Origin of the sequence: Roseomonas populi (assembly GCF_024594815.1) — a bacterium.
In the GTDB taxonomy this organism is placed as follows: Bacteria; Pseudomonadota; Alphaproteobacteria; order Acetobacterales; family Acetobacteraceae; genus Roseomonas; species Roseomonas populi.
In genome coordinates, this window is sequence record NZ_JANJOU010000003.1 from 216805 (window position 1) to 270456 (window position 53652).

The 53652-nt window shown below is 72.3% G+C and carries 60 protein-coding genes and 1 tRNA gene (2 of these 61 cut by a window edge); 33 read left to right on the top strand and 28 right to left on the bottom strand.

Annotation, left to right across the window (positions count from 1 at the left end; translation table 11 throughout):
- The 4 genes in view from NRP21_RS06265 to NRP21_RS06280 are tightly spaced (at most 10 nt apart) and all read left to right on the top strand, a layout consistent with a single transcriptional unit that may run on beyond the window.
- Positions 1 to 707, top strand: partial view of a hypothetical protein gene (locus NRP21_RS06265; protein ID WP_257715313.1) — the 3' portion only. Its footprint begins 4 nt before the window's first position; the window shows 707 of its 711 coding nt (coding positions 5-711); its start codon lies off the left edge, out of view; its stop codon occupies positions 705 to 707.
- A gap of 10 nt (positions 708 to 717) precedes the next feature.
- The gene (gene moaD / locus NRP21_RS06270; protein ID WP_408639603.1) at positions 718 to 972 is read left to right on the top strand and encodes a molybdopterin converting factor subunit 1; all 255 of its coding nucleotides are present in this window, start codon (positions 718 to 720) and stop codon (positions 970 to 972) included.
- Position 973: 1 nt separating this feature from the next.
- Positions 974 to 1423, top strand: coding sequence for a molybdenum cofactor biosynthesis protein MoaE (locus NRP21_RS06275; RefSeq protein WP_257715314.1), 450 nt, complete (start codon positions 974 to 976; stop codon positions 1421 to 1423).
- On the top strand, positions 1414 to 2826 hold the full coding sequence (locus tag NRP21_RS06280; RefSeq protein WP_257715315.1) for a hypothetical protein: 1413 nt from the start codon (positions 1414 to 1416) through the stop codon (positions 2824 to 2826). Before NRP21_RS06275 ends, NRP21_RS06280 begins: the two co-directional genes overlap by 10 nt.
- A 15-nt stretch (positions 2827 to 2841) precedes the next feature.
- Here NRP21_RS06280 and NRP21_RS06285 read toward each other — a convergent pair whose 3' ends face one another.
- From NRP21_RS06285 to NRP21_RS06300, 4 genes are all read right to left on the bottom strand, one after another.
- Positions 2842 to 3306, bottom strand: a complete 465-nt coding sequence (locus tag NRP21_RS06285; protein WP_257715316.1) for a nuclear transport factor 2 family protein — start codon at positions 3304 to 3306, stop codon at positions 2842 to 2844.
- A 169-nt stretch (positions 3307 to 3475) separates the two neighbouring features.
- Positions 3476 to 4255, bottom strand: a complete 780-nt coding sequence (locus NRP21_RS06290) for a transglycosylase SLT domain-containing protein (protein ID WP_257715317.1) — start codon at positions 4253 to 4255, stop codon at positions 3476 to 3478.
- Between the two features lie 7 nt (positions 4256 to 4262).
- Entirely contained in the window at positions 4263 to 4691 is a 429-nt protein-coding gene (locus NRP21_RS06295) for a low affinity iron permease family protein (RefSeq protein WP_257715318.1), read from the bottom strand.
- A gap of 95 nt (positions 4692 to 4786) precedes the next feature.
- The gene (locus NRP21_RS06300; RefSeq protein WP_257715319.1) at positions 4787 to 7144 is read right to left on the bottom strand and encodes a hybrid sensor histidine kinase/response regulator; all 2358 of its coding nucleotides are present in this window, start codon (positions 7142 to 7144) and stop codon (positions 4787 to 4789) included.
- 187 nt (positions 7145 to 7331) lie between these two features.
- On the opposite strand from NRP21_RS06300, the gene NRP21_RS06305 reads away from it, so the two are divergent.
- Positions 7332 to 7787, top strand: a complete 456-nt coding sequence (locus tag NRP21_RS06305) for a hypothetical protein (protein WP_257715320.1) — start codon at positions 7332 to 7334, stop codon at positions 7785 to 7787.
- Between the two features lie 73 nt (positions 7788 to 7860).
- Here the strand turns inward: NRP21_RS06305 and NRP21_RS06310 are convergent, their stop codons facing one another.
- Together NRP21_RS06310 and NRP21_RS06315 are read right to left on the bottom strand one after the other, a co-directional pair.
- Entirely contained in the window at positions 7861 to 8301 is a 441-nt protein-coding gene (locus tag NRP21_RS06310) for a PaaI family thioesterase (protein WP_257715321.1), read from the bottom strand.
- Positions 8298 to 10382, bottom strand: coding sequence for a 3-hydroxyacyl-CoA dehydrogenase NAD-binding domain-containing protein (locus NRP21_RS06315; RefSeq protein WP_257715322.1), 2085 nt, complete (start codon positions 10380 to 10382; stop codon positions 8298 to 8300). The genes NRP21_RS06310 and NRP21_RS06315 overlap by 4 nt, the downstream gene beginning before the upstream one ends.
- 272 nt (positions 10383 to 10654) lie before the next feature.
- Here NRP21_RS06315 and NRP21_RS06320 point away from each other — a divergent pair, with 272 nt between their 5' ends.
- The 11 genes from NRP21_RS06320 to NRP21_RS06370 all read left to right on the top strand — a co-directional run bounded on the left by NRP21_RS06320 (position 10655) and on the right by NRP21_RS06370 (position 19289).
- Positions 10655 to 11455, top strand: a complete 801-nt coding sequence (locus NRP21_RS06320) for a DUF2189 domain-containing protein (RefSeq protein WP_257715323.1) — start codon at positions 10655 to 10657, stop codon at positions 11453 to 11455.
- Positions 11456 to 11544: 89 nt separating this feature from the next.
- Positions 11545 to 12330 carry a heme ABC transporter permease gene (locus NRP21_RS06325; protein ID WP_257715324.1) on the top strand — a complete coding sequence of 262 codons (786 nt, stop codon included), beginning with the start codon at positions 11545 to 11547 and terminating at the stop codon, positions 12328 to 12330.
- Positions 12327 to 12473, top strand: coding sequence for a hypothetical protein (locus NRP21_RS06330; RefSeq protein ID WP_257715325.1), 147 nt, complete (start codon positions 12327 to 12329; stop codon positions 12471 to 12473). The genes NRP21_RS06325 and NRP21_RS06330 overlap by 4 nt, the downstream gene beginning before the upstream one ends.
- Positions 12470 to 13027 (top strand): cytochrome c maturation protein CcmE, encoded by a 558-nt coding sequence (ccmE, locus tag NRP21_RS06335; protein WP_257715326.1) that lies wholly within the window; start codon positions 12470 to 12472, stop codon positions 13025 to 13027. Before NRP21_RS06330 ends, ccmE begins: the two co-directional genes overlap by 4 nt.
- Positions 13024 to 14988: a heme lyase CcmF/NrfE family subunit gene (locus NRP21_RS06340; protein WP_257715327.1), complete on the top strand. Its 1965-nt coding sequence runs from the start codon at positions 13024 to 13026 to the stop codon at positions 14986 to 14988. The genes ccmE and NRP21_RS06340 overlap by 4 nt, the downstream gene beginning before the upstream one ends.
- Complete coding sequence (locus NRP21_RS06345; RefSeq protein WP_257715328.1) at positions 14985 to 15560, top strand: DsbE family thiol:disulfide interchange protein; 576 nt, start codon at positions 14985 to 14987, stop codon at positions 15558 to 15560. Before NRP21_RS06340 ends, NRP21_RS06345 begins: the two co-directional genes overlap by 4 nt.
- The gene (locus tag NRP21_RS06350) at positions 15557 to 16009 is read left to right on the top strand and encodes a cytochrome c-type biogenesis protein (protein ID WP_257715329.1); all 453 of its coding nucleotides are present in this window, start codon (positions 15557 to 15559) and stop codon (positions 16007 to 16009) included. Before NRP21_RS06345 ends, NRP21_RS06350 begins: the two co-directional genes overlap by 4 nt.
- Complete coding sequence (gene ccmI, locus NRP21_RS06355; RefSeq protein ID WP_257715330.1) at positions 16006 to 16794, top strand: c-type cytochrome biogenesis protein CcmI; 789 nt, start codon at positions 16006 to 16008, stop codon at positions 16792 to 16794. The genes NRP21_RS06350 and ccmI overlap by 4 nt, the downstream gene beginning before the upstream one ends.
- Positions 16791 to 18218: an NAD(P)-binding domain-containing protein gene (locus NRP21_RS06360; RefSeq protein ID WP_257715331.1), complete on the top strand. Its 1428-nt coding sequence runs from the start codon at positions 16791 to 16793 to the stop codon at positions 18216 to 18218. Before ccmI ends, NRP21_RS06360 begins: the two co-directional genes overlap by 4 nt.
- A 13-nt stretch (positions 18219 to 18231) precedes the next feature.
- Positions 18232 to 18726, top strand: a complete 495-nt coding sequence (locus NRP21_RS06365; RefSeq protein ID WP_257715332.1) for a CMD domain-containing protein — start codon at positions 18232 to 18234, stop codon at positions 18724 to 18726.
- Positions 18723 to 19289: a peroxidase-related enzyme gene (locus NRP21_RS06370; RefSeq protein WP_257715333.1), complete on the top strand. Its 567-nt coding sequence runs from the start codon at positions 18723 to 18725 to the stop codon at positions 19287 to 19289. Before NRP21_RS06365 ends, NRP21_RS06370 begins: the two co-directional genes overlap by 4 nt.
- 44 nt (positions 19290 to 19333) lie before the next feature.
- Here NRP21_RS06370 and NRP21_RS06375 read toward each other — a convergent pair whose 3' ends face one another.
- Both NRP21_RS06375 and NRP21_RS06380 read right to left on the bottom strand, forming a co-directional pair.
- Positions 19334 to 20032, bottom strand: coding sequence for an SDR family NAD(P)-dependent oxidoreductase (locus tag NRP21_RS06375; protein WP_257715334.1), 699 nt, complete (start codon positions 20030 to 20032; stop codon positions 19334 to 19336).
- Between the two features lie 20 nt (positions 20033 to 20052).
- Positions 20053 to 21105: a Bug family tripartite tricarboxylate transporter substrate binding protein gene (locus NRP21_RS06380; protein ID WP_257715335.1), complete on the bottom strand. Its 1053-nt coding sequence runs from the start codon at positions 21103 to 21105 to the stop codon at positions 20053 to 20055.
- A 123-nt stretch (positions 21106 to 21228) separates the two neighbouring features.
- Here NRP21_RS06380 and NRP21_RS06385 point away from each other — a divergent pair, with 123 nt between their 5' ends.
- Both NRP21_RS06385 and NRP21_RS06390 read left to right on the top strand, forming a co-directional pair.
- Complete coding sequence (locus NRP21_RS06385) at positions 21229 to 22311, top strand: NAD/NADP-dependent octopine/nopaline dehydrogenase family protein (RefSeq protein WP_257715336.1); 1083 nt, start codon at positions 21229 to 21231, stop codon at positions 22309 to 22311.
- Positions 22312 to 22403: 92 nt separating this feature from the next.
- Positions 22404 to 22706, top strand: coding sequence for a hypothetical protein (locus NRP21_RS06390; protein ID WP_257715337.1), 303 nt, complete (start codon positions 22404 to 22406; stop codon positions 22704 to 22706).
- Between the two features lie 13 nt (positions 22707 to 22719).
- Here the strand turns inward: NRP21_RS06390 and NRP21_RS06395 are convergent, their stop codons facing one another.
- The 5 genes from NRP21_RS06395 to NRP21_RS06415 all read right to left on the bottom strand — a co-directional run bounded on the left by NRP21_RS06395 (position 22720) and on the right by NRP21_RS06415 (position 26931).
- Positions 22720 to 23757 carry a Bug family tripartite tricarboxylate transporter substrate binding protein gene (locus NRP21_RS06395; protein WP_257715338.1) on the bottom strand — a complete coding sequence of 346 codons (1038 nt, stop codon included), beginning with the start codon at positions 23755 to 23757 and terminating at the stop codon, positions 22720 to 22722.
- A gap of 80 nt (positions 23758 to 23837) precedes the next feature.
- Positions 23838 to 24791 carry an amino acid ABC transporter ATP-binding protein gene (locus tag NRP21_RS06400; RefSeq protein WP_257715339.1) on the bottom strand — a complete coding sequence of 318 codons (954 nt, stop codon included), beginning with the start codon at positions 24789 to 24791 and terminating at the stop codon, positions 23838 to 23840.
- A complete protein-coding gene (locus NRP21_RS06405; protein ID WP_257715340.1) occupies positions 24791 to 25447 on the bottom strand; it encodes an amino acid ABC transporter permease in 657 nt (218 codons plus the stop codon). The genes NRP21_RS06400 and NRP21_RS06405 overlap by 1 nt, the downstream gene beginning before the upstream one ends.
- Positions 25444 to 26079: an amino acid ABC transporter permease gene (locus tag NRP21_RS06410; protein ID WP_257715341.1), complete on the bottom strand. Its 636-nt coding sequence runs from the start codon at positions 26077 to 26079 to the stop codon at positions 25444 to 25446. Before NRP21_RS06410 ends, NRP21_RS06405 begins: the two co-directional genes overlap by 4 nt.
- 18 nt (positions 26080 to 26097) lie before the next feature.
- The gene (locus NRP21_RS06415; RefSeq protein ID WP_257715342.1) at positions 26098 to 26931 is read right to left on the bottom strand and encodes a transporter substrate-binding domain-containing protein; all 834 of its coding nucleotides are present in this window, start codon (positions 26929 to 26931) and stop codon (positions 26098 to 26100) included.
- A 183-nt stretch (positions 26932 to 27114) separates the two neighbouring features.
- Here NRP21_RS06415 and NRP21_RS06420 point away from each other — a divergent pair, with 183 nt between their 5' ends.
- From NRP21_RS06420 to NRP21_RS06450, 7 genes are all read left to right on the top strand, one after another.
- Positions 27115 to 28089, top strand: coding sequence for an isopenicillin N synthase family dioxygenase (locus NRP21_RS06420; protein WP_257715343.1), 975 nt, complete (start codon positions 27115 to 27117; stop codon positions 28087 to 28089).
- Positions 28089 to 28835 carry a UTRA domain-containing protein gene (locus NRP21_RS06425; RefSeq protein ID WP_257715344.1) on the top strand — a complete coding sequence of 249 codons (747 nt, stop codon included), beginning with the start codon at positions 28089 to 28091 and terminating at the stop codon, positions 28833 to 28835. Before NRP21_RS06420 ends, NRP21_RS06425 begins: the two co-directional genes overlap by 1 nt.
- Positions 28836 to 28845: 10 nt before the next feature.
- Positions 28846 to 30516 (top strand): urocanate hydratase, encoded by a 1671-nt coding sequence (gene hutU / locus NRP21_RS06430; RefSeq protein ID WP_257715345.1) that lies wholly within the window; start codon positions 28846 to 28848, stop codon positions 30514 to 30516.
- On the top strand, positions 30516 to 31991 hold the full coding sequence (gene hutH / locus NRP21_RS06435; protein ID WP_257715346.1) for a histidine ammonia-lyase: 1476 nt from the start codon (positions 30516 to 30518) through the stop codon (positions 31989 to 31991). Before hutU ends, hutH begins: the two co-directional genes overlap by 1 nt.
- Complete coding sequence (gene hutI / locus NRP21_RS06440; protein WP_456300230.1) at positions 31984 to 33195, top strand: imidazolonepropionase; 1212 nt, start codon at positions 31984 to 31986, stop codon at positions 33193 to 33195. The genes hutH and hutI overlap by 8 nt, the downstream gene beginning before the upstream one ends.
- 46 nt (positions 33196 to 33241) lie before the next feature.
- Positions 33242 to 34075, top strand: a complete 834-nt coding sequence (fdhD, locus tag NRP21_RS06445) for a formate dehydrogenase accessory sulfurtransferase FdhD (RefSeq protein WP_257715347.1) — start codon at positions 33242 to 33244, stop codon at positions 34073 to 34075.
- 86 nt (positions 34076 to 34161) lie between these two features.
- A complete protein-coding gene (locus NRP21_RS06450; RefSeq protein WP_257715348.1) occupies positions 34162 to 34872 on the top strand; it encodes a metal-dependent hydrolase in 711 nt (236 codons plus the stop codon).
- Positions 34873 to 34878: 6 nt separating this feature from the next.
- Here the strand turns inward: NRP21_RS06450 and NRP21_RS06455 are convergent, their stop codons facing one another.
- From NRP21_RS06455 to NRP21_RS06495, 9 genes are all read right to left on the bottom strand, one after another.
- Positions 34879 to 35946 carry an ABC transporter ATP-binding protein gene (locus NRP21_RS06455; RefSeq protein WP_257715349.1) on the bottom strand — a complete coding sequence of 356 codons (1068 nt, stop codon included), beginning with the start codon at positions 35944 to 35946 and terminating at the stop codon, positions 34879 to 34881.
- Entirely contained in the window at positions 35943 to 36731 is a 789-nt protein-coding gene (locus tag NRP21_RS06460; protein ID WP_257715350.1) for an ABC transporter permease, read from the bottom strand. Before NRP21_RS06460 ends, NRP21_RS06455 begins: the two co-directional genes overlap by 4 nt.
- 4 nt (positions 36732 to 36735) lie before the next feature.
- Complete coding sequence (locus tag NRP21_RS06465; RefSeq protein ID WP_257715351.1) at positions 36736 to 37578, bottom strand: ABC transporter permease; 843 nt, start codon at positions 37576 to 37578, stop codon at positions 36736 to 36738.
- Positions 37575 to 38627 carry an ABC transporter substrate-binding protein gene (locus NRP21_RS06470; protein ID WP_257715352.1) on the bottom strand — a complete coding sequence of 351 codons (1053 nt, stop codon included), beginning with the start codon at positions 38625 to 38627 and terminating at the stop codon, positions 37575 to 37577. Before NRP21_RS06470 ends, NRP21_RS06465 begins: the two co-directional genes overlap by 4 nt.
- 12 nt (positions 38628 to 38639) lie before the next feature.
- Positions 38640 to 39614 carry a dipeptidase gene (locus NRP21_RS06475; RefSeq protein WP_257715353.1) on the bottom strand — a complete coding sequence of 325 codons (975 nt, stop codon included), beginning with the start codon at positions 39612 to 39614 and terminating at the stop codon, positions 38640 to 38642.
- Complete coding sequence (locus NRP21_RS06480) at positions 39604 to 40323, bottom strand: hypothetical protein (RefSeq protein ID WP_257715354.1); 720 nt, start codon at positions 40321 to 40323, stop codon at positions 39604 to 39606. Before NRP21_RS06480 ends, NRP21_RS06475 begins: the two co-directional genes overlap by 11 nt.
- A complete protein-coding gene (locus NRP21_RS06485) occupies positions 40320 to 42020 on the bottom strand; it encodes a hypothetical protein (RefSeq protein ID WP_257715355.1) in 1701 nt (566 codons plus the stop codon). The genes NRP21_RS06480 and NRP21_RS06485 overlap by 4 nt, the downstream gene beginning before the upstream one ends.
- Positions 42017 to 42775 carry an IclR family transcriptional regulator gene (locus NRP21_RS06490; RefSeq protein ID WP_257715356.1) on the bottom strand — a complete coding sequence of 253 codons (759 nt, stop codon included), beginning with the start codon at positions 42773 to 42775 and terminating at the stop codon, positions 42017 to 42019. The genes NRP21_RS06485 and NRP21_RS06490 overlap by 4 nt, the downstream gene beginning before the upstream one ends.
- Positions 42776 to 43277: 502 nt before the next feature.
- Complete coding sequence (locus NRP21_RS06495) at positions 43278 to 43730, bottom strand: VOC family protein (protein ID WP_257715357.1); 453 nt, start codon at positions 43728 to 43730, stop codon at positions 43278 to 43280.
- Between the two features lie 77 nt (positions 43731 to 43807).
- On the opposite strand from NRP21_RS06495, the gene NRP21_RS06500 reads away from it, so the two are divergent.
- On the top strand, positions 43808 to 44248 hold the full coding sequence (locus NRP21_RS06500; RefSeq protein ID WP_257715358.1) for a MarR family winged helix-turn-helix transcriptional regulator: 441 nt from the start codon (positions 43808 to 43810) through the stop codon (positions 44246 to 44248).
- 7 nt (positions 44249 to 44255) lie between these two features.
- Here the strand turns inward: NRP21_RS06500 and NRP21_RS06505 are convergent, their stop codons facing one another.
- Positions 44256 to 44594, bottom strand: coding sequence for an MmcQ/YjbR family DNA-binding protein (locus NRP21_RS06505; protein WP_257715359.1), 339 nt, complete (start codon positions 44592 to 44594; stop codon positions 44256 to 44258).
- A 2-nt stretch (positions 44595 to 44596) separates the two neighbouring features.
- The gene (locus tag NRP21_RS06510) at positions 44597 to 44926 is read right to left on the bottom strand and encodes a YnfA family protein (RefSeq protein WP_257715360.1); all 330 of its coding nucleotides are present in this window, start codon (positions 44924 to 44926) and stop codon (positions 44597 to 44599) included.
- Positions 44927 to 44973: 47 nt separating this feature from the next.
- Here NRP21_RS06510 and NRP21_RS06515 point away from each other — a divergent pair, with 47 nt between their 5' ends.
- Genes NRP21_RS06515 through NRP21_RS06525 form a run of 3 tightly spaced genes read left to right on the top strand, consistent with a single transcriptional unit; the run spans position 44974 to position 46821 of the window.
- Positions 44974 to 45675, top strand: a complete 702-nt coding sequence (locus NRP21_RS06515; protein ID WP_257715361.1) for an ATP12 family chaperone protein — start codon at positions 44974 to 44976, stop codon at positions 45673 to 45675.
- Positions 45672 to 45947, top strand: coding sequence for an acylphosphatase (locus tag NRP21_RS06520; protein ID WP_257715362.1), 276 nt, complete (start codon positions 45672 to 45674; stop codon positions 45945 to 45947). The genes NRP21_RS06515 and NRP21_RS06520 overlap by 4 nt, the downstream gene beginning before the upstream one ends.
- Positions 45948 to 45975: 28 nt before the next feature.
- Positions 45976 to 46821 (top strand): alpha/beta hydrolase, encoded by an 846-nt coding sequence (locus NRP21_RS06525; RefSeq protein WP_257715363.1) that lies wholly within the window; start codon positions 45976 to 45978, stop codon positions 46819 to 46821.
- A 3-nt stretch (positions 46822 to 46824) separates the two neighbouring features.
- Here the strand turns inward: NRP21_RS06525 and NRP21_RS06530 are convergent, their stop codons facing one another.
- The 3 genes from NRP21_RS06530 to mtgA all read right to left on the bottom strand — a co-directional run bounded on the left by NRP21_RS06530 (position 46825) and on the right by mtgA (position 49667).
- Positions 46825 to 47940, bottom strand: a complete 1116-nt coding sequence (locus tag NRP21_RS06530) for an NADH:flavin oxidoreductase/NADH oxidase (RefSeq protein ID WP_308219866.1) — start codon at positions 47938 to 47940, stop codon at positions 46825 to 46827.
- Positions 47941 to 48011: 71 nt separating this feature from the next.
- Positions 48012 to 48590 carry a carboxymuconolactone decarboxylase family protein gene (locus tag NRP21_RS06535; RefSeq protein WP_257715364.1) on the bottom strand — a complete coding sequence of 193 codons (579 nt, stop codon included), beginning with the start codon at positions 48588 to 48590 and terminating at the stop codon, positions 48012 to 48014.
- A 159-nt stretch (positions 48591 to 48749) separates the two neighbouring features.
- Positions 48750 to 49667 carry a monofunctional biosynthetic peptidoglycan transglycosylase gene (gene mtgA / locus NRP21_RS06540; protein ID WP_308219867.1) on the bottom strand — a complete coding sequence of 306 codons (918 nt, stop codon included), beginning with the start codon at positions 49665 to 49667 and terminating at the stop codon, positions 48750 to 48752.
- 57 nt (positions 49668 to 49724) lie between these two features.
- On the opposite strand from mtgA, the gene NRP21_RS06545 reads away from it, so the two are divergent.
- Complete coding sequence (locus NRP21_RS06545; RefSeq protein WP_257715365.1) at positions 49725 to 51128, top strand: DEAD/DEAH box helicase; 1404 nt, start codon at positions 49725 to 49727, stop codon at positions 51126 to 51128.
- Positions 51129 to 51234: 106 nt separating this feature from the next.
- Complete coding sequence (gene coaA / locus NRP21_RS06550) at positions 51235 to 52188, top strand: type I pantothenate kinase (RefSeq protein WP_257715366.1); 954 nt, start codon at positions 51235 to 51237, stop codon at positions 52186 to 52188.
- A 23-nt stretch (positions 52189 to 52211) separates the two neighbouring features.
- Here the strand turns inward: coaA and lipB are convergent, their stop codons facing one another.
- A complete protein-coding gene (lipB, locus tag NRP21_RS06555; RefSeq protein WP_257715367.1) occupies positions 52212 to 52883 on the bottom strand; it encodes a lipoyl(octanoyl) transferase LipB in 672 nt (223 codons plus the stop codon).
- A gap of 47 nt (positions 52884 to 52930) precedes the next feature.
- Between lipB and NRP21_RS06560 the strand changes: the two genes are divergently transcribed.
- Positions 52931 to 53016, top strand: a tRNA-Leu gene (locus NRP21_RS06560).
- Positions 53017 to 53213: 197 nt separating this feature from the next.
- Positions 53214 to 53652 carry the 5' portion of a hypothetical protein gene (locus NRP21_RS06565; protein ID WP_257715368.1) on the top strand. Its footprint extends 284 nt past the window's final position, so 439 of the gene's 723 nt are visible here — the first part of the coding sequence; it begins with the start codon at positions 53214 to 53216; its stop codon lies beyond the right edge, outside the window.

Genomic DNA, 53652 nt, shown 5'->3' on the forward strand with positions numbered 1-53652 from the left:
ATCGCCTTCGCCCCGGCCCGGCCGGGCGCCTGATGGCCAGCCTGCCGCTGGCGCTGCTGCTCGGCGGCTGCTTCGGCCTCGGCGATATCGACATGGCCCCGTTCGGCCGCACCGACCCGATCGGCGCGCCGGACAGCCTGACGGTCCGCCGGGTGATGGGCACCGAGCTGGACGTGCCGCCCCTTCTGCCGGAGCCGGGCAATGTCTGGCCGGCCGAGGAGGCGCCGCGCGCGACCCTGCAGAACCCGGACGCCGCCACCGTGCCCCCGCGGGAGCGCGAGCCCTCCGAGGCGCTGGAGCGGGCGCGGCAGCAGCGCGGCCCCGCGCCGCTGGGCCGCGCGCCCAACGCCACGGAACCCGGCCCCGCCGTGCCGCCGGAGGCCGCGCCCAACCCCCGCGCGCCCCTGCCCGGCACCGTCACCCCCCGCCGCCGGGGCAGCAGCGGGGAACCGCTGGCGCCGCTGGACCCGCCGCCCCTGCCGCGCCAGGGCGTGCCAAGCGGCGTTCCGCCCGTCCCGCCGCCGCCGCGGGTCGAGGGATCGACCCTGCCCACGCCGGGCGGCCCGCCCGCCACCATCGGCAACAGCACGGGCAACATCGGCTCCTTCACCCAGCCGGGGGTGGGTACAGGCACGGCCATCCGCCAGGGCAACACGACCACCCTCTTCGGGCCGGACGGCTCGGTGCAGGTGGTGCCGACGCCTTGATTCCCCTGTCATGATCAAGGTCCTGTACTTCGCCTGGCTCCGCCAGCGCACCGGCACGGGGGAGGAGGAACTCTCCCTCCCTGATGAGGTGCGCGACCTCGGCGGGCTGATGCGCTGGCTCGCCGCGCGCTCCCCGGGCCATGCCTCCGCCTTCGCCGACCCGGCCCAGGTGCGGATGGCCGTGAACCAGGAGTTCTGCGGCCCGGAGCACCCCGTGAAGGCCGGGGACGAGGTGGCCTTCTTCCCGCCGGTGACCGGTGGTTGAGATGACTCCCTCCATCCGCGTGCAGGAGGCGCCCTTCGACCTCGCCGCCGAGACCGCCGCCCTTTCGGCGGGGCGGGTGGATGTCGGCGGGATCGCCAGCTTCGTCGGCCTCTGCCGCGCCGATGACGGGCTGGAGGCGCTGGTGCTGGAGCACTATCCCGGCATGACGGAGCGGGCCATCGCCGGCATCGTGGCGAAGGCCGGGGAGCGCTGGCCGCTGACGGGCTGCACCGTGATCCACCGCGTCGGCCGCATCCTGCCGGGCGAGGGCATTGTGCTGGTCCTGGCCGCAAGCCGCCACCGCGTGGCGGCGCTGGAGGCCTGCGCCTTCCTGATCGACTGGCTGAAGACCCGCGCGCCCTTCTGGAAGCGGGAGGAGTTCGCGGGTGGGGCGGACCGCTGGGTGGCTGCGCGCGAGGAGGACGAGGCGCGCACCCGGGATTGGGGCTGAAGGCGCTTCTCTCCGTCCTGGCGGGCGGGCTGATGCTGTGCTGGCCCGCCATCCTCAACGGCTACCCGCTGCTGTTCAGCGATTCCGGCGCCTTCCTGCACCAGACGCTCGGCCCGCTGATGCTCTGGGACAAGCCCTGGATCTACGGGCCGCTGGCCTTCCTCTTCCACTGGCACCGCTCACTCTGGCCCGTGGTGATCGCGCAGGGGCTGATGCTCTCCCACCTGCTCTGGCTCGCCCTGCGGGCCTTCGGCGGCGGGGCCTCGCCGGGGCGGCACCTCCTGCTCTGCTCGGTGGTGGCGATGCTGACGGCCATGCCCTTCACCGTCTCCCTCGTCATGCCGGACGTGTTCACCCCCGCCGTGGTGCTCGGGGCACTGCTGCTGGGCTTCGGGCGGGCGGCGCTCTCACGCGGGGAAGCCGCCTGGGTGACCCTCCTCATGGCGCTGGGCACGGCGACGCATCTCTCGCACCTGCCGGTGCTCGGGGCGCTGGCGGTGGTGTCCCTCTTGGCAGGCTGGCGCGCGGCGGGGCGGGTGGCGCTTCCGCTGGCCGGGGCCGTTGCGCTTCTGCTGGCGACCAACCTGGCGGGGCATGGGCGGCTCGCCCTGTCCCCCTACGGCGGCACATTCCTCATGGCGCGGCTGGTGGCGAACGGCACGGCCATCCGCACCATCGACGCCGCCTGCCCCGAGGCGGGCTGGGCCCTTTGCGCCTTCAAGGGGCGGCTGGAGCCCTATGGCCCGGAGGCCTGCCGGATGCAGGCCTGCCCGCGCGAGCTGCTGCCGAGCGACATCCTCCTCTGGGAGCCCGGCAGCCCGATCAACACGGACGAGAACGGCCGGCCGCGCGACTTCGGCGGCCGGGCCCTGTCCGGCGAGGCCGGGCAGATCATCCGGGAGACGATCCGGCGCGAACCCCTGACCGTGGCCTGGGACGCCGCGAGAGACACGCTGGCGCAGCTGCTCGCCAACCGCGTGGGCGACACGCTGGAGCGCCGGCACATCGGCGAGGGCGTGCTGGGCCGGATCCAGTCCTTCGGCGCGGCGGAGGCGGCGCGGTTCCAGGCCGGGGCGCAGTGGCGCGGGGTGCTGCCGGAGATGGTGGCGCCCCTGTTCTGGGTGCAGGGGCCGGTGCTGCTGCTGGGGGCGATCGCGCTGGCCGTCTTGGGCTGGCGGGGGCGGCGCGACCGGGCCGCGCTGGGGCTGGCGCTGGGGATCGGCATCGGGATCCTCGCCAACGCCTTCGCCACCGGGGCACTCAGCGGGCCGCATGACCGCTATGGGGCCCGCCTGGCCTGGGTCGTGGTAGCCGGCGCGATCCTGCTGGCGATGCGGGCCGGGATGGCCCGCCAGCACGCCCCTTCACCCCCCGGGCCGCAGGACCAGCGCCCGCATCGCTGAGCGCGCGAGGGGGCGCTACAGGCCCAGTTCGCTCAGGCCGGAGTGGTTGTCGGGCCGTCGGCCCAGCGGCCAGCGGAACAACCGGTTAGCCTCCTCGATCGGCATGTCGTTGATGGAGGCGATTCGCCGGCGCATCAGCCCGGCCTCGTCGAACTCCCAGTTCTCGTTCCCGTAGGAGCGGAACCACTGCCCGCTGTCGTCGTGCCACTCATAAGCGAAGCGCACGGCGATGCGGTTCCCCTCCTGCGCCCAGACCTCCTTGATGAGCCGGTAGTCCAGTTCCCGCGCCCATTTGCGGCGCAGGAAGGCGGTGATCTCCTCCCGCCCCAGGATGAACTCCGCGCGGTTCCGCCAGCGGCTGTCCGGCGTATAGGCGAGGGCGACGCGATCCGGATCCCGGCTGTTCCAGGCATCCTCCGCCATGCGGGCCTTCTGCGCCGCAGTCTCGGGGGTGAAGGGAGGGAGTGGCGGACGCGACATGGGCGAGGCCTTCTGCACCGTTCGAGAGGCAGCAAACCCGGCGCCCGGGAAGGCCGTCAACCCGGACCAGAGCCGACCCCGTTCCGGTGGAATCGCCGGAACGGGTGAATCGGCCGAGCAAACGATGGGCTTGAGCAGTTGCCGTGAGCGGAGGCGAACGGAAACCGCCCTAGCGGCGCAGGCAGGCCATGCGCGGCCGCGGGTTCCGCATACGGGGCACCGGCACCGGCCGGCTCACGCCCGGCCGCATGAAGCGGCGGGCCTCGGCCGGGCCGCCGATCAGCAGGGCCGGCTGCAGCCCGGGGGCGCAGAGCCCGGCCAGGCCGCTCATTGGCGGAAGCGGCACCGCGCCCCCCCGGCCCCAGGCCACGCCGAGCTGGGCGAGCGCCACCCGGCGGTTATAGGCCGCGCCGCGCTCCGGCTCCCCGGAATGGTAGCGGCCGATGGCGATGCCCCAATCCGCGGCGCCACCGCGCAGGCTGTTCAGGAAGCGTGCGGCGTAGCGGGCGTTGGTAACAGGATCGAAGGCGGCGTCGAGGTTCGGGAAGGCGCCGGGGTGGTACATCAGGTTCACCTGCATGCATCCCACGTCGATGGAGCGCACGCCGCGGGCCTGCAGCGCGGTGACGGCGGCGATCGCGGCGGCCTTGGTGGGGGCGGAACGCCCCTCCCCTTCCGCGTTCCAGGTCCATGGCCAGGGCTCCGGCCGGCCGGAGGGGGCGGCGCGCCCGCTCTCCACCAGGGCGATGGCGCCCAGCAGGCCGGGCGGGATGCCGGAGCCGGGTTCCACGGCCGCGATCGCGCGACGGCAGACGGACCAGTCATCCGCCGGCGCAGCCGGCTGCGCCCGGGCGCCCGGCGGCGCAAGGAGGGCGGCGCCCAGCAGGAAGGCGGCAAGGGGGGCGCGGCGCATGCGGGCGGAGTTCGGCCCGCCGGGCGCCCGGGTCAAGCCGGGATCAGCTCGTGGCGGCGTCGGCGGCCTCGACCGCGCGGCGGTTGGCCTTGTCCTCCGCGTTGTCCGCGGCCTCCGCCGCCCGGGCGCGCTGCTCGCAGGTGGCGCGGATCTTGTCCAGCTCCTCCTCTGTCAGGTGCTCGATGCCGATGAACGCGTTGCCGGCGGCGCTGGTGCGGATCAGCTCGTCCAGCTTCGCCTGGATGGCCGCGCCGTCCCGGTTCTGGGTGTTCTGGATCAGGAAGACCATCAGGAAGGTCACGATGGTCGTGCCGGTGTTGATGATGAGCTGCCAAGTGTCGGAGAAGCCGAAGAAGGGGCCGCAAACGGCCCAGGCGATCACGACCCCGACGCAGATCATGAAGGTCGCGGGGCGGCCGGTGGCCTGGGCAACGCGGCTGGAGACGCTGTTGAACAGCTTCGAGAAGGTCATGGAGCGAGTTGCCGGCCTGGTTGACCGGGCCGGGGATCCAGCCCTGCCCTCATCAATGCCCCGGCGCGCGTTCCGGCTGCCACATGACCGTGATTTTAACCATGTGTTAACCCCGGCCCATTCCCAGCCTCGATGATCGCCTTGATCCGGGTGGCCAGCACATCCATCGGGAAGGGCTTGGTCAGCACGTGCATCCCGGGGGCGAGGTGGCCGTTGCCGATGGCCGCGTTCTCCGCGTAGCCCGTGATGAACAGGATCTTCAGCTCCGGCCGCAGCTCCCGCGCCGCATCGGCCACCTGGCGGCCGTTCATGCCCCCGGGCAGGCCGACATCGGTGATCAGCAGGTCCAGCCGCGCGGGGGAGCGGAGCACCTTCAGCGCGCCACTGCCGTCCGAGGCCTCCAGGGCGGCATAGCCCAGCTCCTCCAGCACCTCCGTCACCAGCATCCGGACCGTCGGCTCGTCGTCCACCACCAGCACCGTCTCGCCGCTCCCGGCGCGGGGCGGGGCGCCGGGGGCCGGCGCCCTCTCCTCCTCCACCGTGCCCCAGTGGCGCGGCAGGTACAGGCGCATCGTCGTGCCGTGGCCGGGCTCCGAGTAGATCCGCACCTGGCCACCGGACTGCCGGGCGAAGCCGTAGATCATGGAGAGGCCGAGGCCGGTGCCCTGGCCCACGGGCTTGGTGGTGAAGAAGGGATCGAAGGCGCGGGCCACCACCTCCGGCGGCATGCCCGTGCCGGTATCGGTCACGCAGACCGTCACGTACTGGCCGGGCTCCATGTCGCGTTCCCGCGCGGCGCGGTCGTCGATCCAGGAATTCGCCGTCTCGATCGTCAGCCGCCCGCCATCGGGCATGGCGTCCCGCGCGTTGATGGCCAGGTTGAGGATGGCGTTCTCCAGCTGGTGGGGATCGCAGAGGGTGGGCCAGAGGCCGACAGCCAGCACCGTCTCCACCTCGATGGCCGGGCCCATGGTGCGGCGGATCAGCTCCTCCATCCCCTGGATCAGGCGGTTGGCCCCGGTGGGCTTGGGGTCCAGCGTCTGCCGGCGGGAGAAGGCGAGCAGCCGGTGCGTCAGCGCCGCCGCGCGATCCGCCGCGCCCTGGGCCGCCACGACGTAGCGGTCCACCTGCGCGAAGCGGCCCTGCGCGATGCGGGCGCGCAGCAGCTCCAGCGATCCGACGATGCCGGTGAGAAGGTTGTTGAAATCGTGCGCGATGCCGCCCGTGAGCTGACCCACGGCCTCCATCTTCTGGCTCTGGCGCAGCGCCTCCTCGGCTTGGCGCAGCGCCTCCGCCCGCTCCCGCTCCTCCGTCACGTCGCGCCCGACGGCGCTGATCAGCCCCTCGCCATAGGCGGCGGACCAGTCGATCCGGCGCCAGCTGCCGTCCTTGTGGCGGTAGCGATCGTCCACCCGCATCACCGGCCCATCCCCGGAGAGGCGCGCCAGCCGGTCCCGGCCACCCTCCGCGTCCTCCGGGTGGATGAAGTCCAGCACGCTGCGGCCGACGACCTCCTCCTCCCGCCAGCCCAGTGTGGCCTGCCAGGCGGGGTTCACCGCAACGATCGTCCCCTCCGGCTTCAGGACGAGCATGACATCGGCCGAGAGGCGCCAGAGGCGGTTGCGGTCCGCCGTGCGGGCGGCCACCTCGGCCTCCAGCCCCTCGTTCAGGGCGCGGAGCTGCCCCTCTGTCCGCTTGGTGCCGGTGATGTCGTAGATCACGCCGCTGAAGCGTAGGTCCGCGGTCTCGGCGTCCCGCAGGTACTCGCCGCGCCGCTTCAGCCAGCGCGTCTCGCCCGTGTCGGCGCGGGCGATGCGGAACTCGGCCTCCTCCGCCGTGCCGGGCACGGGCCGGGCGTCCTCGTCGATCACGGGCGCGTCGCCGGGATGCACCAGGGCGTTGACGGTGCGGACCGGCAGGTCCGCCGCGGAGCGCAGGCCGAGAAGCTGGCAGAACTGGTCCGAGACGGCGGCGGTGGCGAAGCCCGGCATGTACTCGAAGGTGCCGATCCCGCCCGCCGTCTGCGCGATGCGCAGGCGCTCCTCCACCCGCTTCTGGTCCGTCACGTCCACCAGCGTGCCGAGGAAGTGGCCGGGGCCGCCATCCGCGTCCGGGTAGCGGCGGCCGCGCGCATGGACCCAGCGCAGGCCGAGGCCGGGCACGAGGACGCGGCATTCCCGGGAAAGCAGCTCCGCCCCGCGCAGGATGGCGCCGATCGCCAGGCGGATGCGGGTGCGGTCCTCCTCGTGGATGGCGGCGAAGAAGGAGGCGGGCGCGACGCCCCGCGCCGCTTCCTCCGGCGTGACGCCGAGCAGGGCGGCGAGGCGGGCGTCCCCGGTGATCCGCCGCTCCGCCACGTCCCAGTCCCAGGAGGCGAGGATGCCGGCCGCGGCCAGGGCGTCCCGCAACTGGCGGCCCTCGCCGCTCCTGTCGTCCGGCAGGCTCACGCCCACGGCTGGCCCATGGGGGCGTGGTTCACGATCGACTCGTCCTCGGGTGGCCTCGGCGCGCCGGGCAACGGCGACTGATGACCGGCTTCCCCAACGCGTACAAGGCCCGCGCGTTCCACCCACTCATGCTTGATGCCCCGCGCAACCCCGCCCCGGTCCGGGCGATAGGCCCTTGAACCCGGAGGGACCCATGCACGCCAAGATCACCGTCCACGTCAGCCCGGACCGCCTTTTCGCCTGGCTGTCGGACCCTGCCAATGTCCGCCACTGGTTCGCCCATCTCCGGCACGACGCGGATGTCCTGCCGGAAGCCGGGATGAGCGCCGACGAGGCCGCCCGCACCATCCGCTGGAACACGGACCCTGCCGGGCGGATGGAGGTGAAGGGTTCCGGCCAGGTGGCCGACCTCTCCCTGACCTTCGAGGAGGGCGGGCGCGAGCACGAGGCGCCGGTTGAGGAGGAAAGCCCGGACGACGCCCCGACCAATGCCGGCAACGCCCTGCGGAGCATCAAGAGCCATGTGGAGGCCGCCGATGGCGGCGACCCGGACATGCACACGCCCGGCGTCGTCTCCAAGGAGGCGGTGGAGGAGGCGGACCGGGAGATTGCGGCCGACCCGGAGCACAGCGGCACGCCGCGGCGCTGACCGGCCCTTCCTGAACCGTTCGGAACCAAGGGGCTTTGCCCTTTGGTTCCCCGGACCGGCCATCAGCCAGGGGTCAGGCCGGATCCCCTTCCCGCCTCGGCCCGGGCCGGGCGGCCAGCACCTTCCAGATCCCGTCGGCGGCCGCCACGAGGCGGTCACCCACGGTGAGTTGCCCGCGCAGGAAGATCACGGATTTCGCAAGTCGCACCACCTCGCCCCGCGCCTCCAGGAACTCCCCGGGATGGGCGGCGGCGACGAAGTGGGTGTTCAGCTGCATCGTCACGGAGGGGCGCTGGCCGGTGGCGTACCAGGCGGTGAGGCCCAGCGTGTTGTCCAGCATCGTCATCAGCAGCCCGCCATGGGTGATGCCGTGGCCGTTGAGGTGATGCGGCTCCACGACCAGCCCGTAGGCCCAGCCATCCCCTTCCGGCCGTGACCAGTAGGGGCCGGTATGGCCGGAAAAGCCCACGGGCGGGCGGCGGGACCAGCCCGCCGCTTCGGGGTTGAAGGTCACGCGGCCGCCTTCTCGTCGAGCGCGGTGAAGCTGCTGCCCTCATGCGCCAGGCGCAGCAGAAGGGCGGCGGGCTCCAGGTTCGTATCGCCGGAGGCGGCGGCGAACTCGCGCAGGCGGGCGACGATCTTCGGCAGGCCGACGCTGTCCGCGTAGAACATCGGGCCGCCCGTCCAGGCCGGCCAGCCATAGCCGTTGAGCCAGACCGTATCGATGTCGCCGGCGCGCGCGGCGATCCCCTCGCCCAGGATCCGCGCGCCCTCGTTGATCATGGGGAAGAGGAGGCGCTGCAGGATTTCCTCCTGCGGGATGGCGCGGCGGGAGATGCCGCGCTCGGCGGAGATGCGCTCGATCAGCGTTGCCACCTCCGGATCGGGCGCGCCGGTGCGGCCGTCGGCGGAGTAGTCGTAGAAGCCGCGCTTGGTCTTCTGGCCGAAGCGGCCCGCCTCGGCCAGGGCATCGGCCACGGGCGCGGTCTTCAGGTTCATGGCCTTGCGGATGCGCCAGGACACGTCGATCCCCGCCAGGTCCGACATGGCGAAGGGGCCCATGCGGAAGCCGAAATCCGTCAGGGCCTTGTCCACGTCCTGCGGCAGCGCGCCTTCGAGCAGCAGGCGCTCGGCCATGGCGGTCCGGCGGGCGAGCATGCGGTTGCCAATGAAGCCGTAGCAGACGCCCGAGACCACCGGCACCTTCGCCAGCTTGCGGCCGATCTCCATGGCGGTGGCCAGGGCGTCCGGCGCCGTCTCCTTCCCCCGCACCACCTCCAGCAGCTTCATCACGTTGGCCGGGGAGAAGAAGTGCATTCCCAGCACGTCGGCGGGGCGGGAGGTAGAGGCGGCGATCTCGTCCACGTCCAGGTAGGAGGTGTTGGTGGCGAGGATGGCGCCGGGCTTGGCGATCTCCTGGAGCTTGCCGAAGATCTCCTTCTTCAGCCCCATCTCCTCGAACACCGCCTCGACCACGAGGTCGGCCCCGGCGGCGGCCTCAAGGCCGACCTTGCCCTCGATCAGGCCCATGCGCTTCGCCTTGGCGTCCTCCGCCAGGCTGCCGCGCTTCACGGAGGTGGCGTAGTTGCCCTCCACCCGCTCCAACCCGCGCTGCAGGTTCTCCTCGGTGGTCTCGATCAGCGTCACGGGGATGCCGGCATTGGCGAAGCACATGGCGATGCCGCCGCCCATGGTGCCCGCGCCGATCACGGCGGCGCGCTGAACCGGGCGGGCCGCGGTGCCCTTGGGCAGGCCGGGGATGCGGGCCGCCGCGCGCTCGGCGAAGAAGACGTGGCGCAACGCGGCGCTGCGCGGATCGTCCCGCAGGCGGGTGAAATGGGCGCGCTCCACCGCCAGCCCCTCCTCGAAGGGCTTGTCGAAGGCGGCGCGGACGGCGTCCACGCAGGCCTCCACGCTCGGGTTGTTCGGGTTGCGCTTCAGGATGGCGGCGGCCGCCTCCTCGAAGGCCTCGCGCGCGCCCAGGTTCGTGCGGTCCTTCGGCACGGCGGGCAGCGCGCCGCCGGCGAGCTTCAGGGCCAGGGTCTTGGCGGCGGCCACCACGTCCTCGGCCACCTCGTCCACCAGCCCGTTCGCCTGGGCCTCCTTGGCGGAGATCGGCTTGCCCTCCGCCATGATCTTCAGCGCGGGGGCGGCGCCGATCAGGCGGGGCAGGCGCTGCGTGCCGCCGGCGCCGGGCAGGATGCCGAGATTCACCTCCGGCAGGCCGAGCTTCGCGGAAGGCGCGGCGACGCGGGCGTGGCAGCCCAGCGCCACCTCCAGCCCGCCGCCCAGCGCCGCGCCGTTGATGGCGGCGACCACGGGCTTGGAGAGGGATTCGAGGGCCGCGATCGTCTCCGGCAGGCTCGGCGGCACGGGCGGCTTGCCGAATTCGGAGATATCGGCGCCGGCGATGAAGGTCTTGCCCTCGGCGGCCAGCACGATGGCGCGCACGGCGGGGTCGGCGGCGGCAGCCTCGGCGGCGCGCTTCAACCCGCCGCGAACGGCGGCGCTCAAGGCATTCACCGGCGGGTTAGCGATGCGGATGAGGGCGATTCCGTCCTCGACGCTGCTGGTGACCGGCTCCTGCTGAGTCATGGACGGCTCTCCTCTTCCCTTCAAACCGTTGTTTTCACGCGAAACTTCCGGTCCGATGCCGGCGAGGAAAGAGCCGCCGCGCCGGGGCGTCAAGCGCGGGCGCGCAGATCGGCCCGGACCGGCGTTCCAACCCCGAAACAACACGCCTGCGTGAGAGGCCTGAGCAGCCCCCCTCCCCGGTGCTAGTTGCCAGAAGTCAGGTCCTTCCAGGGCTGACAAGGCCCGGACGGGACCACCGCGGCGATGGCGTCGCGGTCGGGGAGGATTGTCCTATGGCCGAGAACACGTCGCGCACCATCATGCCGGGGGTACACCCCGCCGCTCTCGCGGAACCCGCCATCCAGCGGATCGACATAACGGACCTGGGGGATTCCCTGGTCCAGGGTTGGCGGGACTTCCTGGAGGTGCCGACCCAGCTCTTCTTCCTCTGCCTCATCTACCCGGTAATGGGGCTCACCCTCGGCTTCGCCGCCTCGGGCAACAACCTGCTGCCGATCCTCTGGCCGCTGGCGGCCGGCTTTGCCCTGGTCGGCCCCGTCGCGGCGCTCGGCCTCTACGAGATGAGCCGCCGGCGCGAGCAGGGGCAGCCGGTCAGCTGGCGGGATGGGCTGCGCGCCTACGGCTCGGCCTCGATCGGGTCCATCCTCGGGGTGGGGGTGGTGCTGCTGGCCCTCTTTGTCGCCTGGATCGCCTGCGCCCTCTGGATCTGGCGCACCACCATAGGCCCGGCCGAGGTCGGCTCCTTCACCGAGCTGTGGCGCGCGCTCCAGACGCCGGAGGGGACCCGGCTGATCCTGGTCGGCAACCTCGTCGGGTTCTGCTTCGCGGTCGTGGCGCTGGCGATCAGCGTCGTCTCCTTCCCGCTCCTGCTGGAACGCGACATCGGGGCGGGGGGAGCGATCCGCACCTCGCTGCGGGCGGTGATGGCCAACCCGGTGCCGATGGCGGCCTGGGGCGCGATCGTGGCCGGGCTGCTCTTCCTCGGCTCCCTGCCCCTCTTCGTCGGGCTGGCGGTGGTGATGCCGGTGCTCGGGCACGCCACCTGGCACCTGTACCGGAAGGTGGTGGCCTGACGAGGGAATGAACGGGGGCGGCGCGATCCGGGCCGGGCTGGGCGTTCCAGCGCGGCCCGGACAGGTCTAGAACGGACCCGATGCGCCCCATGCCGCCCCCTGCGCCCGCGCCGATCCTGCACCGTTTCGCCAATCCCGGCCGCTTCCTGCGGGCGACAAAGCCGCTGATGCCCTGGCTCTGGGGGCTTTCGCTGGCGGTGCTGCTGCCGGCGGCGGGGTGGGCGCTGCTCCTCTCCCCCGCCGATTGGCAGCAGGGGGAGACGGTGCGGATCATGTACGTCCACGTGCCCATGGCCTGGCTGGCAATGTCCGGCTACGCGGGCCTCGCCCTCGCCTCCGTGCTGGCACTGGTGTGGAAGCACCCTCTGGCGGATCTGGCGGCGCGGGAGCTTTCACCGGTGGGGGCGGTCGCCACGGCGCTCTGCCTGGCCACGGGCAGCCTCTGGGGGCGGCCGATGTGGGGCACCTGGTGGGCCTGGGACGCGCGGATGACCTCCGTGCTGGTGCTGTTCTTCCTTTGGGTCGGGCACGCCGCGATCACCCGCGCCTTCGAGGACGAGGAGCGCGGGGCGCGGATGGGCGCCATCCTCGCGCTCGTGGGGGTGGTGAACCTGCCGATCGTGAAGTTCTCCGTGGACTGGTGGAACACGCTGCACCAGCCCGCCAGCGTGGCGCGGATGGCCGGGCCTTCCATGCACGTCTCCATGCTCGGGCCGCTCCTGGCCTGCGCGATCGGCTTCACCCTTCTCTTCACCACGCTGGTGCTGGCGCGGGTCCGGGCAGCGGTGATGGAGCGGCGCGTGGCGGCGTTGGAGCTGGCGCGGGCGCGCGCGGCGGATCGCCCGGCGCCAGGAGATGCGGTGGTGACGGCATGAGCGCGCATCTGTGGAACGTGGCGGCAGCCTGGGCGCTGGCGGCGGTCGGCTTCGGCGGCCTGTCGCTGGGGGCGGTGCTGCGCCACCGGGCAGCGGCGCGGCGGCTGGGCGAATTGGAGCGCGGCCCGAGGGGAACGGCATGAGCGGCGCGACGGCGGTCCGGGGAGGAAAGCCCGGCGGGCTGGGGCTGGCCGCGGCGCGGCGGCGGCGGCGGCTCTGGGTGCTGCTGCTCTGCGGGCTGGGGCTTGGCATGGCGGCGGCGCTGGCGCTGACGGCCTTCCAGGACAACCTCGTCTTCTTCCGCTCCCCCTCCGACATCGCGGCCGGCATGGGCCATGACGGCCGGGCCTTCCGCCTGGGCGGGCTGGTGGAGGCAGGCAGCGTGGTGCGGGACGGCGCGGAGGCGCGCTTCCGCGTGACGGACGGCGCGAACACGATCTCGGTCGCCTATCGCGGCGTGCTGCCCGACCTGTTCCGGGAAGGCCAGGGCGTGGTGACGCTGGGCAAGATGCTGCCGGACGGCTCCTTCGCCGCCTCCGAGGTGCTGGCGCGGCACGACGAGACCTATATGCCGCCCGAGGTGAAGGACGCGCTGGAGCGCAGCGGGCACTGGAACCCCAGCCAGGGCGCGGCGCCGCCGGCGGCGGGGTGGAACACGATGCAGCCGGCCCCGGCCGGAGCCAGGACGGGCGGATGATTCCTGAACTCGGGCATTTCGCCCTGGCGCTCGCGCTGGCGCTGGCGCTCGCCCAATCCGTGCTGCCGCTGGTCGGCGCGCAGCGGGGGGAGGCGCGGCTGATGGCTTCCGGCGCCGGGCTCGCCACGGGCGTACTGGTGGCGGTGGCCGCCGCCTTCGCCGCGCTGCTGTGGTGCTTCGCGGAGAACGACACCACCGTTTCCAACGTCGTGCAGAACAGCCACTCCGCCAAGCCCATGCTCTACAAGCTGGCCGGCGCCTGGGGGAACCACGAGGGCTCCATGGTGCTGTGGGTGCTGATCCTCGCCCTCTGCGGCGGGGCCGTCTCCCTCTTCGGGCGCGGGCTGCCGGGAGCGCTGCGGGCGCGGGTGCTGGCGGTGCTCGGGATGATCGCGGTGGGGTTCCTGGCCTTCATTCTCGCCACCTCCAACCCCTTCACGCGGGTCTGGCCGCCGGCGGTGGATGGGCAGGGGCTGAACCCCGTGCTGCAGGATCCCGGCCTGGCCTTCCACCCTCCCCTTCTCTACCTCGGCTATGTCGGCACGGCCGTGACCTTCGCCTTCGCCATCGCGGCGCTGATCGAGGGGCGGGTGGACGCGGCCTGGGGGCGCTGGGTGCGGCCCTGGGCGCTGGCTTCCTGGTCCTTCCTGACGCTCGGCATCGCGCTGGGATCGTGGTGGGCCTATTACGAGCTGGGCTGGGGCGGGTACTGGTTCTGGGACCCGGTGGAGAACGCCTCCCTCCTGCCCTGGCTGGCCGGCTGCGCGCTGCTGCACTCCGCCATCGTGGTGGAGAAGCGGGAGGCGCTGAAGACCTGGTCGATCTTTCTCGCGATCCTCGCCTTCTCCATGTCGCTGCTCGGCACCTTCCTTGTGCGCTCGGGCGTGCTGAACTCCGTGCACGCCTTCGCCAATGATCCGGAGCGCGGCGTGTTCATCCTGGCGCTGCTGTTCATCACGGTGGGCGGGGCCTTCGCGCTGTTTGCGTGGCGCGCGCCGGCGCTGGTTCCCACCGGGATCTTCGCACCGCTCTCGCGCGAAGGCGCGCTGGTGTTGAACAACCTTCTCCTCTGCACGGTCGCGGCGGTGGTGCTGGCAGGCACGCTGTATCCGATGTTCGCGGACCTGATGCTGAAGGCGAAGATCTCCGTCGGGCCGCCCTTCTACCAGGCCACCGTCTTCCCGCTGGCGCTGCCGCTCATCCTGGCCATGGCGGCGGGGCCGTTGATGGCGTGGAAGCGCGCGCGGGCCTGGCCGGTGCTGCAGCGGCTGTGGTGGGTGGCGGTGATCGCGCTCGGCGTGATCGCGCTGGTCTGGCTGGTGCAGGGCAGGCCCGTTCTGCCCGCGCTGGGCTTCGGCGCGGCGTGCTGGCTCATCCTCGCGGCCTTCGCCGATGTGGCGGAACGCATCGCCCTCCTCTCCCGCCCGCGCGCGGCCTTCGCGCGCGCCCGGGGGCTGCCGCGCGCGGCCTGGGGCGGGGCGTTGGCGCATGCGGGGTTCGGAATCAGCCTGCTCGGCATGGCCGGGATGGGGCTGGCGACAGAGCGTCTGGCGGCGGTGCGGCCGGGGGAGACGATTTCGCTCGGCGGGTATGAGTGGAGGCTGGAGGGCGTGCGCGACGTGGTGGGCCCGAACTTCACCGCGCGCCACGCCACCGTGACGGTGACGCGGAACGGCGCCCCGGTGACGGTGCTGGAGCCGGAGAAGCGCAACTTCCCCCTGGCCCGGCAGAGCACGACGGAGGCCGCCATCCACACCACCTGGGCGTCGGACCTCTACGCCGTGATGGGGGAGGAGGAGGGGGGCCGGGCGACGCTGCGGCTGCACCACAATCCGCTGGCGCCCTGGATCTGGCTCGGCGGCGCGGTCATGGCGCTGGGCGGCGGAATCTCGCTGTCCGACCGCCGCGCGCGCGTGGGCGCGCCGGCTCGGCGCCGTGCGACGGCGGAGGTGCAGGCGTGAGCGGGGCGCAGCGATCCCCCCTGCCCCGCCGCGCCTTGCTCTGGGCACCGCTGGGGCTGGCGGCGGCGGGTGGCGTCGGCTTCTGGGCCATGCTGCGGGGGATGAAGGACGGGTCCTACGACCCGCGCGGCGTACCCTCCGCCCTGATCGGCAAGCCCGCGCCACGCTTGGCGCTGCCGCCGCTGGAGGGCGTGGCGACGCCGGGCTTCGCGCCGGAGGCCCTGGCCTCGGGCAGGCCGGTGCTGGTCAACTTCTGGGCCTCCTGGTGCGTCCCCTGCGTGATCGAGCACCCGCAGCTCATGGCCCTGCAGGCGCGGGGCGTCCGGCTGCTGGGCGTGAACTACAAGGACAAGGCGCCGGAGGCCGGGCGCTTCCTGCAGCGGCACGGCAATCCCTTCTCCGCGCTGGTCGCGGATGCGGAAGGGCGCGCGGGGATTGAGTACGGGCTCTACGGCGTGCCGGAGACCTATCTGGTGGATGGCGGCGGCATCGTGCGCTGGCGCTGGGCCGGGCCGATGACGCCCGACACGGTTTCCGCGGAACTGGACCCGCTGCTGCGGCGGCACGCGTGAGGGCACTTCTCTTCGCGCTGGTGCTGGCGCCGCAACTGGCGCTGGCGGTGGGCCGCCCCTCCGAGATGCTGCCCGACCCGGCGCAGGAAGCGCGCGCCCAGACCATCGGGCGCGAGCTGCGCTGCATGGTCTGCCAGAACCAGTCCATCGAGGACAGCGAGGCCGACCTGGCGCGCGACCTGCGGCGCCTGGTGCGGGAGCGCGTGGCGGCCGGCGAGTCCGACCAGGCCGTGGTGGAACACATCCACGACCGCTACGGCGACTTCGTGCTGCTGCGCCCGCCCTTCAACTGGGTTACCGCGCCGCTCTGGGCGCTGCCGGTGCTGGTGCTGCTCGGCGGCGCGCTGGGCATCATCGTGAACCGGCGCCGCACCGCCGCGCGCGCGGCCCCGGCACCCCTTTCCCCGGAGGAGCGTGCGCGGCTGGCGGCGCTGGAGAGAGAGCCTTGACCTGGATCCTGGCGGGGCTTCTGGCGGCCGCGGCGCTGCTGCCGCTGGCCTGGATCATCCTGCGCCCGGCGCGGGCCCTGGACCGGGCGGCGGCGGACAAGGCGCTGTACCGCGCGCAGATCGCGGAACTGGAACGGGACCGCGCATCGGGCCGGCTGGACGAGGCGGCGCACGCGGCGGCGCTGCTGGAGGTGCAGCGGCGCCTGCTGGCCGTGCCGGAGGCCGCGCCGGCGCGGGCGGGTGGGCGCGGGCCGCTTCTGGCGGGGCTGGTGGCCGTGCCGGTGCTGGCCTTCGCCGTGTACTTCCTGAACGGCTTCCCCGGCATGCCCTCCGCCACCTTCGCGGAGCGGCGGGACGCGGAGGCGCGGGACGAGGCGCTGCTGGCGGAGCTGCGGACGCGGCTGCAATCCATGCCGCCGCGCGCCCCCCAGACGCGCCAGGGCTGGCTGCTGCTGGCCGAGGCCGAGCGGAACCGCGGGCGCCCCGCCGAGGCGGCGGCGGCCTTTGGCGAGGTGCTGAAGATCGGCTTCGATCCCGACCTCGCCTCCCAGCGCGCGCAGGTGATGCTGGAGGCCGGGCAGGTGGAGGAGGCGGCGGCCTTCCTCGCCGATGCCCTGCCCCGCGCGCCCGGCCATGTGGGCCTGCGCTTCCTGGCCGGCCAGGCGGAGGCCCAGGCCGGGCGCCCGGCGGCGGCGCGGGCGGCGTGGCAGGCGTTGCTGGCCACGGCGCCCGATGGCGCACCCTGGAAGGGGATGGTGGAGAGACGGATGCAGTCGCTGCCATGACTGAGACGGGGAGCGGGATGGGCCTGGAGGCACTGGAAGCGCGCCTGCGACAGGACCTGGAATGGCTGGAGCTGCCGGCCAGGCCCTGGGTGCCGGAGACGGTGGCGGATGGCCGCCCGGTGACGGATGTGGTGGTGATCGGGGCCGGCATGGCGGGGCTGGCGGCCTCGGCGGCGCTGCGGCTGGAAGGGATCGACCGCCAGCGCGTGCTGGACCGCGCGGGCCAGGGGCAGGAAGGCCCCTGGGTGACCTATGCCCGGATGGAGACGCTGCGTTCGCCGAAGGGCCTGGCCGGGCCGGCGCTGGGCTTCGGCGCCCTCACCTTCCGCGCCTGGTTCGAGGCGCAGTTCGGTGCGGCCGCGTGGGAGGCGCTGGGCAAGATCCCGCGCGCCCAATGGATGGACTACCTGAACTGGTATCGCCGCGTGATGGCCGTGCCGGTGGAGAACGCCGCCCGCGTCTCGCTGATCCGCCCGCGCCCGGACGGGCTGGTGGCGCTGGAGATGGCGGGCGCGCCGGAGATCCTGTGCCGCCGCCTGGTGCTGGCCACGGGGCGTGACGGGTTAGGCGGGGAATACGTGCCGCCGATGGCCCGGCGGGTGGATCGCCGCTTCTGGGCGCATTCGCGCGAGGAGATCGATTTCGCCGCCCTGCGCGGCAAGCGCGTGGGAGTGGTGGGCGCCGGCGCCTCCGCCATGGACAATGCGGCGACGGCGCTGGAGACGGGCGCGGCCTCGCTGGACCTTTTCGTGCGCCGCCCGGCCCTGCCGCGGGTGAACAAGTTCACGGGCATCGGCAGCCAGGGCGTGGTGCACGGCTTCGCCGGCCTGCCGGACGAGTGGAAGTGGCGCTTCCTGCACTATGTCGGCTCCGCCCAGACGCCGCCTCCGCGCGACAGCACCATGCGCGTCTCCCGCCATCCCCATGCGCGGCTGCACCTCTCCTGCCCCGTCACGGGTCTGCGGGAGATGGACGGCGCGCTGGTGGTGGAGACGCCGCAGGGCGAGTTCACCCTGGACTTCCTGATCCTCGCCACCGGCTTCCACGCGGCGATGGAGACGCGGCCGGAACTGGCGCTCATCGCGCCGCATGTGCGCCTGTGGCGGGACCGCTTCCCGGCGCCGGAGGGGATGGAGAGCGAGGAGCTGTCCCTCTCCCCCGATCTGGCACCGGATTTCTCCTTCCAGGAGAAGGTGGAAGGCGCCTGCCCGGCGCTGCGGAACATCCACGCCTTCAACTACCCGGCCACGCTGAGCCACGGGAAGCTGACGGGCGACATCCCCGCCATCTCCGCCGGGGCGCGGCGGCTGGCGCGGGGAATCGCGCGGTCCCTTTTCGTGGAGGACCGGGAGACTCATTTCGAGCGGCTGGTGGCCTATGAGACGCCCGAGCTGCTGGGCGACGAGTGGCCCGAGCGGCCATGATTGAGGTGACGCCATGGACGATCTGATCGAGGACCTCCTGGGCATCGCGCCCGGATCGCCGCTGGCCGAGTTGCGGCGCAGGCGGCCGGAGGCGCTGCGCCACGCCCAGGGCGCCTACCGGGAGCTGCTGATGCCGGATGACCCCGGCAACGTCTCCCACGCCGAGCGTGCAGCGCTGGCGCTGCGGGTGGCGCTGCGCGAGAACGACGCGGCGCTGGCGAAGCACTTCCGGGGCCTGCTGGAGAAGGCGGGCGCGCAGGAGGCGATCATGCTGGCGGAGGACCTCTCCGCCGCACCGATGGAAGGGCGGCTGGCAGCGCTGCTGCGCTACGCCGACGTGGTGGCGGCCCGCCCGGCGGAGGTCTCGCAGGGCACGATCGATAGCCTCTCCGCGATGGACCTGACGCCGCGCGACATCGTGGCCGTCACGCAGCTCGTCTCCTTCGTGCCGTACCAGGTGCGATTGATCGCGGGGCTCCGCGCCATGCTTGAGGAGAAGACGGCATGAAGCGCTTCACCATGGAGGAGGTGGGCTGGACGCCGCGCATCCCGCCGATCGAGGAGGCGACGGCAACGCCCGCACAGCGCGCGGCGCTGGATGCCTGCCCGCCGGCCCAGCGCAGTTCCGTGTACTTCCGCACCCTGGCGAACGATCCGGGATCGCTGGGCGAGCGCGGGGCGCTGTTCAACACGGTGATGTACGCGCCGCGCGGGCTGCCGCGCGCGGACCGGGAGTTCTCCACCGCCATCGTCTCCATGGCGAATGGCTGCGTCTACTGCACCTCCGTCCACGCGCGGCGCTTCACCGAGCTCTCGAAGCAGCGGGAGGCGATGCAGCGCGTGCTGGACGAAGGTCATCGGGTGGAGACCGACCCGCGCCGCCGCGCCATCGCGGATTTCAGCGAGAGGCTGACGCTGGAGCCGGGCGCGGTGACGGCCGCCGATCTAGCGCCACTGCGCGCCGCGGGGATGGACGACCTGGAGGTGCTGGACCTCATCCACTCCATCGCCATGTTCGCCAACGCGAACCGGCTGATGCAGTCCCTGGGCGAGACGGACGCGGCGGAATAGGCGCCGCCGGAGAGCGGATTGGGTTTCCGGGGCGGAGGCGCCCCCTACCAGGGCAAGGTCTCGCCCCGGTAGTTGAAGTAACGGAGCCCGGACTGGCCGGTGCGGCGGGCGAGCGCGTCCACCACGCCGGGGATGCTCTCCGCGATGGACAGGCTGGCGGCGTCGCCCCCCATGTCGGTGCGGACCCAGCCCGGATCCACCAGCGCCAGGCTGCGCGCATCGGCCAGATGGCGGGCGGCGTAGGAGCGCATCAGCGTGTTCAGCGCCGCCTTGCTGGCGCGGTACACCTCCCACCCGCCCCTGTCGTTCAACGCGACGCTGCCGAGGCTGGAGGACATGGCGGCGATGGTGCCCCCCGGCCGCACCAGCGGGCCCAGCGCCTCGATGACCCGCATCGGGGAGAGGGCGTTCGTCACCATGATGCGGGTGAACTCCTCCGTGGAGATCCGGTCCACGCGGTCTCCCGGGCCATTGGCGACGCCGGCATTGACGAAGAGGAGGTCCAGCCGCGTGCCCGCCAGTCGCTCCTTCAGGGCCTGGAGGGAGGCCGGATCCGTGACCTCCAGCGTCTCCACCCGCAGGCGCCCGCCGGAGGCCCCGGCGGCCTCGTGCAGCCCGGTAGGCCCCGCGCCGCGCACCGTGCCGATCACCTCCCAGCCGCGGGAGAGCCATTCGCGGGCCAATGCCAGCCCGAGGCCGCGCGAGGCGCCGATGACGAGGACGAGGGGCGCTGAACTGCTCATTGCGACTTCCCTGCAGGCCCCTACTCGTTTCGCGCGCCGGATTGGCGCACCAGGGCGGCGTGGCGCCCGATCTCTTCATGCAGGAAGCTCGCCAGCCGCGCCGGGTCGCCGCCGAGCGGCGTCATGCCCTGCTCCTCGAAGCGGGCGCGGGCGGCGGGATCGGACAGGATCTCGTTGGCCACGGCGTTGATCCGGGCCACCAGCGCGGGGTCCGAGCCCTTCGGCAGGAACAGGCCGAACCAGGTACCGAAGACGAGGCCGGGCATGCCCAGCTCCGCCGTGGTGGGCACGTCCGGCAACTGGGGGGAGCGCCGGTCGTCCAGCACGGCGATCGGGGTCACCGCGCCCGCCCGCGCCTGCGGCGCGACGCCGGTGATGAGGTTGAACATGGCCTGGATCCGGCCCGCGAGAAGGTCCGTGACGCCAGCGGCCGGCGCGGCATAGGGCACGTGCACCATCTGCGCTCCGGTGAGCGACTTGTAGAGCTCCCCCGCCAGATGCATCGAGGAGCCGTTGCCCGTGGAGCCGAAGTTGATGGCGTTGGGATGGGCGCGGGCGTAGTCGCCGAATTCCCGCAGGCTGTGGATCGGCAGGTCCTTGTTCACCACCAGAACGTTGGGGACGTTGCCGATCAACACCACGGGCTCGAAATCCCTCTCGGGGTCGAAGGGCAGGTCCTTGTAGAGGGCGGGGCCGGTGGCGAGGGTGCCCGCCCAGGACCAGAGGATGGTGTAGCCATCGGGCGTGGAGCGCGCCCCCGCCAGGGCGCCGATATTCCCGTTGGCGCCGCCGCGATTGTCGATCAGCACGCGCTGGCCGACGCGCTTCTCCATCTCCTGCGCGAAGACGCGGGCCAGCGTGTCCGCCGTGCCGCCGCCACCCGGCGCGGGGACGATGACGCGGACGGGGCGGTTGGGCCAGGGGCCGCTGGGTCCACCACCGGGACCGCCCTCGGCGGCGGAGGGCCCGGCGGTCTGGGCCCGGGCGGCATCGGCGAGGCCCAGCGCGGCAAGACCGGACACGGCGAAACCGGCCGCGGCGGAGAGAAGGGTACGGCGGGGCGTGGGGGTCATCGACGGGGCTCCCGGTGGTCGCGGCCAGCTTAGGGGGGAACGCGCCGGGGGTGGAATGGCAGCACCCTTGCCCTGCGGCCCCGATGGTCGATGATCGAAATGAAATCAGGGGGAGGCGGCGCGATGCGGCTTTGCGTGTTGGGGGCGGGAGCGGTCGGGCCGGCATCCGCGGTGCTGGCGGCCTCGCGCGGGCACGCGGTGTCGCTGTGGTCGCCCTCCGGCGCGGGCACGGCGGGGCTGGGCGACTCGATCGAGGCCGAGGGAGCGATCGAAGGGCACTTCCCGCTGCGCGTGGCGAAGGGCCTGGACGATGCCTTCGGCGATGCCGACGCCGCGCTGCTGGCGGTGCCGGCCTATGCCCTCCCCGCGCTGCTGCCGCAGGTCGCGGCGGCGCTGCCCGCGCGCCTGCCGCTGCTGATCGCGCCCGCCGCCGCGCTCGCCCCGCTGGCGCTGGACGCGATGCTGGCCGCGCGGGGCGCGGCGCCGGACCGCGCGCCGGTGGGGGCGATGGCCACCACGCCGGTCACCGCCCGCCGCTCCTCCAGGGGGCGGGTACGCGTGGCGGCGATCCGCGCGGCGGTGGACGTGGCGGCGGTGCCGGCCCGGAGCGCGGGGGAGATGGGCGCGCTGGCCACCGCCCTGTTCGGCCATGCCAGCCCCCCTGCCCCGCACGCGCTGCAGGCCGGCCTGGCCAACGCCAACCCCATCATCCACGCCGTGCTGGCGCTGACGAACGTGACGCGGATCGAGCGCGGGGAGGCCTGGCCGCAATACGCGCTGATGACGCCCGCCGCCTGCCGGCTGATGGAGGCCCTGGCGGCGGAGCGGGCGGCGCTGGCGGCCGCCTTCGGCGTGGAGGCGCTGGGGCTGGAGGAATCGCTGCACCGGGCGAATGGCGTGCCGATGGGGCCGCTGGCGGAGATGGCGGAGGCCATCGCCATGTCGCGCGGCTCGGTCCTGGGCCCCGCTTCCATGGAGACGCGCTACGTGACGGAGGACGTGCCCTATGGCCTGGCCTTCTATCTCTGGCTGGCGCGCGGCCGCGGCATCCCCATGCCGGCGACGGAGGCGGTGGTGACGGCGCTGGAGGCGCTGTGGGGCCGCGGGCTGCGCGCGAACCCGCTGCTGGAGGGGCTGGACCCCGCGACGCTGGATGGGGCGCTGGCGCAGGGGTACGGGCGGCACGAAGCGGCCCGCCAGGAATAGGCAGCGCCGATCCCGGCCATCGGAACCACCCCGCTGTTTACGGCGCGGCGCCCGGCGCATGGTCTCGCCCAGAAATCCGGAGGGAAGGATAGATGACGACGAAGGCATGGCCGCGCGCGGGCACGCTTTGCGGGGAACAGCCTGAGCGGCGCGCCGCCATGCAGGAGGGGATGGCGCGGCACCTCATCTCGGAGGCCGTGCGGACGGTGCTGGAGGAAGGGCTGCGGCACGCGCCCGATCCCGTGGCCTATCTGCGCCGGGCCGCCGGCGAGGTGCTGCTGGTGATCACGGCCTTCGAGGCGGCCGGCCCGAGCGAAGGGGCGGAGCTGCGCGCCATCGTGGCGGAGGAGATCGTGACGATCTCCCACGCGCTGATGAAGGGGTGCCAGAACTGACGCCCCCTCCGGCTCAGTCCAGCTGGATGTGAAGTGGGGCGGCCACGCGGGTCCAGCGGGCCAGGTCGTCCCCCAGCATCGCACCGAAGGCGGGGCCGTCCGCGCCGTTCGGCGTCACGCCCAGCCCGTCCAGCCGCGCGCGGACCAGGTCGCTCGCCATGGCCCCGCGAAAGGCCTCGGCCAGCCGCGCGACGACCGGGGCGGGCGTGCTCTTCGGGGCGGAAAGGCCGGTCCAGATGCTCGCCTCGAAGTCCTTCACGCCGGCTTCGATGAGGGTGGGCACTTGCGGGATGGCGGGGAAGCGCTCCCGCGAGGTGACGGCGACGACCTTGAACCCCGTGCCGTCGGTCGCGAGCACGGAGGGGACGGAGACGAACATCAGCGCGATCCGGCCGGCGGCGAGGTCGTTGAAGGCCGCCGCGGCGCCGCGATAGGGCACGTGCTCCACGTTCAGCCCTTCCCGCGCCTTGAGGTCCTCCATGATGAGGTGGGTGTTCGTGCCGATGCCCGTGGAGGCATAGGGCAGCGGCTGCGGCGCCTGCCGGGCGCGCCGCATCAGCTCCGCCGCGTCTCCCACGTTCAGCTGCGGCGCGGCGAGCAGCGCCACGGGGCTGTCCACGAGGTGGAGGACGGGGGTGAAGTCCGCGATCGGGTCGTAGGTCAGGCGGCGGCCGATGGCCTTGGCAATGGTGAGCTGGCCGGCGGTGGCGAGAAGGAGGGTCAGCCCGTCCGGCGCGGCGCGGGCCACGACTTCCGCCCCCAGCACGCCGCCGGCGCCGGCGCGGTTCTCCACCACCACGTTCTGCCCGAGGATCGGGGCGGCGGCCTGGGCCAGCAGGCGGCCGAGCACGTCCTGCGACCCGCCCGGGGCGAAGGGAACGATCAGGCGGATGGGGCCGCCCGGCGACCACGCGGCCGGTGACTGGCTGCCCGATGATGGGGTGCCCGGGTTGCCGCTGCCGGGGGTGCCGCCGCCTGGGTTGCCACCGCCTTGGGCCCGCGCGGCCAGGGGCGCGAGGGCGGCGAGGGTGAGAAGGCTGCGTCGCTGCATCCGGTGCGGTCCTGCGGCTGCGCCGGCGGTGGCGCCTGGGCTGCTACGCCGGGGCACGGCGCGGGGTTTCGCGCGGCGCCTCACGCGCCCCGCTTCGGGTCCTTCTGGTTGGGGTCGGGCACGGGGTCCAGCAGGGAGAAGCCGCTGGGCGCCGCAGGCGATGCCGCGGGGAGCCCGAGGAGGGACATGGTGCTGCCCTCCGGCCCGGCCGGCGGGGGCACCGCCTCCGCCGCACCGGGCTGCTGCAGCAGGGCGAAGGTGGTGAGCGGGCCGGGATCCGGCGCGGGGGCCGGTTCGGGATCCGGCGCCCAGGCGACGCGCTGGAGATAGGTGGCGAGGAACCGGCGCAGGCGCGGCTCCTCCGCATCCCGGAACACCGCCTTCGCCGGGCCTTCCACGAGGACTCGCCCATGATCGAGGAAGACGGCGCGGGTGGAGACGGAGGCGACAAAGCCCATCTCATGCGAGACGACGAGCATGGTCATGCCGGTCTCGGCCAGGCCGCGGATCACGTCCAGCACCTCCGTCGTCAGCTCCGGGTCCAGGCTGGCGGTGGGCTCGTCGAAGAGGATGAGGCGGGGCTCCATCGCCAGTGTCCGCGCGATGGCCACGCGCTGCTGCTGGCCGCCGGAGAGCTGGGCGGGGCGGCGATCCGCGAGCTTCAGCAGGCCCACCCGGTCCAGCATGGCGCGGGCGCGCTCCGTCGCCTCCACGCGCGTCATCTTGCGGACGAGGCGGAGCGCCAAGGCCACGTTCTCCCCGGCCGTGAGGTGCGGCCAGAGGTTGAACTGCTGGAACACCATGCCGACGGTGCCGTCGCCCGGGACCGGCGTGCGCCCTTCCACGAGCACGCGGCCGCCCGTGAGGGGATCCAGCCCCGCGATGGCGCGGAGCAGGGAGGACTTGCCAGAGCCGCTGGGGCCGATGAGGCCGACCACCTCGCCCTTGTTCACGGAGAGGTCGATGCCGGCGAGGATCTGCGTGTCGCCGACGCGGCGCTCCAGCTTCTCGGCGACGAGGAAGGGCGTGGTCATCAGGCTGTCCCGAGAGTGGCGCGGGCGATGCCGCGCTCCAGGCGTCGCGCGGCCCAGGCCGTGAGCTCCACCAGCAGCCAGTAGCTGATGGCGAGCGCGGCCATGGTCTGCGCGAAGGCGAAGGTGGCGCTGCCGACGCCCTGCACGGTGAAGGTCAGCTCCGGCACGGTGATGATGGAGAGGATGGCCGTCTCCTTGATGAGGATCACCGCGAGGTTGGCGAGGGCGGGCAGGACGGAGAGCGCCATCTCCGGCAGCAGGATGCGCGTGATGGTCTGGTTCGTCCTCAGGCCGAGCAGGCGCGCCGCCTCCGTGTGGCCGGGGGGAATGGCGCGGAAGCCGGCGCGGAAGACCTCGCTGAAATAGGCGGCGGCGTAGACGGACAGGGCGAGCCAGCCGGCGACGATCGGCGTCAGGTCCAGCCCGATGAAGGGGCCGCCGTAGTAGAGGAGGAAGGCCTGAACGACGAAGGGCACGCCGCGCACCACCTCCACCAGCGTGGCGAGGATTGCGTTGACGGCCCAGCCCCCGAAATGGCGGGCGCAGGCGACGAGCACCCCGGCCAGCAGCCCCGTGGCGATGGAGGCGAGCCAGATGCCGACCGTGAGCGGCAGGCCGCGCGCCACGGCCCAGAGGGTTTCCTGCACGACGCTCATGCGCGCTTCCGGTCCCAGCCGATGGCCATCAGCACGAAGTTGATGACGAGGTAGATGGCGCCGCAGAGCGCGTAGGACTGCAGCGGCATGAAGGTGGAGGAGGCCAGCGCCTGGGAGGTGCGCGTCAGCTCCATGATCCCCACCAGGGAGATGAGGGAGGAGGCCTTCATGATCATGATCGCCTCTCCCACGATGGCCGGGCGCATGGTGCGGGCGGCGATCGGCAGGCGAATCCGGAGGAAGGTCTGCGCCCGCGTCAGGCCGAGGAGGCGCGCGGCCTCCACCGCGCCCGGCGGCACCGTGGCGAGGCCGCCGCGCAGGATCTCCGCCATGTAGGCCGCGCAACAGAGGCCGAGCGTGCCCACGGCGGCGATGATGGCGGGGATGTCGATGCCGGCGAAGGGCAGCGCGTAGTAGGCCAGCAGGAGCTGCACCAGCAGCGGCACGCCGCGGAAGAAGGAGATGTAGAGGGCGGCCGCGCCGCGCAGCCCGCGGCTGCCCGCGGTGGAGGCGGCCGCGATCAGCGCCCCCGCCGCGAAGCCGAGGGCGATGGCCGCGAGGGACACCCACACGGTGGCCACCGCCCCGCGCAGCAGCGGGGGCAGGGCTTCTTCGATGAACGCCCAGTCCAATGATCAGGGCTCCAAGGACTAGAGCGCCGGCTCGATGGGCTTGTCCGGGGTTTCGAAGGCCTGGCCGAACCACTTGGTCTGCATGGCGGCCAAGCGGCCGTCGTTGCGCATCTTCACGATGGCGGCGTCCAGCGCGTCCATCAGCGGGGCGGAATCCGCGTCCTTGCGGCCGATATAGCCGAAGTAGGACTTGGTGCCGAAGGGCGGCTGCACGACGCTGAACACGTTCGGGCGCTGCTTCGCGACATAGGCGATGTTGGGTAGGGAATTCGCCACCGCCGCGATGCGCCCGGCCGCGAGGTCGGCATAGGCCTCGGAGAAGGACTGGTATTCGCGGATGGGCGGGGTGGTGCCCGGCAGGGTCTTCACGAATTCCTGGAACTGGGCGAGCTGTGCGGTGGTGGTGGCGCCACCGAGCTGCTTGCCCGCGATGTCCTGCGGCTTGGTGATGCTGCTGTCGTTCGTGCGCTTCAGCAGGGCCACCGTGGCCTCGGCCACGGGCACGGAGAAGCGGTAGCGCTCCGCGCGCGCCCTGGTGATGGTGGCGGGGCCGCCGACGAGGTCGTAGCGGCCGGCCTCCAGCCCCGGCAGCACGGCGGGCCAGGGCAGATCCTGGAAGGTGATCTTGACGCCGATCTCCTTGCCGAATTCGGTGAAGAGCTCGAGGTTCAGGCCGGTCTGCTTGCCGCCCTCCGTGAAGTCGAAGGGCGCGAAGTGCATCTCGGTGGCCACCACCAGCTCACCGGCCTTCTTCGCCTTCTCCAGGTTGTTGGCTGCGGCGCGGTGCACGAAGGCGGCGGCCAGGCCAGTGCCGATGGCAGCGGCGCCGAGGCCGCGGCGAGTGAAGGTCATCCTGCTTCTCCTGCGATCGCCCGGGGTGCCGGGCCCCGATGACGGGATTTGTGGCGGGGAGTTTTGACCGTGTCGTGACGCTTCCGCCAGCCCAGGTTAACTTGACATGACAGGTCATGGGCGTAAGCATCACCGGGCCGGAGGCGCAGGAAACCCGTGCCCCCAGGCCAGGAGGCGAAGCGCATGGCGGACACGACCTCTCTCCCCGTGATCGATGTTTCCGGTCTGAACGGGGGTTCAGCAAACGCCGTGCCGCAGGTGGCCGCCGCGATCCGCGCGGCCTGCACCGGGCCGGGCTTCTTCTACGTCTCCGGTCACGGCGTGCCGGATGGGGTGATCGCCGATGCGGTCTCGGCCGCGCGGGACTTCTTCCACCTGCCTGCCGAGGTGAAGACAGGGGTGAAGGCCAATGCCCGCCACCGCGGCTGGCACGCCATGGGCGGCGCGCTGATGGAAGGCGCGAAGCACTCCGACCGGAAGGAGTTCTTCTCCATCGGGCTGGAGTTGCCGGAGGACGATCCCGCCGTCCTGGCGGGGGAGGCTCTGCGCGGGCCGAACCAGTGGCCGGATTTCGCCCCGGCGCTGCGCCCGGCGATGAGCGCCTACTACGACGCCATGTTCGGCCTCGGCGGGCGGCTGCTGCGCGCGGTGGCATTGAGTCTGGGGCTGGAGGAAGGGTTCTTCGCCCCGCGCTACCGCAAGCCGTTGCAGCGCACCCAGGCCATCTTCTACCCGCCCCAGTCCGTGGGCGCGGAAGAGGAGATCTACGGCGTGGCGCCGCACACGGATTTCGGCTGCATCACCCTGCTGTGGCAGGACGACAATGGCGGGCTGCAGGTGAAGGAGCGGCAGAGCGGGGCCTGGATCGACGCCCCTCCCCTGCCCGGCACGCTGGTGGTGAATGTGGGCGACCTGCTGGGGCGCTGGAGCAATGACCGCTTCGCCTCCACCCCGCATCGCGTGGTGAACCGCAGCGGGCGGGAGCGCATGTCGATCGCCACCTTCCACGACCCGGATTTCGGCGCGGTGATCGACCCGCGGGAGCTGGGGACGCCGGAGGGCGAGGCGCGCTACGAGCCGATCACGGCGGGGCGGCATATCCTGAACCGCTTCGACCAGGCTTTCGGGTACCGCAAGACGCTCGCGGCCGCTTCCTGATGCCGGATGGCGGCGCGCCGAAGCCGCGCTACGAGGCGGTGAAGGATTTCGTGCGGGACCGCATCGCCTCCGGCGAGTGGGCCGTGCACGCGCGCATTCCCAGCGAGAACGAGTTGGGGCCGATGCTCGGTGTCTCCCGCATCACGGTGAACCGCGCCTTCGCGGAGTTGGCGCGGGAGGGGCGGCTGCGGAAGGTGCCGGGCGTGGGCACCTTCGTGGCCGAGGGAAAGCCGCGCACGGGGCTGAGCAGCATCGAGAGCATTGCGGAGGAGATCCGCGGGCGCGGGATGGAGTGGACCTGCGCGGTGCTGGCGCTCGGCACGGCTTCCATGACCGAGGAGGCGGCCGATGCGCTGGGCCTGCCGCGCGGCGGGCGGGTGCCGGGCTCGATCGTCCTGCACAAGGGCGACGGGCTGCCGATCCAGATGGAGGAGCGCTTCATCCGCCCGGGCTACGCGCCGGGCTACGAGGAGCAGGACTTCTCCGCCCGCACCACCTACGAGTTCCTGCGCGAGGTGGGCGAGGTTGAGGAGATGGAGCAGGCCGTGACGGCGATCCTGCCCGCCTCCTCCATCGCACGGCTGCTGGAGGTGGGGCAGCGCGATCCCTGCCTGGTGATCCGCCGCCGCACCTTCCTCCGTGGCGAGGCCACGACCTTCTCCCGCCTGACCCAGCCCGCCAGCCGCTTCGAGCTCTCCGGCCGATACCGGATGCAGGACGGACCGGGCGGGCATTTTCCGTTCTGAGGATTTCCGCATGAGCGAGAACCCGCGCCTCCGCAACGCGCCCGCGATCCGCGCGCCGCGCGGCCTGGAGCTATCGGCGAAGCACTGGGTGACGGAAGCGCCGCTGCGGATGCTGATGAACAACCTGGACGACGAGGTGGCAGAGAATCCCGGCTCGCTCGTCGTCTATGGCGGCATCGGGCGGGCGGCGCGGGACTGGCGCAGCTACGAGATGATTTGCGACGTGCTGCGGCGGCTGGAGGACACGCAGACCCTGCTGGTGCAGTCCGGCAAGCCGGTGGGCGTGTTCGAGACGCATGCGGACGCGCCGCGCGTGCTGATCGCCAACTCCAACATCGTGCCGGCATGGGCGAACTGGGAGAAGTTCAACGAGCTCGATCGGGCCGGGCTGATGATGTACGGCCAGATGACGGCGGGGTCCTGGATCTACATCGGGTCCCAGGGGATCGTGCAGGGCACCTACGAGACCTTCGCAGAGGCGGGGCGCCAGCATTTCGGCGGTGACCTCTCCGGGCGCTGGATCCTCACCGGGGGCTTGGGCGGCATGGGCGGGGCGCAGCCGCTGGCGGGCGTTTTCGCCGGCGCCAGCGTTCTGGCGGTGGAGTGCCAGCCCAGCAGCATCGAGAAGCGGCTGCAGACCCGGTACCTGGACCACGCGACGGCCGATATCGACAAGGCGTTGGCGATGATCTTCGGCTCCTGCATCGAGAAGAAGCCAATCAGCGTCGGGCTGCTGGGCAATGCGGCGGAAGTCTTCCCGGAGCTGGTGCGGCGCGGCGTGGTGCCGGACATCGTGACGGACCAGACCAGCGCGCATGACCCATCCAACGGCTACCTGCCGGCGGGCTGGACTTTGGCGGAGTGGATGGCGAAGCGGGAGAGCGATCCTGCCGCCGTGGCGGCGGCCGCCAAGCGCAGCATGGTGGCGCATGTGCAGGCGATGCTGGACCTGAAGAAGATGGGGTCCGTCGTCATGGATTACGGCAACAACATCCGACAGATGGCGAAGGACGAGGGGCTGGCGGAAGCCTTCGACTTCCCGGGCTTCGTGCCGGCCTATATCCGTCCGCTGTTCTGCAAGGGGATCGGGCCCTTCCGCTGGGCGGCGCTGTCCGGCGATCCCGAGGACATCCGCAAGACCGACGCGAAGGTGCGGGAGCTGATCGACGATCCGCACCTGCACCGCTGGCTGGACATGGCGCAGCAGCGCATCGCCTTCCAGGGCCTGCCGGCGCGCATCTGCTGGGTGGGGCTGGGCGACCGGCACCGGCTGGGGCTGGCCTTCAACGAGATGGTGGCGCGGGGCGAGATCGGGCCGGTGGTGATCGGGCGCGACCACCTGGATAGCGGGTCCGTTGCCTCGCCGAACCGGGAGACGGAGGCGATGCGGGATGGATCGGACGCCATTTCCGACTGGCCCCTGCTGAACGCGCTGCTGAACACGGCCTCGGGCGCCACCTGGGTTTCGCTGCACCATGGAGGCGGCGTGGGGATGGGGTACTCGCAGCATGCAGGCATGGTGATCGTGGCGGACGGCACGCCGGATGCGGCGCGCCGGCTGAAGCGGGTGCTGTGGAACGATCCGGCGACGGGCGTGATGCGCCACGCGGATGCGGGATACGAGCTGGCGAAGGATTGGGCGCGGGAGAAGGGTCTGGACCTGCCGATGGTGCAGCTCTGATGGCCGCGCTGGCAGAACTGCGCGCGGTGATGGCGGGCGGGGCACTGGCCCTGCCCGAGGGCTGGCGGGAGGCGGTGCGGACCAGCCATTCGGCGTTGGCGGCGCGGCTGGAAGCCGGCGAGGTGATGTACGGCGTGAACACCGGCTTCGGGAAGTTGGCGGGCACGCGCATCCCGCCGGACGCGCTGGTGCAGCTCCAGCTGAACCTGATCCGCAGCCACGCTTCCGGCGTGGGGGAGCCCCTGCCGCGTCCGGTGGTGCGGCTGGTGCTGGCGCTGAAGGCGCTGTCCCTCTCCCGCGGAGCTTCCGCGGTGCGGGAGGAGACGGTGGAGGCGCTGCTGCGGCTGCTGGAGGCCGATGTGTTGCCGGTGATCCCGGCGCGCGGCTCCGTGGGCGCTTCGGGCGACCTGGCGCCATTGGCGCACATGTCCCTCGTGCTGATCGGCGAGGGCGAGGCCTTCGTCGGAGGGCAGCGCGTGAGCGGGGCGGAGGCGCTGGCGCATGTGGGCGTGCGCCCGCTGCCGCTGGGACCGAAGGAAGGGCTGGCGTTGCTAAACGGCACGCAGGTTTCCACGGCGATCGCGTTGGTGGCTCTGTTCCGGGCGCGGGACCTGTTCACCACCGCGCTGGTGGCGGGGGCGATGAGCACGGAGGGGGTGCGCGGCTCCGACACGCCCTTCGATCCGCGCATCCACGAGCTGCGCGGGCAGCCCGGGCAGATCCGGGCAGCGGCTGCGCTGCGCGGGCTGATGGCGGGCAGCGCCATCCGGGAAAGCCACCGAGAGAACGACCCGCGCGTGCAGGACCCCTACTCCATCCGCTGCCAGCCGCAGGTGATGGGGGCGTGCCTGGACGCGCTGGACCACGCCGCCTCCGTGCTGGAGCGGGAGGCGAACGCCGTGACGGACAACCCGCTGGTGACGGCGGAGGGCGAGGTGCTGTCCGGCGGGAACTTCCACGCGGAGCCGGTGGCCTTCGCGGCGGACCATATCGCGCTGGCGCTGGCGGAGATCGGGGCCTTGTCGGAGCGGCGCATGGCGCTGCTGACCGACCCGGCCCTGTCGGGGCTACCGGCCTTCCTGGTGCGGGAGGGCGGGTTGAATTCCGGCTTCATGATCGCGCAGGTGACGGCGGCGGCGCTGGCGAGCGAGCAGAAGGCGCTGGCGCATCCCCGCAGCGTGGACAGCCTGCCGACCTCCGCGAACCAGGAGGACCATGTGAGCATGGCCACCGGTGCGGCGCTGCGGCTGGTGCCGATGGCCGACAACCTGCGGGACATTCTGGCGATCGAGTTGCTGGCGGCCGCGCAGGCGGTGGAGTTCCACCGCCCCCTGCGGTCCTCGGAGCCGCTGGAGGATGCGCACGCGGCGGTGCGCGGCGTCGCGGCGGCCTGGGACAAGGACCGCTTCATGGCGCCCGACATCGCGGCGGTGGCGGGCTTGATCGATGCCGGGCGGTTCACGGGCCGTGGGTGACTTCGACCGCATCTGGGTGAATGCCAATCTCTGCACCATGGCAGATGGGACCATGGCAGATGGGCTGGGCGTGGTGCGGGATGGGGCGGTGGCCTCGAAGGGCGGGCGCATCTCCTGGGTGGGGCCCCGCGAGGCGCTGCCCGACACCGAGGCGGCGGTGACGGATTGCGAGGGGGCCTGGATCCTTCCGGGCCTGGTGGATTGCCACACCCATCTCGTCTTTGGCGGGAACCGCGCGGGGGAGTTCCAGCGGCGGCTGGCGGGCGCGACCTACGAGGAGATCGCCCGCGAGGGCGGCGGCATCCTCTCCACCGTGCGCGCCACGCGGGCGGCGGAGGAGGAGGCGCTGGTGGCGGCCGCCCTGCCCCGGCTAGACGGGCTGCTGGCCGAGGGCGTGACCACGGTGGAGGTGAAGTCCGGCTACGGGCTGGAGTTCGAGGCGGAGCGGCGGATGCTGCGCGCGGCCCGGGCGCTGGGGCGGGCGCGGAAGGTGTCGGTCGCCACCTCCTTCCTCGGCGCGCACGCAGTGCCGCCGGAATACAAGGGCCGCCAGGGCGACTACGCGGCGCTGGTGGCCGGCATGATCGCGCCCCTGGCCGCCGAAGGGCTGGTGGATGCGGTGGATGCCTTCTGCGAGCGCATCGCCTTCACGCCGGAGGAGACGGAGGCCGTTTTCGCGGCCGCGCGGGCGCAAGGGCTGCCGGTGAAGCTGCATGCGGACCAGTTGAGCGACCTGGGCGGGGCGGCGCTGGCAGCGCGGTTCGGGGCGCTCTCCGCGGATCATCTGGAGCATGCGTCGGCGGAGGGGCTGGCGGCCATGGCGGCGGCGGGGACGGTGGCGGTGCTGCTGCCCGGCGCCACCTACTTCATCCGGGAGGAGCGGCACCCGGATATCGCGGCCATGCGGTCGGCGGGCACGCGCATGGCGATCGCGACGGATATGAACCCCGGCTCCTCCCCAGCCCGGTCCCTGCTGCTGATGCTGAACATGGCCTGCACCCTCTACCGGATGACGGTGGAGGAGGCGCTGCTGGGCGTGACGCGCCACGCGGCGGCGGCGCTGGGCATGGCGGATCGCGGCGCGCTGGCGCCGGGGCTGCGCTGCGATCTGGCGCTGTACCGGATCGGGGCGCCGGAGGAGCTGTGCTACTGGATCGGCGGCAATCCCTGCGCCGGGCGCGTGGTGGCAGGGGAGGATGCCTGACGGCGGCCGCCCGGCGCCCCATATGGCGGGCGGAGAGGAGAACCGGATGCCCCTGCCCCCGACCAGTCGGCCGCCCGTCAGCAGATCGGTTGAGAGCCTGATTGTCGGCACGGACGGCGCCGCCCGGCCCGGGGCGCGCGCAGTGCCGGAGGAGGTGCCGGTCAGCCTCGTCTACTCCTCCGTGCCCTTCGCGGTGATGATGCTGACCCCCTCGGACCTCGAGGACTTCGCCTACGGCTTCAGCCTGACCGAGGGGATCGTGACCGGGGCGGAGGGCATCCGCGAGGTGGAGGTCGGGGAGGAGGCGCGCGGGCTTCGGCTGGACATCCGGCTGGCACCCACCGCGTTGACGCAGCACCTGGCGCGGCGGCGCTCCATTGCCGGGCGGACGGGATGCGGCCTCTGCGGGATCGAGGAGCTGGACCAGATGCCCCAGGCCGTGCGGCCGGAGGGGGTGGCGCCGGCCATCGACATGCCGGCCATTCGGCGGGCCCTGGCCGAGTTGGAGCGGAACCAGCCGCTGAACGACGAGACGCGGGCGGTCCATGCCGCCGCCTTCGCGGGGGCGGATGGGGTGCTGCGCGCGGTGCGCGAGGATGTCGGCCGGCACAACGCGCTGGACAAGCTGGCGGGGGCCCTGATGCGGGGCGGGGTGCGGGCGGCGGAGGGCTTCGTGATCGTCACCAGCCGCTGCTCCTTCGAGCTGGTGGAGAAGGCGGCCTCCATCGGGGCGCGGACCCTGGTGGCCATCTCCGCCCCCACGGCCCTGGCGCTGGACCGGGCGCGGGCACTGGACATGAACCTGGTGGCGGTGGCGCGGCGGGACACAGTGGCCGTGTTCCACGGGATGGAGCGGGTGCGGGACGGGGTCGCCGGCTGAGGCGTCGCGGGGTTTTCACCAGGGGTGCGCTGGCCGCCCTTCCCTCCCCTCGCTACACCTGCGGCGCTTCTCGCGAGGAGGACCGCATGAAAATCACTTGGTTCGGCCATTCGGCCTATCGGTTCGAGATCGGCGGCGCGGTGCTGCTGGTCGATCCCTTCCTGACCGGCAATTCCACCTTCAAGGGCACGGTGGAGGAGGCTTCCAAGGGCTGCACCCACATCGCCCTCACCCACGGCCACGGCGACCACATCGGCGACACGGCGGCGATTGCCAAGGCGACCGGGGCCAAGGTGATCGCGAACGCCGAGATCTGCGGCTACCTGAAGGGCAAGGGGGTCGAGAAGCTGGAGATGATGAACACCGGCGGCACGACCGACCAGGATGGGTTCAGCGTCTCCCTCACCATCGCCTTCCACTCCTCCTCCATGCCTGGGGAGAATGGGACGATCATCGACCTGGGCCTGCCGAACGGGGTGGTGATCACGCCCAAGGACCCGTCCGAGCCCGTGGTCTACCACATGGGCGACACGGACGTGTTCTCCGACATGGCGCTGATCGCGGAACTGTACCAGCCGAAGGTGGCGATCGTGCCGGTGGGCGACCGCTTCACCATGGGCGCGCGCGGCGCGGCGCTGGCGATGCGCCGCTTCCTGCCGGACGTGCCGGTGGTGCTGCCCTGCCACTTCGGCACCTTCCCGATCATCGACAAGTCGGCGGACGCCTTCATCGCCGCCATGGGCGAGGAAGGCGGGCGCGTGCGGGTGCCGGCGATCGGGGAAGCCTTCGAGGTCTGAACCGGATCAGGCGGCCGGGATGAGGTGCCCGGCCGCCGGGTTCCAGGAGAGGGCGACCTCGCTGCCCTCCGAGATGCCCTGCGCGGCCAGGCCGGGCAGGCGGGCGCGGAGCGGAGTGCCGCCGGCATCGCCGAGGATCAGGGCGCTGTCGCCGAAATGGACGATGGTCTCCACGGCCATGCGGCAGGTGTTGGGGGCACCATCGGCGGCCAGCCCCAGCACCTCCGGGCGCAGCAGCAGGGTGGCAGCCTCCCCCGCGCGGCGGCCGGGCTGGGCGGGGATGCGGACCGGGCCGATGCCGGCGATTTCGCCCGTGCCCTGGTTAGGATCGGTCAGCCGGATGGGCAGCAGGTTGCTGTCCCCGACGAAGCGGGCGACGAAGTCGTTCACCGGGCGGTCGTAGATCTCAAGCGGAGTGCCGGCCTGCTGGATGCGCCCGCCCTCGAAGACCACGATGCGGTCGGACATGGCCATCGCCTCGGACTGGTCGTGCGTCACGAAGATGGTGGTGACGCCGAGGCTGCGCTGGATGCGCTTGATCTCGATCTGCAGGCTCTCGCGCAGGTTCTTGTCCAGCGCGCCCAGGGGCTCGTCCAGCAGGAGCAGGGCCGGGTCGAAGACGAGGGCGCGGGCCAGGGCCACGCGCTGCTGCTGGCCGCCGGACATCTCGCGCGGGTGGCGGTCCGCGAAGCGCTCCAACCCGACGAGCGCGAGCATGTGGCGCGCCTTCTTCGTGGCCTGGGCCTTCGGCACCTTCCGCATCTCCAGCGGGAACATCACGTTCTGCAAGGCCGTGCGGTGGGGGAAGAGCGCGTAGTTCTGGAAGACGATGCCGATGCCGCGCTTGTGGGGCGGCACGCGGGTGATGGAGGTGCCGTCCACGAGGATCTCGCCCTCGGTCGCGCCCTCGAACCCCGCGATGAGCATGAGGGTAGTCGTCTTGCCGGAACCGCTGGGGCCGAGGAAGGTGATGAACTCCCCCTTCCCCGCCGTCAGGTTCACGCCGTCCAGCGCGCGGCTGCGGCCGTCATAGCTCTTCGAGAGGTTGCGCAGTTCCAGATAGGGCTTGCTCACGGGCGGGCTTCCGATCGGCGGCGCGACAGGGCGCGCCAGAGGACGGGCACGATCACCAGCGCGGCGACGGCCAGGAACAGCAGGGTGGAGACGACGGCGATGACGGGATCCGCCTGGGTGCGGATGCTGTCGAACATGCGGCGCGGCAGGGTTTCCGTGTCGCGGCCGGAGATGAAGAGGGCCACCACCGTCTCGTCGAAGCTCTGCACGAAGGCGAACAGGGCGGCGGCGGCGAAGCCGGGCCAGAGCACGGGCAGGGTGACGTGGCGGAAGGTGGCGGCCGGGCTGGCGCCGAGGGAGAGGGCGGCCCGCTCCAGCGTGCGGTCGAAGCCCTTCAGGTTGGCCGAGAGGACGAGGAAGGCCATGGGCACGGAGAGCGCGGTGTGGGCGAGGATAATGCCGGGGAAGGTCTGCAACAGGCGGACATCGGCGAGGAAGGCGTAGTAGCCGATGGCCATGACGATGTGCGGCACGGCCAGCGGCAGCATCAGCAGCAGGTTCACCACGCCCTTGCCGGCGAAGCGGTGGCGGACGAGCGCGAAGGTGGCGGGGGTGACGAGCAGGACGGTGAGGACGGAGACGGCGAGCGCGATGCCGAGGCTGTTCAGCGTGGGCGTGGTCCAGCGCGCATCGTTGAAATAGGCGCTGTAGTAGCCCGTCCACCAGCCCGGCGGCGGGAACTCCAGCGAGACGGCCGTGCTGAAGGACATGGGCACGACGATGAAGAGCGGCGCCGCTACGAAGGCAAGCACGAGGGCGCCGAGGAGGAGGAGGGCAAGGCGCATCGGTTCAGCCCCAGAGCCGGTCGAGGCCGAAGCGGCGGTGATAGATGCCGAGGATGATCAGCGTGGAGGCGAGCAGCACCACGGCCATGGCGGAGGCTTCCCCGAAGGCCAGGAACTCCTCCACCTGCTGGCCGATCACGCTGGCCACCATCTGCTCCCGCGGCGATCCCAGCAGGATGGGCGTGACGTAGAAGCCGAGGCAGAGGACGAAGACGAGGGTGAGGCCATTGGCGATGCCCGGCGCGGCCAAGGGCAGGACCACGTGGCGGATGACGCCGGCCGGGGTGGCGCCGAGGCTGGCGGCGGAGCGCGGGAGGGAGGGCTCGATCCGCTTGAGCACGCCGTAGAGGCTGAGGACCATGTAGGGCAGCAGGATGTGGGTCATCGCGACCGTGGAGCTGAAGCGGGTGAAGAGCAGCTCCGGCGAGGCGAAGCCAATCCACTCGACGAAGCGGGCGATCGGGCCGCGGTTCCCCAGCAGCACCATCCAGGCATAGGTGCGGACGAGGAAGCTGGTCCAGAAGCTCATCGTCACCACCACCATCATGGCGGCGGCCAGGCCCGGCGGAGCGGCGGCCATGGCATAGGCCAGCGGGAAGCCGAGGACGAGGCAGCAGAGCGAGACGGTGAGCGCGGTGAGGAAGGTGTCCAGCAGCACGCGCAGGTGGAAGCCGTCCGTCGCGATGGCGACGTAGTGGTCCAGCCCCCATTCGGGGTCGGACACGCTCATCACGGCCACCTGTGCCAGCGGCACGATGAAGAAGGCGGCGAGGAAGACCAGCAGCGGGGCGAGGAGCAGCCAGGGGCGCAGGCCGCCCCCGCCCGCCGCGGAGGTGGTCGCGCTCAAGTGCCGATCCAGCGCTCGAAGCGCTGGGTGGCGGCGTTCACGTCGCCGCCGAAGTTCAGGATGTCCTGCTCGAACACCTTGTCCTTGTAGGCGGGGGCGGTGGGCATGCGGGCCGCCTCGGCCTCGGACACGAAGTTGAAGGCGGCGGGGTTCAGCGGGCCGTTCAGGGAGTCCTTGCAGAACCCGGCCACGCGCTCCGGCTTCAGGGCGGATTCGATGAAGCGCATAGCATTGTCGCGGTTCGGGGTGCCGCGGGCGACGACCCAGTAGGCGCGCTCGATCTCCGCCCCGTTCCAGACGATCTCGACGGGCTGGTTCGCGTCGATGAGCTCCAGCGTGCGGGCGTGCCAGAGGGCGATGCAGTCGATCTCACCGTCCCGCAGAAGCTGCTGGGACTGCTGGCCCTGGGTCCACCACACGCGGACGGCGGGCTTGATCTTGTCCAGGCTGCGGAAGGCGCGGTTGAGGTCCAGCGGGTAGAGCTTGTCAGTCGGCACGCCATCGGCGGCGAGTGCGATGGGCAGGATGCGGGAGGCGTAGCGCTGCATGCAGCGGCTGCCCGGGAACTTCTGCAGGTTCCAGAAATCCGCCCAGCTCTGCGGGCCGCCATTGGGGTACTTGGCCTTCTGGTAGGCGATGACGGTGGCGAAGGCGTGGCTGCTGGCGCCGTTCTGGAAGGCCGCGCCCGGGAAGGGCGGGTTCTTCACCAGCTCGGAGTTGTCCAGCTTCTCCAGCAGGTTCGCCTGGTTGGCGCGGATGATCTCGCCGGCGCCGAGCGTCGTCACATCGAACTCATAGGCGCCGCTGCGGACCTGCTGGGCCAGCTTGGCGAAGGAGACCGGGGAGACGGGGCGGATCTCCACGCCCGTATCCCTGGTGAAGGGCTCGAAGAGGTTCTTGATGGCGGCGCGTTCCCAGATGCCGCCCCAGGTATTCACGTGCAGCACCTCCGCCGCGCGGACGCGGCGGAAGTAGGGTGCGGCGAGGCCTGCCACAACACCGCCGCCCACGGAGAGGGCCGCGCGGCGGGTGAAACCCTGGGATGCCATCCTCGTCTCTCCTCAGTTCGGGCGGAAGGTCGCGGCGTAGAGCCGCATCCAGTTGCCGCGGATGATCTTCTCGATCTCGGGCGGCTGGAAGCCCACTTCGCGCAGGCCGTCCGGGATCTGGCCGAGGCCCGAAACGCCTTCCGCCAGCCACTCGGCCTTCGGCGTCTTCACCGGCTTCCCGGCGGAGGAGGCGCCGTGGTCGATGCCGCGGGTCCAGCGGCCCATGCGCATCCAGGCGTAGTCGGCGGGGGTATTGTCGTGGCCGTAATCGGTGCCGATCGCGACCGTGTCGATCCCCGCGATGTCCACCGTGCGCGCCACCATCTCGCACCAGTTGCGGACGGAGGCGCAGTAGTAGTCCCCGGTGATGTTGCGATAGACGGCGCAGCCCATCACGCCGCCCGTGTCGCGCAGGGCGTGCAGGATGGCGTCCTGCTTGTTCCGGCTGTGGGGAACGAGGCTGGTAGCGTTGGCGTGGGTGACGGCGATGGGCTTCTCGCTATGGGCGATGGCCTCCAGCGTCGTGCGCTCCCCGACGTGGGAGCAGTCGATCAGCATTCCCGCGCGGTTCATCTCCCGCACGACTTCCCGCCCGAAGCGGGCCAGGCCGCCATCGTTCGGCTCGTAGCAGCTGCCGCCCACGGCGTTCTGGTTGTTGTAGGTCAGCTGCACCACGCGCACGCCGAGTTCCGCGAACATTTCCACCAGCCGGATGCGGCCACCGAAGAGGTCCGTGTTCTGGAAGCCCAGGATGATCGCGGTGCGGTCGGAGGCGTTGACCGCGTCGATCTCAGCGGGCGTGCGGGCGACGGCGCAGGTCTCCGCGTTCTCCGCGATCAGGTCGCGCCAGCGGCCCAGGGCGTCGAAGGACTCCATCGGGTCCTCCCAGAAGCCGCAGGTCACGGTCACGGCGGCGATGTTGCCGCGCCGCAGCGCCGTGAAGACCTCCGGCGTGAAGTGGCCGCACTGAAGACCGTCAATGAGCATTCGCGGATTCCGGCTTGGCACTGGTGAGGAGGGAGAGGTCGGTGTCGTCGTCGTGGTCCGTGCGGCCGGTGATGCGGCCATCGGCCTCCACGATCACCGGGCCGGCGTGGCGCCGGGATTCCGGCGTGTCGGTGGAGAGGGCGGTGTTGGAGAGGTGGTGCAGGTCCCACCACAGGGCGGGTTCCACCACCACGCCCTCACGCAGCGCGCGGTCCAGCACGGCGTCGCCCGCGGTGGAGGGCGCGGCGCGCAGGATGAAGGTGCCCGCGGCATCACCGGCGCCGCCGGTAACCTGGACGGACAGGCCCTCGCGCGGGGCGTAGGCGCTGGCGGTGCGGAGTTCCTCCGGGTCGCGCAGGTTCGTCACCTCGGCGGTCGCGGCGCCCTCCAGCGCGGTGGCCGCGCCCAGCGCGTCCAGAATCATCGGCAGCACCACCCAGGCGTGCCCGCCGCGGGCATCCACCACCAGATGGCCCGGCGCGGGTTCCGTGATGCTGGGCGCGACGGTCTCGGCCATACGCAGATCGCCGAAGCGTCGGCGCAGCAGCGGCAACCCGCCCAGCCCGGCGGCGGCGGAGTAGAGCACCACGTCCCGCACGGCGGGGATCAGGCCATGCGGGACCGTGGTGAGGAGGAGGATGCGCTCCACCACCAGCCGCACCTCGCGCGGCAGCAGGGTGACAGGCGTGTCCGAGCAGGCGGCGCTCATGCGTGCGGCTCCGGCGGGTAGAACCAGTCGGGATCGGCGGCCGCGGCAAGGTCGGCGGCCACGGGGGCGCCGTGGAACAGCACGCCGCGCAGGTTGCGGGCGAGGTAGTCGCGCGTCTTGTCCACGCCGTGCAGCGCGACGTTCATCAGCCGCACCATGTGCGCGGGCACGAAGTCGTCCGCCATGATGTTCACGCGCGGCTGGTGGTAGGGCAGGCCGGCAAGGCTCTGCACGCGGGCCACGATCTGCCGCAGGTCCGGGCGGGCGAGGAGGAGGCGCGCCACGGGTTCGTCGGCGTCGCGCCCGGCCAGGGCGGCGTTCAGCGCCTGGACCAGGCCGGGGACGTCGAGGCCGAGGTTGAAGGTGCCGGGCGGGGCTTCCGACTTCGGGCCGCGGCGCGGCTCCTCGGCGGTGGCGGACTTGTACCAGACGTGCTCGTAAGCGCCGGGGGCGGTCAGGTCCATCGCCAGCGCCCAGTCGTACTCGTGCGCGAGGATGGCGCGCAGGGCGCCGACATGCATGGCGGGCTGCACCGCCATCTCCTCGCTGACGATCATGGAGCGGGCGAGATGGTCGGCCTCTTCCGGCACCAGCTCGATCATGAGGGATAGGAGGGTTTCCTCCGTCTCCGGGTGGAAGCGGGCGGTGACCTGTGCGGCGAGTTCGTCCAGCGGATAGGCGGCCTTGCTGCCCGTCGCGTGCAGGGCGGCGACAAGGCCGGCCACCGTCTCCAGCTCCTCCGCGATCAGGGCGCTGGGGGCGAAGGCATCGTATACCATGCGGTCCTCGCGCCGGAAGCGCGCGGCGCGGCGGACCAGGGCTTCCAGATGCGCCAGGCGCTCGTCGCCGGCCTGCACCGCCAGGGCGCGGGCGGCGGCGATGGCCTTCTCCCGCGCGGCGATCCAGGCGTTGATCAGGCGCGGGTGGTTGTTGATGAAGAGGATGAGGCCGAGGGCGGAGCCGTTGCCGATTCCAAGGAATCGCCGCACCTCCGGCGAGAGTGCGACGGCATCCGGCGACTGCAAGGCTGCGAGATGGTTCGCGAGGTCGGCGGCGAATTCCCGCATCATGTAGGCGGCGAGCATCTGCGCGGCCAGCGGGTGGCGCAGGGCATGGCCTTCCTCCAGCGCGAGGAAGGAGCGCGTGCCGAAGGTGCCGTTCCCGTCCAGCCCCGTGTTCCGCATGAGGTAGCAGGACTGGGCGACCAGCGCGGCATCGGGCTGCTTGCCGGAGGCCAGCGCAGCCACGGTGGCATCAAACACGCGCATGGAGCGGTTGGAGCGACACCAGATCAGCGTGCCCGGCGTTGCGCGGCCGGCGTAGAGCTTCGGCAGCTCCCGCCGCGTCGTCTCCACCACCTCGTCCGTCGCCACGCCCTCCACCAGGGAACCGGTCATGTCCCAGGTGCGGCCGATGATGCGGCCGGTGCGGCCCGCGCGCTGCGGCGTGTTGGAGTAGGCGAGGAAGGAGAAGGTGCCGCCGGGGGTGGCTATCTCGTAGATCGCCGTGCCCGCGGAATCCGCGCCGATGTCGAAGCGGCGCGTGGTGATCCTCCACCGCTCCGCGATGGCCTGGGCCATCAGCGCGCGGGAGGCGGAGACGCGGCTGGGCTGGAAGGCGGCCAGGCGCTCCGGCTGCATGAGGAAAGCGGGGTCGCGCGGCGCGGGCGGCGCGGCGGATTCGAGCGCGGCGCTCACGCGGGGCGGCCCTCCAGGATGGCGCGCAGGCGCTGGGCCGCGGCGCGCAGGGGTTCGATCCAGCCGTCCGGCGCGAAGCGTTGCGCCGGGGCGACGAGGGAGAGGGCTGCGGCGCAGGCGCCGTCATGGCCGAAGACCGGCACGGCGGCGGCGCGGATGCCCTCCATGGTGCGGCCGGAGGAGATGGAGTGGCCGTTCATCCGCACATCCTCGAGGATCGCGGGATCGAGGCCGGGGGCGAGGCGCCGCGCCTTCGCCGGGTCGAGATAAGCGAGAAGGACGCGGCCGGAGGCGCTGCCCTCCAGGTCCATGGCGGCGCCCACGCGCATCTCCACGCGCAGCACGCCGTTCGGCTCCACGCGCTGAACGATGCGGGGCACGCCATCCTCCAGCACGGCGAGGGAGGCGGCCTCGCCCGTGGCGGCGCAGAGCCCTTCCAGCACGGAGAGCGTGCGATCCCCGAGGCCGGCCTGCTCCGTCGCGGCCTGCGAGAGGCGCGCGGCGCGGAGGGTGAGGCGGAACGCGCCCTCGGCGGTCTGCTCCACCCAGCCCGCCGCCATGAGGGTGACGAGGCGCTGGTAGATCGTGGCGCGCCCGGCACCGAGCTCGCGCGACAGGACGGAGAGCCGCACGGGGCGACGGCTGTGGCTGAGATGGTCCAGCAGGGCGAGGGTTTTCAGCGCCGAGGCGAGCGGGCGGACGCCGCCTTCGGGCGCACCGCCAATCTCGTCCGGCATGTCAGTTCCGTCAGGCACTTTGTATCCTAGATGAATACTTCGTATTCGAACTGAAGCGATCTTTGGCCCGACATTGATCCCCGTCAAAGGATTTCTGACAGCACGATGAAGATTCCTGCGTTGCGGGCGCCGGGGCGCGCGTGCGGCAGGGTTCAGTGATCCGTCGCCGGACACGGTGGACGGGCCACGCCGCTGTCGTGCGCTCACGTTGCTCGCGCGGGCGCTTCTCGAAGGCGCCCGCGCAGGATGCGCGGCCTCGCCGTGCTATCGGCTTGCCCTGGCCGTGAAGTGTCAGTCGGTTGGTCCGAATCTGCCCGGCATTCCAGCCGGCAGCCGATCGTGCCTTGGCCAGAAACGAACAGCGGGCGGCACGGAAGGATCATCGCCGCTCTGCTCGGCGCGCGGAAAGCCGGGGAATGGCAACTCGGGTCGTAGCGCCGCGCGCGTCCGCGGCGGCAGCACTCGGAAAGGAAAGCCGCCAGCCCCGCCCGGTGCGGGCGCGGCTGGCGGAAGCGACGGGTCAGGCGACCGGCTCGGCCGTCTCCGTGCCAAGGTCGGCGCAGGCCGGCAGGACGCAATTCACCATCCAGGGCGTGCCGTAGCGGTCCACCAGCATGCCGAAGCGCTGCGCCCAGAAGGTTGGGGCGATGGGCATCTTCACCTCGCCACCCTCGGAGAGCGCGGCGAAGACCCGCTCGGCCTCCTCCGGTGTGTCCACGGAGACATTCACGGAGAAGCCGCCCGGGGTGCCAGCAGGGCAGTTCGGCGGCGCGTCGGAACCCATGAGCATCGTCCCGCCGAGATCGAGGCAGGCGTGCAGGATCTTCTCCGCCCAGCCCGGTGGCAGATGCGCCTCGGCCGGCGTGCCGGTGCCACGCAGCATGGCGAGCATCTGCCCGCCCAGCACGGCCTGATAGCGATTGAAGGCTTCCTCGCAGTTGCCGCTGAAGAACAGGTAGGCGTTGGCCTGCATGGCATGATCCCCCCGGGTTGCCGGACAGGCCCCCACCCGTCCTTGACGATAAGGGTTGATATCAACATATTCCATACGTGTCAAAACCTGTTGCAGTCCCGTTCGAATCCACGCTTGCCGTCCGCGACACCTGCCTCTGCCTGCACGCCCAGCGCCTGGCCCGGGCCCTGGCGCGCCACTTCGACGAGGTGCTGCGCCCCGCGGCGCTGACGAACGGGCAGTTCTCCCTGCTCATGTCGTTGAACCGCCCCTCCCCTCCCCCCATGGGCCCGGTGGCGGCGCTGCTGGGCATGGACCGGACGAGCCTGACCGCGATGCTGAAGCCGCTGGAACGGCGCGGGCTGGTGCGGGTGGAGCCGGACCCGGCGGACCGGCGCGGGCGGCTGCTCCACCTGACGGCGGAGGGCCACGCGGCCCTGGCGGCGGCGCTTCCGCTCTGGCAGGCGGCGCACGCGGCGGTGGAGGCGCGGATCGAGGATCCGGCGGGGTTCCGGGGCGCCGCGCGCGCCCTGGCCTGACCGGCGCCTACCTTCTCCGGGCTCTGCCGGGCGGGCGCCGGCGCGGCAGGGCGCCGCGCCAGGCGGTTTCCAGGGCCGCGGCCAGTTCCTCCTCCGTCACGGCGAGCAGCACGGTGGTGTGGCCCATCCGGCCCCATCCGCCCGGCACGGGGCTGAAGGCCTCCGGGTGGGTCATGCATTTCAGGGCTTGGTCCTCGGGCGAGAACTTCAGGTTCGCGCTGAGCCCGTCCGCGGCGAGGGTCGCGTAGATGCGGGCCACGCGGAAGGCGGCGCGGTCCATGTGCGGCGCCTCCTCCGTCCCCGCCATCGCCAGCGCCAGGCGCCGCAGGTCCGCCCCGCTCGCCATCCCTATCGCTCCGCCCCGCCGCCCCAGAGCACCACCCCGGCCCCGAGGAGGCAGATGGCGCCGCCGGCCAGGTCCCAGCGGTCGGGCAGCCGGCCTTCCACCGCCCAGAGCCAGGCGAGGGAAGCCGCGACGTAGACGCCGCCATAGGCCGCGAAGGCGCGACCGGCCGCCGAGGCCTCAGAAAGGGTGAGGAGCCACGCGAAGAGGGCCAGAGAGGCCATGCCCGGCAGCAGCGCCCAGGCGCCCCAGCCCAGGCGGCGCCACCCCCAGAAGGCGAAGCATCCGGCGATCTCGGCCAGCGCGGCGCCGGCATAGACCAGTGCGGTTCCCATGCCCGGCAACTTGCCATGCCCCCCCCGGAAACCCCAATTGCCTGTCCATGAAGCGTTTCTGGGACCGGGCGGAGATCCAGCCCGTGGAGTCGGGCTGGGGGATTGCCCTCGATGGGAAGCCCCTACGCCTGCCGGGCGGCACCGTGCTGCACCTGGGCCACCGCCCGCTGGCCGAGGCCGTCGCGGCCGAATGGCACGCGGCCGGCGGCGAGAAGGGCGGCGAGATGTCGATGGAGGAGGTGCCGCTGACGCGCCTCGTCGGGACCGCCGTGGACCGGATCGCGCACGACCCGGCCCCGAGCGCGGCCGCCATCGCGGAGTACGGCGAGAGCGACCTGCTCTGCTACCGGGCGGAGGATTATCGCCTCGCCGCGCTGGAGGCGGAGAACTGGCAGCCGCTGCTGGACTGGGCCGCGCTGCACCACGACGCACCGCTGCACGTGGCGAAGGGCATCGCCCATGTGGCGCAGCCCCCTTCCTCGCTGAAGGCGCTGCACGCGGCGGTGGCGGCGCACTCGCCCTTCGGGCTTTCGGCACTGGGGATCGCGGTGCCGGCGCTGGGCAGCCTCGTGCTCGGCCTGGCGCTCTCCGCCGGGCGGATCGACGCGGCAGAGGCGCACCGGCTGGCGACGCTGGACGAGACCTACCAGGAATCCTTCTGGGGCACGGACCCGGAGGCCGAGGCGCGCCGGGCCGGGATCGCGGCGGATATCGCGCTGGCCGCGCGGCTGCTGGAGCTCTCCCGGTGAAGGCGCGGCTGCTGCGGATCCGCGGGCGCGTGCAGGGCGTGGGCTACCGGGACTGGATGGTGCGGGAGGCTTCGGCCGCGCGGCTCTCCGGGTGGGTGCGGAATCGCGCGGACGGCACGGTGGAGGCCCTGCTGGCGGGGGAGGAGGACGCGGTAGGCAGCGTGCTGCTCGCCGCCCGCCGCGGGCCGCCCGGCGCCTTCGTGGAAGCGATCGAGGAGAGCTTCGCCGATCCGCCGGAAGGGCCGGGATTTGGGCGGCGGCCGACGCTGTAGGGCCGGCTGCGGACGCCATTCCAGCCCGTTGAAAGCCCTGCTGCGCCCCGTGCTTCTGGTTTTCGTTATCCTGCTCCTGGTGGTCGTGGCCCCGATCGTGACGGTCTGGGCCATGCAGGAGCGGTTCCTCTTTCCGGCCCGGCACAACGCGGTCCCGGTCGCCGCCTCCGGGATCTGGCAGGTGGGGCATGTGGAGGTGCCGGGGTCAGGCCGCCTCGCCTTCCTCTTCGCTGATCCGGGCCATGATCTAGGCCATGATCCGGGGGCACCGGTCCTTCTCCATCTCCACGGCAACGGGTCCCGCGCGGGCTGGTCGGCGATGGATACGGAAGACCTTGCCCGGGCCGGCGTTCCCGTCGTTGCCGCGGAATACCCGGGCTACTCCGGCAATCCCGGCGCACCTTCGGAGGCCTCGCTGAAGGCCACGGCGGAGGCGACAGCGGCCTGGGCGCGCGCTCGATGGCCGGGGCGCCACCTGGCCGTGCTGGGGGAGAGCATCGGCTCCGCCCCCGCCATCCATCTGGCGGCGACCGGCCGCGCCGACCTGCTGGTGATCGACAGCGGCTTCACCTCCATGACGGAGACGATCCGCATCCACCTGCCCTGGCTGCCGGCCGTGACGTGGCTCAACCGGCATCCGATGGACGGGATCGCGGCCATCCGGGCGGCGGCGAAGGCGCTGCCGCCGACGCTGGTGATGGTCTCCGCCGCGGACCCTGTCGTGCCGGTCGCCATGGGCGAGGCGCTGGCGGCCGCCATTCCCGGCAGCACGCTCCACCGCTCCGGCTGGTCCGGCCATCCCGTCATCCACGGCGATCCGCGCGCGCGGGCGGTGCTGCTGGAATGGCTGAGAGGCCATCGCGGCCCGGGCTGATCCTCAGCGCTGTCCGTAGGCGGAGCCGGCGAAGAGGTCCTTGAACTCCCGCGGCTGGGACCGCCAGTACTGCTTCGGCGCCGCCACCCGCGCGCCGAGCTTCGCCGCCGCGTGCCAGGGCCAGCGCGGGTCGTAGAGGATGGCGCGCGCCAGGGCGACGGCGTCGGCCTCGCCGTTCGCGATCACCGCCTCGGCCTGCTCCGGCTCCGTGATCAGGCCGACTCCGATCACCGGCAGGTCCACCGCCTCCTTCACCTGCCGCGCGAAGGGCAGCTGGTAGCCCGGACCGAGCGGGATCTGCTGGTGAGGGGAGACGCCGCCCGTGGTGACGTGGATGGCGGCGCAGCCGCGCGCCTTCAGGGCGTGCGACATGGCGATCGTGCCCTCCACGTCCCAGCCGCCCGGCACCCAATCGGTGGCGGAGAGGCGCATCCAGACCGGGCGCTCCGCCGGGAAGGCCTCGCGCACGGCGTCGAACACCTCCAGTGGGAAGCGCATCCGGTTCTCCAGGCTGCCGCCGTACTCGTCGTTGCGGACGTTGGACAACGGGGAGAGGAACTGGTGCAGCAGGTAGCCGTGGGCGCCGTGGATCTCGATGCCCTCCAGCCCGAGCCGGGCTGCGCGGCGGGCGGTCGCGGCGAAGGCCGCGCGCACGCGGGCCAGGCCATCGGAGTTCAGCGCCGTCGGGGTGTCCTCGCCCTTGGCATGGGCCAGGGCAGAGGGGGCCTCGGTCTTCCACCCGCCGGGCTCGCCGGGGTGGATCTGGGACCCGCCTTCCCACGGGGCGCGGCTGGAGGCCTTGCGGCCGGCGTGGCTGATCTGGACCGCGATCGGCATGGAGGAGTGATGCCGCGTCGCCGTCAGGACACGCTCGAGGGCGGCCTCGTTGTCGTCGGAGTAGAGGCCGAGGTCGGCGGGGGAGATGCGCCCCTCCGCCGAGACGGCCGTCGCCTCCAGGATCAGCAGCCCGGCGCCGGAGAGGGCGAGGTGGCCGAGATGTATGGTGTGCCAGTCCGTCGCCCGCCCCTCCTCGGCCGAGTACTGGCACATGGGGGCGATGACGACGCGGTTGGGCAGTTCCAGCCCGCCCAGGCGAAGAGGTTGGAACAGCTGGCTCATCGGCATCTCCGGCAGTCGCGCGCCCGGCATTCCGCCGGGCGCCGCAGACTTCCCTATCGTGGCGCCGCCGCCTACCCCACCCCTTCCTCGCGCCCGGGCACAGAGACGTCGTAGGCGTTGAGGAGGACGGAGACGAGGCAGTAGGCGCCGACGAGGTAGGTGAGCTCCGCCACGCCCTCCTCGCCGAAGGCCTTCAGCGCGGCCTGGTAGGTCGCCTCCGGCAATTGCCCGCCGCCGACGAGGACGAAGGCCGTGTCGTAGGCGGCCGCCTCCTCCGCCGTCAGGTCGGAGGGGCGGTTGCCGGAGACGATGGTGGCGATCTTGGCTTCCGAGAGGCCCTTCGCCGCCGCCACCTTCTCATGCGCGTAGATTTCGTAGCGGGAGCGGAAGCGGGCGCCGGTGACGAGGATGGCCACCTCATGCGCCGGCTTCGGCAGGGTGGAGTTCTCCGACAAGGCGGTGATGTAGTCCCAGACCGGGCCGCCGAACTGCGGGAAGTGCAGCATGGGCGCGAAGGGGCCGACCAGCGCGCCGTCCGCCCGCTCGGAGACGAAGCCCTGCAGCCAGCGGCCGATATCCTTGCGGAGCCGGGTGTCGAGCGGGCGCTGCGCGTCCGTCAGCTTCGCGGGCGGGATGGGGGGAAGGCGCATGAGGGGGTCTCCGTCCCCGCCGTGCCGGCGCCGGGGGTGGCGAATCCGGGTCGTCGGCGGCGCGGGGATCATCGCGGGGCCGCCTCTTGCCTCCAATGGACGAAGCGGTGACGGTTTGGCCGCGCGTACCGCAATCGGAGGGACGGCCGGCCAAGGACCCTAGCGCAAGCAGTCCAGCAGCGGGCCGAGCTGCCCCACGCGCCGCTCAATCACCGCCGCGCGGCGCCGCACCCGCTCGGAGGGTTGGGCGACGGACCAGTTCAGCGGGCTCGGCAGCACCGCCGCCAAGCGCGCCGCCTCGCCCCGGGTCAGCCGGGAGGCGGGCTTGTCGAAGAAGGCGCGGGCGGCGGCCTCGGCGCCGTAGATGCCCGGGCCGAACTCCACGCTGTTGAGATAGACCTCGATCACCCGCTGCTTCGGCCAGAGAAGGGCGATCTGCGGGGTCAGCCAGGCCTCGATCACCTTCCGCACGGGGTCGCGGCCGGGCCAGAGGAAGAGGTTCTTCGCCGTCTGCATGGTGATGGTACTGGCGCCGCGGGGTGTCTCCCCATCCCCCCAGGCCTCCAGCTCCTCCCGGATCGCGCCGAAGTCGAAGCCCAGGGATTCGCGGCAGAAGTTGTTGTCCTCCGCCGCCACCACGGATTGCGCCAGGGCGGGGGCGATGGACTCGAGGGGAACCCAGTCGTGCCGCATCCCCTCCCCCACGCCCTGGACCGAGCGGATGACCATCAGCGGCGTGGCCGGCACGGGGACGAAGCGGAACAGCGCGATCAGCGCGAGGGGCGTCAGCAGCAGGAACAGGGCGAGGTGAAGGAGCCGGCGGCGCCAGCTCACCCGGAACGCGGGATGGTGCAGCAGTTCCTGTCGGCCCATGGCCCCGTGCTGGCCGCCGCCCGGCCCCGCGTCAAGCGCGCGCCCTTCGATCTTGCACCGCAGCAGGGTTTGCCCCATGTTCCGCCCGTGCCCGGCGCCAGCCGCGGCCACGCCCCGGCCGCGTGAGACGGCCGCCACGCGCATGATGCGCGCGGCCCTGACCGGGGCGTCGATATCTCCGATACCCTGGATGCGACCGGACACGCGGGGCGCCTCCACCCGCCTCGGCAGCCCGGGATTGGGCTGCCCCGATTGGAATCCATGACGCAGTTCAACGAGCTCGGCCTCGCGGCGCCCCTTCTGCGCGCGCTGGAGGAGGAGGGCTACACCTCCCCCACCCCCATCCAGGCCCAGGCCATTCCCGCCGCCATCGCGGGCCGCGACGTGCTGGGCATCGCCCAGACCGGTACCGGCAAGACGGCCGCCTTCTCCCTGCCCCTGCTGCACCGGCTGGCGAACGACCCCAAGCGCGCGGCGCCCTATACCTGCCGCGTCCTTATCCTCTCGCCCACGCGCGAGCTGGCTTCCCAGATCCATGAGAGCATCCGGGCCTATGGGCGCCACATCCGGCCCAGCACCGCGCTGATCTTCGGCGGCGTGCCGGAGAACCCGCAGAAGCGCGCCATGGCCAAGGGCGTGGACGTGCTGATCGCCACCCCGGGCCGGCTGATGGACCTGCTGAACCAGCGCGCCCTGAAGCTGGACGGGATCGAGGTCTTCGTCCTCGACGAGGCCGACCAGATGCTGGACCGCGGCTTCTGGCCCTCCATCCGCCGCATCGCCGGCATGCTGCCGCGCACGAAGCACACGATGTTCTTCTCCGCGACCATGCCGGAGGACATCGCCAAGCTGGCCAAGGAGCTGCTGCCCGACCCCGTGCGGGTTGAGGTGACGCCGGTGGCCACCACCGCCGAGCGGGTGAACCAGCGCGTGATCCACACCCCGGCCGACGGCAAGCGCCGCCTGCTGGCCGAGATCCTGCGCGGCGAGACAGTGGGCCGGGCCCTGGTGTTCAGCCGCACCAAGCACGGCGCGGACCGCATTGTGAAGCAGCTGGAGCAGGACGGCCTGTCCGCCGGCGCCATCCACGGCAACAAGAGCCAGGGCCAGCGCGAGCGGGCGCTCGAGGCCTTCAAGAAGGGCAGCGCCCCGATCCTGGTGGCCACCGACATCGCGGCGCGCGGAATCGACGTGGATGGCGTGACCCACGTGATCCAGTACGACCTGCCGGAGGTCCCGGAGACCTATGTCCACCGCATCGGCCGCACGGCCCGTGCGGGCGCCTCGGGCGAGGCGGTGGCGCTGGTGGCGCCGGACGAGATCTCCCTCCTCCGCGCCGTGGAGAAGCTGACGCGCCAGCAGGTGCCGGCCGAGGGCGAGATCCCGACCGGCCCCGTGCCGCGCCGGCCGAACCGCCAGCAGCAGGGGCGCCCGCAGCGCCGTGACGGAAACGGCCAGGGGAGCGGCCATGGGCGCGACGGGCAGCGCCACGCCCAGGGGCGCCCGGGCGGGAATGCCGGCGGCGGGAACCGCTCCGGCGGCCAGCCGCCGCGCCGCGACGACCGCGGCCAGCGCCGGGCGGAGCCCGCGCGGGGCGACGCGCCGCGCGGGGAGCGGAAGGACCGTTCCTGGCGGGACAGCGATTTCCGCGACAGCGGGCGTTGATTGAAGGGGGCGTCCCGTGAGGGGCGCCCCTTTTTCGTGCCGGCCCTGGAAAGCGCGGGCCGGCCCTGCTCTAAGCTCCGCCGCAAACGGGGGAACGATGGTCGGGATGGACGAGGTGGTGTCGGGTCCGCTCGCGGGTACGGAGGAGTCCGGGGCCTACCGCGTCTTCGACCGCGCGGAATGGGCCGCGCTGCGATCCAGCACCCCGCTGCCTCTGACGGATGCCGACGTGAAGGCGCTGCGCGGCGTGGCCGACCAGGTTTCGCTGGCCGAGGTGGCCGATGTCCACCTGCCCCTCTCCCGACTGCTGAACCTGCATGTAACCGCGGCGCGCAGCCTGGCGGCGGTGCAGGACACCTTCCTCGGCCGCCCTGCCCGCGTGCCGCCCTACGTCATCGCCGTGGCGGGCAGCGTCGCAGTGGGCAAGAGCACCTTCGCGCGCCTGCTGCGGGCGGTCCTGGCCCGCTGGCCGGACCATCCGCGCGTGCAGCTCGTCACCACCGACGGCTTCCTTCTTCCCACGAAGATGCTGGAGGCGCGCGGGCTGATGCGGCGCAAGGGCTTCCCGGAGAGCTACGACCTGCGCCGAATGATCGCCTTCCTCCGCGCCGTGAAGGCGGGCGAGGCGGAGGCGCGCGCGCCCGTCTATTCCCACCTGAGCTACGACATCGTGCCCGGCGAGTCCGAGGTGGTGAGCCAGCCGGACATCCTAATCTTCGAGGGGCTGAACGTGCTGCAGACCGCCGGCACCTCCGTGCTGGCCTCCGACTTCTTCGATTTCTCCGTCTACGTGGACGCGGCCGAGGAGGACATCGAGTCCTGGTACGTGCAGCGCTTCCTCGTCCTCCAGCGCACCGCCTTCCAGGACCCGCGATCCTACTTCCACCACTACAAGGACCTGTCGGAGGAGGAGGCGAAGGTGGTGGCGCGGGGGATCTGGCGGGACATCAACCTGCCCAACCTCGTGGAGAACATCCAGCCCACCCGCCCGCGCGCGCACCTGGTGCTGACCAAGGGGCCGGACCACGCGGTGCGGGAGGTGGCGCTGCGGCAGATGTAGGCCGCCTCGGCGCCACCCGCCCTCTACGCCCCGAAGACCTCCGCCCAGGCCGCCATCAGGGCGGAATCCGCCTCCTCCATGGTGGCGGGTATGCCTAGCGCGTGCAGGCTGGTCACGCCGTGCTCGCTGATGCCGCAGGGCACGATGCCGCCGAAATGGGCGAGGTCCGGCTCCACGTTCAGGGCGATGCCGTGCCAGGAGACCCAGCGGGAGACGCGGACGCCGATGGCGCCGATCTTCGACTCCGTGCCCGTCGTCCGGTCCGCCACCCAGATGCCGACCCGGCCCTCCCGCCGTTCGCCCCGGATGTTGAAGCGGTCCAGCGCGCGGATCATCCACTCCTCAAGCCCGTGGACATAGGCGCGCACGTCCCGCGCCGGCACGGTGCCGTGGGGCCGGGTGAGGTCCAGCATGACATAGGCGGTGCGCTGGCCGGGGCCGTGATAGGTCCATTGGCCGCCGCGCCCGGCCTCGAAGGTGGGGAAGCGGGTGTCCAGCAGGCCCTCGGCCTTCGCCGAGGTGCCGGCGGTGTAGCTCGGCGGGTGCTCCACCAGCCAGACCGCCTCCTCCGCCGTGCCGGCGCGGATTCCCGCCACGCGGGCCTCCATCGCGGCCAGGGCGTCGGGCACGGAGACCCGGCCTTCGGAAATCAGCCATTCGGGGGTCGGAACCCCAGTTGATGCCGCCGCGCTCATCGGTTATACGCCCCGCCGCGGAGCAGCCTCAGGGTTGTGTCCTGCTTGCGGTCATGGCGGAATGGTAGACGCGCCAGCTTGAGGTGCTGGTGGGGGAAACCCCGTGGAAGTTCGAATCTTCTTGACCGCACCATTCTCTTCATCAGTCTGAACTGCCCCAGGGCGGCCAGTCCAACGGCCGCGCGCTGCATGTAGCGCAGGGCCCCGCCCGAACCTAGGGCCAGCCCCTTCCGCACCTCGCGGTCGCGGGCAGACGGCCCCTCAATCCCATGCTAAGCGCCCGGCCTCGCAACGAGGGGATGGGCGATGCGCTTCGGCTGGAGTTTGGGGGTGGCTCTGTTGGTGCTGTCCGGCTGCGTGGCGGCGCCCTCCTCCAAGCCGGAAGCCGCCGCCCCGGTCCAGGCCGCCGGGGCTTCCGACCCGGCGCGTGTTGCCGCCCGGAACGAGGTCTCGGCCGCGATGGGCCGCAAGGACCACCGGCAAGCGATCCGCCTCATCGATGACTGGATGCGCGGCCACCCCGACGACATCAGCTTCCGCTACCTCGAGCCCCTGCTCTACCGCCTCGCCGGGGATGGGGCGGGCTGGGAGCGGTCCCGCGCGGAAATCCAGCAGAGCTGGCAGCGGCTCCGCGACACCGTGCCGCCGCCCACCCCGCCCGCCTTCGTGATCGACGCTTTCCCGCACGGACAGGATCTGGTGAGCGTCCACCAGTGCTACGAAACGGCGGGCCGCTTCGGCGTGATGTACGAGTTCCTCATCGTCGCCC

Excerpts from the sequence above, each read along its gene's own strand:
- moaD (WP_408639603.1), top strand. The coding sequence starts at position 718 with ATGATCAAGGTCCTGTACTTCGCCTGGCTCCGCCAGCGCACCGGCACG.
- NRP21_RS06510 (WP_257715360.1), bottom strand. The coding sequence starts at position 44,926 with ATGGGAACCGCACTGGTCTATGCCGGCGCCGCGCTGGCCGAGATCGCC.
- NRP21_RS06425 (WP_257715344.1), top strand. The coding sequence starts at position 28,089 with ATGCCGGATGGCGGCGCGCCGAAGCCGCGCTACGAGGCGGTGAAGGAT.
- NRP21_RS06420 (WP_257715343.1), top strand. The coding sequence starts at position 27,115 with ATGGCGGACACGACCTCTCTCCCCGTGATCGATGTTTCCGGTCTGAAC.
- NRP21_RS06450 (WP_257715348.1), top strand. The coding sequence starts at position 34,162 with ATGAAAATCACTTGGTTCGGCCATTCGGCCTATCGGTTCGAGATCGGC.
- hutH (WP_257715346.1), top strand. The coding sequence starts at position 30,516 with ATGGCCGCGCTGGCAGAACTGCGCGCGGTGATGGCGGGCGGGGCACTG.
- NRP21_RS06460 (WP_257715350.1), bottom strand. The coding sequence starts at position 36,731 with ATGCGCCTTGCCCTCCTCCTCCTCGGCGCCCTCGTGCTTGCCTTCGTA.
- NRP21_RS06495 (WP_257715357.1), bottom strand. The coding sequence starts at position 43,730 with ATGCAGGCCAACGCCTACCTGTTCTTCAGCGGCAACTGCGAGGAAGCC.
- NRP21_RS06370 (WP_257715333.1), top strand. The coding sequence starts at position 18,723 with ATGAAGCGCTTCACCATGGAGGAGGTGGGCTGGACGCCGCGCATCCCG.
- NRP21_RS06395 (WP_257715338.1), bottom strand. The coding sequence starts at position 23,757 with ATGCAGCGACGCAGCCTTCTCACCCTCGCCGCCCTCGCGCCCCTGGCC.
- NRP21_RS06375 (WP_257715334.1), bottom strand. The coding sequence starts at position 20,032 with ATGAGCAGTTCAGCGCCCCTCGTCCTCGTCATCGGCGCCTCGCGCGGC.
- NRP21_RS06340 (WP_257715327.1), top strand. The coding sequence starts at position 13,024 with ATGATTCCTGAACTCGGGCATTTCGCCCTGGCGCTCGCGCTGGCGCTG.
- NRP21_RS06285 (WP_257715316.1), bottom strand. The coding sequence starts at position 3,306 with ATGTCGCGTCCGCCACTCCCTCCCTTCACCCCCGAGACTGCGGCGCAG.
- coaA (WP_257715366.1), top strand. The coding sequence starts at position 51,235 with ATGGACGAGGTGGTGTCGGGTCCGCTCGCGGGTACGGAGGAGTCCGGG.
- NRP21_RS06360 (WP_257715331.1), top strand. The coding sequence starts at position 16,791 with ATGACTGAGACGGGGAGCGGGATGGGCCTGGAGGCACTGGAAGCGCGC.
- NRP21_RS06385 (WP_257715336.1), top strand. The coding sequence starts at position 21,229 with ATGCGGCTTTGCGTGTTGGGGGCGGGAGCGGTCGGGCCGGCATCCGCG.
- NRP21_RS06545 (WP_257715365.1), top strand. The coding sequence starts at position 49,725 with ATGACGCAGTTCAACGAGCTCGGCCTCGCGGCGCCCCTTCTGCGCGCG.
- NRP21_RS06415 (WP_257715342.1), bottom strand. The coding sequence starts at position 26,931 with ATGACCTTCACTCGCCGCGGCCTCGGCGCCGCTGCCATCGGCACTGGC.
- ccmE (WP_257715326.1), top strand. The coding sequence starts at position 12,470 with ATGAGCGGCGCGACGGCGGTCCGGGGAGGAAAGCCCGGCGGGCTGGGG.
- NRP21_RS06320 (WP_257715323.1), top strand. The coding sequence starts at position 10,655 with ATGGCCGAGAACACGTCGCGCACCATCATGCCGGGGGTACACCCCGCC.
- NRP21_RS06330 (WP_257715325.1), top strand. The coding sequence starts at position 12,327 with ATGAGCGCGCATCTGTGGAACGTGGCGGCAGCCTGGGCGCTGGCGGCG.
- NRP21_RS06295 (WP_257715318.1), bottom strand. The coding sequence starts at position 4,691 with ATGACCTTCTCGAAGCTGTTCAACAGCGTCTCCAGCCGCGTTGCCCAG.
- NRP21_RS06380 (WP_257715335.1), bottom strand. The coding sequence starts at position 21,105 with ATGACCCCCACGCCCCGCCGTACCCTTCTCTCCGCCGCGGCCGGTTTC.
- NRP21_RS06480 (WP_257715354.1), bottom strand. The coding sequence starts at position 40,323 with ATGAGCGCCGCCTGCTCGGACACGCCTGTCACCCTGCTGCCGCGCGAG.
- NRP21_RS06475 (WP_257715353.1), bottom strand. The coding sequence starts at position 39,614 with ATGCTCATTGACGGTCTTCAGTGCGGCCACTTCACGCCGGAGGTCTTC.
- NRP21_RS06390 (WP_257715337.1), top strand. The coding sequence starts at position 22,404 with ATGACGACGAAGGCATGGCCGCGCGCGGGCACGCTTTGCGGGGAACAG.
- NRP21_RS06505 (WP_257715359.1), bottom strand. The coding sequence starts at position 44,594 with ATGGCGAGCGGGGCGGACCTGCGGCGCCTGGCGCTGGCGATGGCGGGG.
- NRP21_RS06325 (WP_257715324.1), top strand. The coding sequence starts at position 11,545 with ATGCCGCCCCCTGCGCCCGCGCCGATCCTGCACCGTTTCGCCAATCCC.
- NRP21_RS06530 (WP_308219866.1), bottom strand. The coding sequence starts at position 47,940 with ATGAGCCAGCTGTTCCAACCTCTTCGCCTGGGCGGGCTGGAACTGCCC.
- NRP21_RS06275 (WP_257715314.1), top strand. The coding sequence starts at position 974 with ATGACTCCCTCCATCCGCGTGCAGGAGGCGCCCTTCGACCTCGCCGCC.
- NRP21_RS06365 (WP_257715332.1), top strand. The coding sequence starts at position 18,232 with ATGGACGATCTGATCGAGGACCTCCTGGGCATCGCGCCCGGATCGCCG.
- lipB (WP_257715367.1), bottom strand. The coding sequence starts at position 52,883 with ATGAGCGCGGCGGCATCAACTGGGGTTCCGACCCCCGAATGGCTGATT.
- NRP21_RS06400 (WP_257715339.1), bottom strand. The coding sequence starts at position 24,791 with ATGACCACGCCCTTCCTCGTCGCCGAGAAGCTGGAGCGCCGCGTCGGC.
- NRP21_RS06535 (WP_257715364.1), bottom strand. The coding sequence starts at position 48,590 with ATGCGCCTTCCCCCCATCCCGCCCGCGAAGCTGACGGACGCGCAGCGC.
- NRP21_RS06405 (WP_257715340.1), bottom strand. The coding sequence starts at position 25,447 with ATGAGCGTCGTGCAGGAAACCCTCTGGGCCGTGGCGCGCGGCCTGCCG.
- hutU (WP_257715345.1), top strand. The coding sequence starts at position 28,846 with ATGAGCGAGAACCCGCGCCTCCGCAACGCGCCCGCGATCCGCGCGCCG.
- fdhD (WP_257715347.1), top strand. The coding sequence starts at position 33,242 with ATGCCCCTGCCCCCGACCAGTCGGCCGCCCGTCAGCAGATCGGTTGAG.
- NRP21_RS06315 (WP_257715322.1), bottom strand. The coding sequence starts at position 10,382 with ATGACTCAGCAGGAGCCGGTCACCAGCAGCGTCGAGGACGGAATCGCC.
- NRP21_RS06470 (WP_257715352.1), bottom strand. The coding sequence starts at position 38,627 with ATGGCATCCCAGGGTTTCACCCGCCGCGCGGCCCTCTCCGTGGGCGGC.
- NRP21_RS06305 (WP_257715320.1), top strand. The coding sequence starts at position 7,332 with ATGCACGCCAAGATCACCGTCCACGTCAGCCCGGACCGCCTTTTCGCC.
- NRP21_RS06515 (WP_257715361.1), top strand. The coding sequence starts at position 44,974 with ATGAAGCGTTTCTGGGACCGGGCGGAGATCCAGCCCGTGGAGTCGGGC.